Here is a 54851-nt window from a genome sequence, read left to right on the forward strand (position 1 = left end):
TGCAGCCCAATTCGGCGCCCTGCCGGGCGATCTCGAGGACCTCGTCCGGCTCCAGATACGCCCCGCGCCCCTCCGCCCGCAACTTGCCGGGCACCGTCACGAACGTGCAGTAATGGCACCTGTCCCGGCACAACCGGGTCAGCGGGATGAACACCTTCCGCGAATACGTCACCGCCCGAGGTCGACCCGCCGCCAGCAACCCGGCATCGCGGACCTTCGCCGCCGACGCACACAGATCCACCAGATCCCCGCCACGGGCCTGCAACAACACCGTCGCCTCGTCCACGTTCAACGTCGCACCGTCCCGCGCCCGCCGCAACACCCGCCGCATCGCGGACGCGGACGGTGCCACTTCCTGCGCCGATGCGCCGGACGGGGGTGCTGCCGGAACACCCGGCATGGGAAGCATCGTGGGCCGGCCGGACTCTTCACCTGAATGGGTCACCCAGCGATCATGCGCCATCGACGACGAGCCGTGCCACCCAGACTCCGTGAGCGGCGAGGATCGCTACCCGCGCGGGTAGTCCTCGTCGACCGGAACCGCCCGGCTCTGCTCGGCGGCGTCCGCCTCGTTCACCTCCAGCGACGACACTTCTTCGACCTCGTCGGAATTGTCGTCGTCGACGGCGATCTCCTGCTCGAGCCGGTCCGCCTCGGGAACCTCCGGAGAATCGGCCGCATCGAATGACGTCATGTCTGCGCTCCTTTCGCTTCGGGGGTCCTCCCACCATAGGTCCGTTCTCGACAGAATGGCGGGGCACGGCCAAAGTAGGGGCATGAGTGTGCCCACCACCGTCACCATGGCGGAACCGCTGTGGCGGCCCAGCCCCAAAGCCAAGCAGCTGTGGGCAATCAACGCCGCCCTCCTCTGGTTTCCCCTCTTCGTCGCGCAGGCCGTCGCTCTCGTGTTCCACTGGTGGCCCGTGTGGGTGCACGTCACGGTCCTCGCGATCTCCGTCGTGCTCGCGATCGCCCACGTCGCCGTCGTCCCGCTCTGGCGGTACCGGGTGCATCGGTGGGAGATCAGCGACACCGCGGTCTACACGCGCAGCGGCTGGTTCACCCAGGAACGGCGCATCGCGCCCATCTCCCGGATCCAGACCGTCGACACCGAACGCGGACCCATCGACCGCATGCTGGGGCTCGCGACCGTCACCGTCACTACGGCGTCGTCCGCCGGTGCCGTCAAGATCTCCGCCCTCGATCAGGACACCGCCGACCGCACCGTCGCGAGGCTCACCGAGATCGCCGGCACCAATGTCGGTGACGCCACATGAGTGCGGCACCGGAACCGGGCGTCGCTCCGCCCATCGCGCAGGGCGAGGCGGCGGTCGCCGAGGAGGAGGAGCAGCCCTGGTTGCGCCTGGACCGCCGGATGCTGCTGGTCCACCCCGTCAACGAGATCGTCAAACTTCTGCCGGTGTTGCTGATTTCGCTGGTGATCGGCACCCAGAGCGGCAACCACGTGTGGAGTCTCGTCGCCATCGTCGTGTTCGTGGTGTTCGGCGTCTCGCGCTGGTTCACGACGAGTTACCGCATCGGCCCGGTCCACGTGCAACTGCGGCAGGGCCTGTTCCGCAAACGCCTGCTGTCCGTACCGCGCAACCGGATCCGCTCCGTCGACGTGGAGGCGGGCGTCCTGCACCGGCTGCTCGGGCTGTCGATCGTGCGCATCGGCACCGGCCGGCAGGTGGGGTCCACACCGGACGCGGCGAAGTTCGAACTCAACGCCCTCTCCACCGGGCTGGTGCCCGACCTGCGCGCCGCGCTCCTCGCCCGTCAGCCGTCCCCCGAGGTCGAGCACACCGCGGTCACGCAGGAACCCGCGGTGACCGAGATCGGCCACTGGACCCCCGCCTGGGTGCGCTACGCCCCGTTCTCGGTGACCGGGGTGGCGACCATCGCGGCGATCGTCGGTCTCGCGTTCCAGTACGGAATCGGCGCGAAGATCGCCCGCTCGTCGACGGTGGCCGAAGGGATCGAATCCGCCGAGCGCGTCGGGATCGCCGTGGCCGTCGTCGTCGGCATCGTCGTCCTCCTGATCGCCGCCAGCGGCCTCGCGTGCGTCCGGTACCTGCTGACGTACGGCAACATGACGCTGACGGACAACGGCCGCACCCTGCACGTCAGCCACGGCCTGCTGAAGACCCGCCAGACCACCCTCGATCGCGCCCGGCTCCGCGGTACGACGCTCGAAGAGCCGCTCCTGCTGCGGCTCGCCGGCGGCGCCCGGCTGGATGCCGTGATGACCGGTGTCAGCGCCGAGAGGCGCGAGTCCTCCCTCCTGCTCCCCCAGGCGCCGCGCGCGGAGGCCGAGCGGGTGATGGCCACCGTCATCGGCGACCACCGCCAGGCCGCGGTCCCGCTCACCCCGCACGGGCCGGTCGCGCAGCGGCGGCGCTACACCCGGGCCCTGATCCCCGCGGAGATCGCGCTCGCCGCCGCCCTCGTGTTCCTGATCCTCGACCGGCCCGTGTTCTGGGCGGTGTGGGCCGGGATCGCGGTGCTCGCCGTCGGCGGCGTGGCGCTGGCGTGGGATCGGTACCGCGGTCTCGGTCACGCGGTGCTGCCCGGGTGGTTGATCACCCGCAGCGGCTCCCTCGACCGCGCCCGGGACAGCCTCGAGGCCGACGGCATCATCGGGTGGACCGTGCGCCAGACGTTCTTCCAGCGGCGGGCCGGGGTGGCGACCGTCATCGCCGCGACCCCCGCCGGCACCGGCAAGTACCTGGTGATCGACCTGCCCGCCGATCAGGCGTGGTCGCTCATCGAGTCGGTGACACCCGGCGGAGGTGACGTGTGGGCGCGGCGCTGACCGACATCGCCGGGCTCGACGCCCACCTCATCGACTGCCGGGCGTGCCCCCGCCTCGTCGAGTGGCGGGAGACGGTCGCACGCGAGAAGCGCGCGTCGTTTCGCGACGAAACCTATTGGGGCCGCCCGGTTCCCGGATTCGGTCCGGCCGACGCGTCCCTACTGATCGTGGGTCTCGCGCCCGCCGCGCACGGTGCGAACCGGACCGGGCGCATGTTCACCGGAGACCGCAGCGGCGACTTCCTCTACGCCGCCCTGCACGCCGTGGGTCTCGCGAGCCAGCCGACAGCCACCCACATCGGCGACGGCCTCGAACTGTTCGGCGTCCGGATCACGTCCCCGGTGCACTGCGCGCCGCCCGCGAACAAACCCACCCCGGAGGAACGCGACAACTGCCGCCACTGGCTCGACGCCGAACTGCGCATCCTGCAACCCGGTCTGCGGTCGGTGATCGTGCTCGGCGGGTTCGGCTGGCAGTCGCTGCTCCCCGTCCTCGACGACGCCGGCTGGGCCGTCCCCCGGCCGCGACCCAAGTTCGGGCACGGCGCGCACGTCGAACTGTCCGGCGCCGAACGTCCCCTGCACCTGTTCGGGTGCTATCACGTCAGCCAGCAGAACACGTTCACCGGACGCCTCACCCCCGCCATGCTCGAGTCGGTGCTCTCCGACGCCGCACACGCGGCCGGGCTGCCCAAGTCCCCGGACGAACGGGACGCCCGTTCGATCTGACGCAACGAACGTCCCGTTCGTCCGGTGGGGAGGACCGTCAGCGCCGCTTCGGGAGCTCCTCGATGATGTACTTGGCCATGCTGCCGAGCCGGGGGCGGGCGGGTTGCATGGTGTCCACCCCGAGGACGGTGAGCGGCGAGGCCGTGACGGAACCGACGCAGACAGGTGCGACCGGACCGTGGAACGCCTGCAGGAGGGCCTCGACCCGGTCGGTGTCCTTCGCGGTGCTGAGCAGCGAGGACACGGCGGGTGCACTGGTGAACGTGACGGCGTCGACCTCGGCGCGGACGATCCGGTCGAGCAGCGTCAGCAGTGGCTGCTGGTTCTCGGGCCGGATCCACCGGTACACCGACACGGCCGTCGTCTCGGCCCCGGCGCCGGCGAGGGAGACGCTGAGGTCGGTCATCGGTTCCCATTCGGTGATGGTGCCGTGCAACTGGACCGCGACGCGCAGTCCGCGCACGCCCTGGGCCACGAGGTGTTCGTGCACTTCCTCGGACGATTCGGTGTCGGGCGACCACTCCTCACGCAGGCCTGCGCCGCGCACGGCGCCCTTCGCCTTGGGACCGCGGGTGATGATCCGCGCCGACTGCAGGGCGGCGAGCAGCGCGTCCTCCTCGTCCCAGGCCCGTGCCGCGTCCAGCCACCCCCGGAATCCGACGGCGGTGCTGACCACGAGGAGGTCCGGCGGCGACGCGATGATCTCGGCGGTGCGGGCGCGCAGATCGGAGTCGTCGACGAGCGGAAGCACGTGGATGGCCGGGGTGTGGACGATGGCGGCGCCGTGCCGTTCGAGCAGCGTGATGAACTCGGCGGCCCGGCGTTCCGCGGTGACGGCGATGGTCAGTCCGGAAAGTTCGTCGTTCGACATTCTCTCAGTGTGACGGACGAATCGCACTAAGCTGCCCACATGATCACAGCTGTGCACACTCTGGTCTACGCCGACGACGCCGAGGCCGCCCGCGATTTCTTCCGCGACGTGCTTGGCTGGCCGCATGTCGACGCCGGCGGCGGTTGGCTGATCTTCCGCACCGGGCCGTCCGAGATGGGTGTGCATCCCACCTCGGACGATCGGGGCGGTGAGCCGTGGTCGACCCGGCCGCACCACGAGATCTCGCTGATGTGCGAAGACATCGAGTCGACCGTGGCGGAACTCGAGGCCAAGGGTGCCGAGTTCACCCGCGGAGTCCGCGACGACGGGTACGGCCTCACCACCTCCCTGAAGATCCCCGGAGCGGGAGAGATGATGCTGTACGAGCCACGGCACCCGGTGGCGTTCGAGCGTTAGGCCTTCGCCTGCGCGGTGCTGCGCGCCGGATTGGCCTGCTCCCCCGCCTTGGGATCGGTCTCGGACTGCTTCGTCGACACCCCGTCGGCGATCCGGTCGCCGAGCGTCTTGTCGACGTTGCGCCAGTAGTCGAACGCCTTCGCCAGGATCGGTTCGCTGACACCGTTCAGCAGATGGCCGACGATGTTGTCCACCAGGCGGTCCCGGGCGGCGTCGTCGAGCACGTCACGGACCATCGTCCCGGCCTGACCCCAGTCGTCGTCCTCCTTGTGGAGTGCGTAGGGCGAGCGGACCATGTCGCCGGCGCCGTACCAGGTGGCGGTCTCGCCGACCTGCGACGGGTCGGCGTGCGGGCCACCCTTGGAATTCGGCACGTACACCGGGTCCCCGGGGTTGTGGTGCCGCATGTTGCCGTCCTTCGAATACGAGTGGACGGGCACGTGCGGCCGGTTGACGGGCAGTTCCTTGTAATTGGCACCGATCCGGTAGCGGTGGGCGTCCGGGTAGGAGAACAGCCGACCGATGAGCATCTTGTCCGGGCTCGGTCCGATGCCGGGAACCAGATTGCTGGGTTCGAACGCGGCCTGTTCGATCTCGCAGTGGTAGTCCGTGGGGTTGCGGTCGAGTGTCATTCTGCCGACGGGGATCAGCGGGTAGTCGCCGTGCGGCCACACCTTGGTGAGGTCGAACGGGTTGAACCGGTAGTCGTCCGTATCCTCGAACGGCATGATCTGCATCTTCAGCGTCCAGCTCGGGTACTCGCCGCCGTCGATGTGCTCCCACAGGTCCCGTGTGTGGTAATCGGTGTCGACGGACGCCATCTGGTCGCCCTCGTGCTGCGTGAAGAATTCGATGCCCTGGTCGGTGTGGAAGTGGTACTTCACCCAGAACTTCTCGCCGGCGGCGTTCACCCACATGTACGTGTGGCTGGAGTACCCGTTCATGTGCCGCCACGTGCGCGGGATGCCGCGATCGCCCATCAGCCAGGTGACCTGGTGCGCCGACTCCGGGGACAGCGTCCAGAAGTCCCACTGCATGTCGTGGTCGCGAAGGTTGTTGTCGGCGCGCCGCTTCTGCGAGCGGATGAAGTCCTGGAACTTCATCGGGTCGCGGACGAAGAAGACGGGCGTGTTGTTTCCGACCATGTCGTAGTTGCCCTGCTCGGTGTAGAACTTCACGGCGAACCCGCGAGGATCGCGCCACGTGTCCGGGCTTCCGCGCTCGCCGGCGACGGACGAGAATCTGATCAGCAGATCCGTCTTCTTCCCGGGCTGGAACAGATCGGCTTTCGTATACGCGGAGACGTCCTCGGTGACTTCGAACCGTCCGAACGCCCCGCCCCCCTTCGCGTGCGGTTGGCGTTCCGCAACGCGTTCGCGGTTGAACTGGGCCATCTTCTCGATCAGATAGTGGTCCTGGAGGAGGATGGGCCCGTCCGTCCCGATGGTGAGCGAGTGTTCGTCACTCGTGACCGGGATGCCGGCGTCGTCGGTCGTGAAGTTCTGTTCTGTCATCGCGATGCTCCTTCAGCAGACTGCTGGTCGCTACCGCGTACCCTCGCGTTCCGGAGGCGAAACAGCCCCGAAAGCCGCTTTGGCACTGACCTTCCACAGGTAGACCGCCGCGGGGAGCAGCGAGCCGATCAGGAGCAGGAGCGTCCAGACAGACGCGAGCATGAGCACGTCGCCGCCCGGCCCGCCGAACATGCAGAGCAGGAAACCGGCCCCCCAGCCGGCGAGCGGCAGCACTCCCGACCTGATCCGGCCGGTCGTGGACCGGGCGGCGATCACCAACGCCAGATTGGCGACCGCGGCGGCGAGAATGCTGATCGGAAACGGCGTGGCACCGAGGTAGCTGGGCAGGAACAGCACCGACAGGACGGCGCACAGAAAACCGTCGAACACCAGCAGCGCGAGGGTGACCCTCCCCACGGCGTCGAGGTGCCCGGGTTTCGCTGCGGTGCCGACGGTCATGTGTCAATAGTGGATCAGGCGACGGGCGGGTAGCCCAGCAGGGTCAGCAAATGGCTCTGCATGTCGGCGAATCCGTACAGCACGCTGTAGTACAGGTCGTGCTGGGCCGGCCACGAGGGCCGGAGCGTATCGACGAACGCGACGATGGCGTTCTGAACATCCCAGTTGTACATCTATCGCCTCTCCTGACGGGTGCCACGCGGACTCGACCGCGGCCGCTGCGTGACGTGCGCCACAGTGTAATACGTAACGCCGGTCACAGACACCTGCGGTCAGAGACTCACGCCACCGAAGAGGTCCCGCTCCCGGCCGTCGGCGTCCCGATCCCCGAGGGCGCCGCGGACCAGCACGAAATGCTCCTCCACCAGGATCGGCTGCGCGATGTCGTTGGAGAGCGCGTACTCGGTGCCGCTCGGCGCCACGGTCACCTGGGTGGCGTGCGCCGACAGCGCGTTCCGCTTCGCCTCGAGCACACCCCGCACGTCGATCACCGTCGTGACGTCGGCGTCCGGCACGCTCGGCAATTCGCCGGGCTCCGGCAGCCGCCAGCCGTCGGGAAGGTCGCCGATCCGGCAGAGTCCCGCCTCGAGCGCGCTCGCCTCGGTCACCGTCCAGTACAGTTTCGCGACCTCCCAGGGGACGCCCGCGTCGGGGAACTGTTCCGTTCCCGCCGCCTCGACGGCCGCCGTGACGATCCCGTGCGCCTGGATATGGTCGGGGTGCCCGTATCCACCGTCCGGGTCGTACGTGACGACGACGTGCGGCCGCACCTCGCGGATGACCGCCACGATCGCCGCGGTCACCGCGTCGCGGTCGGCGTTGACGAAGGCGCGCGGGTTCGCCGCCGACGCCGTGCCCGCCATGCCGGAGTCACGGAAGCGTCCCGCCCCCAGGAGGAATCGTGGCCGTCCGGCACCGAGAGACGTCAGCGCGGACGTCAGCTCACCGATCCGGAACCCGCCGAGCTGATCGGCGGCGCCGGCGACCAGGTGCGCCCACTCGTCGCCGATCACCTCGCCTTCCTCGCCGAGCGTGCACGTCAGGACGTGGACGTCGGCACCCTCGGCGGCGTAGCGCGCGATGGTGCCGCCGGTGGTGAGGGTCTCGTCGTCGGGATGGGCATGGACCAGCAGAAGTCGCCGCTCACTCATTCCTTGATCCTGCTCCAGTCTGCTGCGTCACTGAATATTCCGACCGGCACGGCGCCCGACAGCGATACCCCGTCGACGCCCGGCCCGGCCGCGACCAGCGTGCGGTCCTGCATGATCGGCAGCACCGCGGCCAGGTCCCACAGCCTGCGATCGGCGTCGGCGAGGGCCTGCGGCACGTCACCGACGCCGCGCAGCGCGGCGTCGATGGACGGCTGCAGGGTGGGGTCGCAGACTCCCGAGAGGTTGGACGGGGCCTCGGCCTCCGACACCGAATCGCGTTCGGGTCCGGCGGTTTCGGTGTTCTGCTGGGTCGTCGCGACCACTGCGGGCGGACAGCTGTGCCGGGACGCCAGCGCCGTCGCCGGGTCGGACCCGGCGCGCGACCAGCCGACGACCGCTCCGATGTCGCCCTTGCTCAGCGACTCCCCGTACAACTCCTCGGCGGGCAGCGACGTCACGGTCGCGTCGATGCCGGCGCCGCGCAACTGGTCGGCGGCCGTGTTGGCGACGGCGCTCGCGGTGTCGTCGCCCTCGGGTGTCCCGATGACGAGCGTGAGCGGGACGCCCTCGCGGACGAGCCGGGTGGGCGGCACCGTACCTGCGGGAACGACGGTGCCCGGAGGTGTTTCGGCGACGTAGCCGTATTCGGCCAGCTGCGCCAGCACCTGTTCGCGGCTCGGCCGCGCGGGTGCGGTCGCGCTGTAACCGGGATCGGAGGGGGCGTAGACCTGCGAGCGCGCCGGGACCGCCGAGGCCTCGCTGCCTGCGCCGACGACGGCGAGCAGTTCGGTGTCCAGCAGGTTCAGCAGACTCTTCCGCACCCGGACGTCGGCGAGTTCGGGCACCCGGCCGTTCAGCGTGAGGTCGAGGCCGCGGGGCTGGAACGACGCACCGGTCCGCACCGTCGGGATCGCGGCGAGCTGAGCGGAAGTCGCTGTGCCCCCGTGAATCTGGACGACCTGGGTGTCGTTGTTGCGCATCGAGTCGGCGAGCTGCGACGGGGTGCCGTCGCGGCGCATCAGGATCTGGTCGGGGGTCGCCGGCTTGTCCCAGAACCGGTCGTTGCGTTCGAGCAGGATCTCGTCGCGGCCGCGGTCGATCGACTTGATGTGGAAGTGTGCGCCCGACACGGGGATGTTCTCGGCCAGTCCGGTCGCGAAGCCGCCCGGGGAGTCCTTGATGAGGTGTGACGGCAGGAGGTCGGTGAAGAGTTCGCGCCACGCCGGGTAGGCGGCCTTCATCACGACGGTGACCGTCTTGCCGCCACCCGAGGACCGGACGTCCTGGATCAGGTCGTAGCCGGCGGGGTCGACCACGCCGGGGGCGCTGATCATCTGCTGCCACAGGTAGCGGAAGTCCTCGGCGGCGATGGGCGCGCCGTCGGACCATTGCGCTTCGTTGCGCAGCTGGTACGTGACGGTGAACGGTTCCTGCGAGGTGACGTCCGCGGAGATGACGAGGGAGGAGTCGGGAATCCAGATGCTGCCGCCCGCGTGCGCCGGGTCGGGCACCGGCCGGAACGGGCTCGGCAGGACGAGGGCGCTGACCGCGGAGTTCGCCGGCGACTGGTCCGACAGCAGGTGCGGGTTGAATCCGCTGCCCACGTCGTCGATCGCGACGACGACGGGCTGCTTCTCGGTCGGCGACGCCGTCGGCTTCGGGCTGTCGGTGCTCTCGACCGGCGGCGGCGGATCGGCGGTGCACGACGTGAGTACCGCCGTCGACAGTGCCAGCAGGAGGGCGGTCACAGCCACACCGTTCCCGCGCCTTCGGCCCCGCACTCCCCGAAGTCCCCGAACTCTCGCGAGTCGACCCCCAGCACCCACCGCAGCCGCCTTTCCTCAGAGATACCGGAAGGCTCCGGAAACCCACGAGCGAATGTACCTTCGGTCGACGATCGATCGAAGGTACATCCGCCCGGTTGTGTTTGACGTGGTCGGACGTGCCGACTACAGGGCCGCCTTGTCGCGAGCCTTGGAACGCGAACGCTCACGGGCACGGTCGGTGGCCGACAGGTGCACCTTGCGCACCCGCACGACCTCCGGGGTGACCTCGACGCACTCGTCGCCGGCGCAGAACTCCATCGCGCCTTCGAGCTCCAGCTTGATCGGCTTGGCGAGGGTCTCCATCACGTCGGCGGAGGACTGACGCATGTTGGTGAGCTTCTTCTCGCGGGTGACGTTGATGTCGAGGTCTTCCTGGCGCGGGTTGATGCCCACGACCATGCCCTCGTAGGTGTCGGCGCCGGGCTCGACGAAGAACGTGCCGCGGTCGGCGAGCTGGATCATCGCGAACGGGGTGACCGAGCCGGTGCGGTCCGAGACGAGCGAGCCGGTGTGGCGCGCGCGGATCTCGCCGGCCCACGGCGCGTAGCCGTGGAAGACGGCGTTCGCGATACCGGTGCCGCGGGTCTCGGTGAGGAAATCGGTGCGGAACCCGATCAGGCCGCGCGAGGGGACGATGAACTCCATCCGGACCCAGCCCGCGCCGTGGTTGGCCATCTGCACCATCTTGCCCTTGCGGTTGGCGAGGAGCTGGGTGATGGCGCCGAGGTACTCCTCGGGGCAGTCGATGGTGAGCTCCTCGAAGGGCTCGTGCACCTTGCCGTCGACCTGACGGGTGACCACCTGCGGCTTGCCGACGGTCAGCTCGAAACCTTCGCGGCGCATCTGCTCGACGAGGATGGCGAGCGCGAGCTCACCACGACCCTGGACCTCCCAGGCGTCGGGGCGACCGATGTCGAGAACCTTGAGCGAGACGTTGCCGACCAGTTCCTGGTCGAGGCGCGACTTCACCATGCGGGCCGTCAGCTTGTGTCCGCTGACCCGGCCGACGAGCGGCGAGGTGTTGGTGCCGATGGTCACCGAGATGGCGGGCTGGTCGACCGTGATCCGCGGCAGCGGTACCGGGTTCTCCAGGTCGGCGAGGGTGTCGCCGATCATGATGTCGGCGAAACCGGCGACCGCGACGATGTCACCGGCGACGGCCTTCTCGGCGGGCTGGCGCTCGACGCCCACGGTGGCGAGCAGTTCGGTGATCTTGGCCTTGGTGACGACGGGCTCGCCGTCGACCTCGCGGCACCAGGAGACCGTCTGCCCCTTGGTCAGCTCGCCGTTGTGGATGCGGACGAGCGCGAGACGTCCGAGGAACGCGGACGCGTCGAGGTTGGTGACGTGAGCCTGCAGCGGCGCGTCGACGTTGCCCTTGGGCGCGGGCACGTAGTTGAGGAGGACCTCGAACAGGGCGTCGAGGTTCTCGGCGTCCGGCGCGTGACCGTTCTCGGGCTGAACCTTGGACGCCTTGCCCTCACGGCCGGAGGCGTACAGAACGGGAAGGTCGAGGGCGAGCTCGGCGGCTTCGGCGGCCTCGTCGTCGAGGTCGGAGGCCAGGTCGAGCAGAAGGTCGTGGCTCTCGGAGACGACCTCTTCGATGCGGGCGTCGGGACGGTCGGTCTTGTTGACCACCAGGATGACGGGCAGTGATGCGGCGAGCGCCTTGCGCAGGACGAAGCGGGTCTGCGGCAGCGGGCCCTCGGAGGCGTCGACGAGCAGGACGACACCATCGACCATGGACAGGCCGCGCTCGACCTCGCCGCCGAAGTCGGCGTGACCGGGGGTGTCGATGACGTTGATGACCGTGACACTGCCGTCGCCGTGGTGCTTGTGGACGGCGGTGTTCTTCGCGAGGATGGTGATGCCCTTCTCGCGTTCGAGGTCGCCGGAGTCCATCACGCGATCGACCAGTTCGGCGCGCTCCTCGAATGCCCCCGACTGACGCAGCATGGCGTCGACGAGAGTGGTCTTGCCGTGGTCGACGTGTGCGACGATGGCAACGTTACGGAAGCTGGTGATGGTCACGCGGTGGCTCTCCTGGCTGAGTTGATTCGGCCACGCGAAAGTTCCCTCGCACGGCTTTCTGGCGGCCGCCTTGTCATCTCGATTCAGAATCCTCGTCGAGGCGATGGTAAATCGCCCAGTACAGGCATCGCGGCCACGTGAATACTACCCGCCCGAACGGCTACTTCGCGCATCGCCGGCTTCGCGGGGCATGCCCGACCAGCGTAAAGTGATCTGCGCCACGTCGAATTCGGCCCGTCTCGCGTGTGCGGTGAGGCCGAAAGCTGAGGGGACGCTAACCTGAGCGGAGCCGGCGGATACCGGCGTTCACCGGAGTAGGAAGGCCGAGCCGAGTATGGGCAAGGTGAAGGCCAGCAAGGTCTCGGGTCTCAAGCCGAAGAAGAAGTGCTGCCGCAGCAAGACGCGGTGCATCAAGTGCCCGGTCGTCATCATGCGCATGAAGAAGCTCGAGAACGAGGGCGCGTCCAAGAAGGAACTGAAGAAGGGGCTCAAGAAGGCCCGCGCAGCCTGAGGTCAGGCCCACCCGTTCAGGTGCAGCCGCAAGTCCGGCACCCATCCGCGGTCGTTGCCGACGAGATCGATCTCGCCCAGTTCCCGCGCGTCCACCCATCGCAGTTCCGCGTGGTCGAACGCGGCGGGTGTTCCCGACACCAGTTCGACGCGGTACGCGCGCAGCACCCGGCCGTCGGGCAGCGGCACGTCGTCACCGATCCGGTCGCCGCCCGACACCTCGACCCCGAGTTCCTCCCGCAGTTCGCGGCGCAGCGCGTCCTCGGGGCTCTCCCCCGCCTCCGCCTTGCCGCCGGGCAGCTCCCACAGTCCGGCGAGTTCCGGGGGCCGCGTCCGCTGCGCCAGCAACAGCCGGCCGTCGACGATGATCGCGGCCGCCACCACTTCACCGGCGTTCTCGACAGGTCTTGCACGTTCCTCGGGCACGGCACCATCATGAGGTATGGCCGAGTTGCTGTCAGACGGAGAGATCGACACCGCGCTCGCAGGACTGCCCGGGTGGCAGCGGGCGGGTGATTCCCTCGTCCGCACCGTGGAGTCGCCGAGTTTCCCCGAAGCCGTGGAGCTGGTCCGGAAGGTCGCGGAGGCGGCGGAGGCCGCGAACCACCATCCGGACATCGACATCAGGTGGCGCAAGGTCACCTACACGCTGTCGACGCATTCCGCGGGCGGTCTCACGCAGCTGGATCTGGATCTTGCTGCGCAGATCGACTCACTGGCGGGCTGATCTCGCCGACGGCCGCGGTGGCACGCTTCGTGCGTCGCCCGGCGTAGGCCACCCAGAGGTAGACACCGAACGCGCCGACGACGTCGACGGTGCCCAGCCACGCGAGTACCGCGGGCCGGGAGATCAGCCAGATCGAGTCCTGGAAGAAGCTGAGCACCCAGGGCACGCCGATGAGGGTGGTGACGAGCCAGTACCCGGCGAGGATCCGAGTGCCGAGCATCGAACCGTAGGGGCCGTGCAGCAACCAGATCAGCATCGGGATCACCCACACCCAGTGGTGCGACCACGAGATCGGTGAGACGAGCAACCCCAGCAGCTCGACGAGGACGAGGGTGCCGAGCCGATCGTCCCGGGCGATCGCCCGCCAGGCCAGGCCGGCGAGGACGACGGTGACCGCCACCGCCAGCAGCCAGAGGACGCCCGTCTCGACGTCGTACCCGAGCAGCCGCGACAACGCGCCGCGCAGCGACTGATTCCAGACCGAGCCGACCGGACCGATGCGATCGGCGTCACCGAGCAGGTGGGTGAAGTACTCCCGTGCCTCCGAGCCGATCAGCAGGTAACTGACTCCGACGGTCGCGGCGAACGCGACCCCGGAGAAGACGGCGGCCTTCCAGCGGCGTTGCATCAGGAAGTAGAGGCCGGTGATCGCCGGCGTCAGTTTGATCCCGGCGGCGAATCCGACGAGCGCACCGGACAGCCACCACCGGGAACTGCGGACCGCGGTCATCACGAGCAGGGCCAGGAAGACGTTGATCTGGCCGTAGTCCAGCGTGGTGCGCACCGGCTCCACCCACACCCCGACCGTGGTCCACAGCACCGCGACCGCACGCCAGTGCGGGCTGCGCGCGGCGTCGCCGAGCACGAGCCCCAGACTCATTCGCGCCAGCGCATACAGGGCGAGGATGGTGAGCAGTTGCCAGCCGACCCCGACCAGCGGGAACGGCAGGTAGTGCAGGGGGAAGAAGACGAGCGCCGCGAACGGCGGGTAGGTGAACGGCAACGGAAAGTCCGGTGTCACTTCCGAATAGGTGAAGTCGTAGAGACTGCCACCGTGGAGCGCCTCGGAACCGTCGACGTAGACGTGCAGGTCGACGAGGTTCATCCCGTTGGGGCTCAACAGCGTCCACGCCATCCGCCCGAGCACCGACAGCACGAGAAGAACAGGCGCGCATCGCAACAGGGTGTGCAGGGCGGATGTTCCCCGGGTGGACGTGGGTGAACGCTCGGAAGTCGGGTCGTCGGAGGCTGCTCCGCCGTCGGACGCTGCATGGTCGGACACAGTGTGGCGCTCTCCCGTGAGGTGTGTAGATGTCTCAGCCGATCCCGAAACGGTCCCGCACAGCGTAGACGGCGCCGCTCGCGGCCTCCGAGGTGTCCGTAGCCGTGCGTAACAGTTGCATCACCAATCACACGAACCACACGTGCCACACGCTATCGTCACCGGAGGATCACCGTCGGGGTCTATATGCCATACACTCCCACCGGGGTGCCGCAGCTACCGGTGAACGAACTCGTGAGCTGTACAACCCGGGGGCGCTGTACATAGAGTGACCCCCCGAGCCGTCAGACGTGGATTGTTTTGTCGTCCACGCTGTTATGACTAAGGATGGGGAGACTGTGCTTCGAACCCGAGGTATGCGCAGAGCAGTAACTGCTCTCGCCGTTGCCGCAGCAGCCGCTATGGCAGTGCCGGCCCAGGCGATCGCGCAGCCGACGCCGCCGCCCGTGCCCGAAGGCATCCCCGTGGAGATGCTCGCGTCGTTCGCACCCGCCATCATCGGCGCAGCCGCTGGTACCGAAGACATCGCCGCAGGACCCCAGGACGCGATCCTGGACCAGGCCCGCAACCTTCTCGAGTCCCCCGGCATCCCGCCGGAACTCAAGTCCACCCTCGAACGCGTCATCACGTTCCTCGACGGCAGCGGCGGCGGCGGTCCCGAGATCCCGAAGGAAAACGCGCCCGTCATCGCGCAGTTCCTCTACCCGACCATCGGCAAGGGCTGCATCGGCGAGGGCGCCGACTCGGTCGGCACCGCGCTCGCGGTCCCCGGCCCGGCCCAGCTGCCCCCGCCCGGCCCCAAGGCAGGTCAGGCCGGTTTCGTGTTCACCGCACTCGGAACCAGTTCCGTTGCCGCCGAACAGCCCGAACCGCTGACCGTGACGTGGATCAACCTGGACAACCAGCGGCGCGCCACTCAGAACCTCACCAACGAGGCCAAGATCAACCCCGACGGACCGGCAACCCTGTCGGCGATCGCGGACACCGGCCCGGGCCGCGTCCTCGCGGTGGTGTCGGGCGGACTGACGACCCAGAAGGAGGGCGCGGCGCCGATCACGTGCAGCTTCCTCCCCACCGTCGGCATGTTCCAGGTCGCGTAGTACTTCACAGCTGACGAGCGAGGGGCCCTCCGGACTTTCCGGAGGGCCCCTCGCTCATGTCTGCGCCGCTTCACTGTTTGCCGACGGCGCCACCGTGGTAGACCGAGGAATGCCCTCGACGCACCACACACCGGACCACTCACTGCGATCGCGACACGCCCGGCGTTCCATCCTGTCGATCCGTTCGGAAGGATCGATCCTCTCGATCGGTTCCGCCTACTCGGTCCTGTCGATCGGGAGTGTCGGCTCGGTGCTCTCGATCGGGTCCGTCGGATCGGCAGGCTCTGCACTGAGCACCGCCTCGTTCGCCAGCCTCGGATCGGCGCTGTCGGGTCTGTCACGGTGGTCTCTGCTGTCGTGGAAGGGCTGGCACGACGCGCCGCCCGAGCACCCTCACCTCACGGTCATCGCCGACGAACCGGACCTCACAAGGGACGCGACCGCGCACGTCCAGTCCTGACGACGTCCGGTCAGGTCGTCCGGCCGGCGCGCGGCCAGGAGTTGCCGTCGTACTTCTCGATCTCGCCGTTGAACTTGGTCAGCAGGCGGCGCAGCTCACCCCGGTCGTGGTCGCTCCACTCGGCGATGATGCGTTCGACACCGTTCCTGCCGAGCGCCCGGTCTGCGTGAAGCTGCTCGAGTCCCCGCGCAGTGGCCTCGACCTTGCGGGCCATGCCCCCGTCCGGGTCGGGGACCCGCTCGACGAGTCCGCGCTTCAGCAGCGCGCCGATCTGCCGGTTGATCGTCGAGATGTCGAGCCGGAACGCCTCGGCGAGCTGTTTCAGACTGAGCGGATGTTCCAGTTCCAGGCGTCCGAGAAGCAGGTAGGCGGAACGGTCGAGTTGGAATCCCGCCCGCTGCGCGTGGGCGTGATAGCGCGACAGCAATGTCAATTCGTTCTCGACATCAGCCGCCACCTCGTCGCGATCGGACACCGACACCTCCCAGAGTTACCGTCATTCTGCCCGAGGCACGGTTTCCTCGACCGAGGCATCATTGTGCACCATACACATCATATGTAGCATGCACATTCCGGTGCCGCGGGCGCCAATCAGGATCCGTTGACGAACAGCGCGGTGTAGAGAACCGACGCGACGGTGTACACGACATTGATCAGCAGATCCATGGCAGAACCTCCGGGTTCCGAAGTGAAACGAGTGACAACAGGCAATCGGAGTTGACTCGGGTGGCGTTTCAACGATCCCATCCACGGAAAACACCCCACAACAGAACTGAAACGTGTTCTTATTCTTCGGGGCACACAGATGCGGTGCCGGACGAGAGAAGGGGATGCACCATGCCGTGGAGTCGCGCCGAACTCGACGAGGCGTTCGCGCACTACCAGCGAACCGTCAGCCGCTGCGTCGAACTCGGAGACTGGGCCGCATTCGCGGACCTCTTCACGGAGGACGCGACGTACGTCGAGCACGCGTTCGGGCACTTCGCCGGACGCGAGGCCATTCGCACCTGGGTCACGCGCACCATGTCGGCCTTCCCCGGAAGCCGGATGACCGAGTTCCCGGCGAACTGGTACGTGATCGACGAGGACCGGGGATGGGTGATCTGCGAGATCGACAACCCCATGGAGGATCCCGGCGACGGCTCGCGGCACGCCGCCGCCAACATCACGATCCTCCACTACGCCGGCGACAACCTGTGGTCACGCGAAGAGGACGCGTACAACCCGATGAACTTTCTCGCCACCGCCAAGAAGTGGTGCCGCGCAGCGGAATCCGCGGGCAACCTACCCGAAGACGCGCGGGAGTGGCTCTCGAAGACGGGTGATCGACCGGTCACCACTGCCCGTAATCGGGCTTGAGAATGTCGTTGAGATCGACGCCCACCCCGTCGACGTTGCTCGCGTCGATCTCGTACTGATGCAGGTGCGCCGACGGGTGCACGTACCCCTCGGGCGTGCCCCAGTCGTGCTGCCAGTACCACGACCCGAGCCCGGCGAGTACCGCCAGATCCAGGGTCTTGGAGTTGGCGTAGATGCCGGTGTTGCCCTTGCCGACCACCGACTCCCACCCGGCGAGGTACGGGGCGATCATGGTGAGGAAATCTGCGGGCGAAGGATTGTCGTCGATGGACGCGTAGATGGGGCGGTCTTCGGGACCGCCTGCGGCGAGGTGCAATTCGAGTCCACGCTCCGCGTGCCGTTTGCCCGCCTCGAGCCCGCCGCGCCAGTCGGCGGTCGGCCCCTTGCCGAATTGATAGCACGAGACGACGGACAGTCCGGCGTCGAGCAGCGCCTGCGCCTCGTCGGCGAGCATCGGCTTGCCTTCCATCCATTCGGCGCCGGGACGGCGATCCGACACGTAGCGGATGGCGCCGTCGTATCCGGCCTCGAGGATGGCGTCCGCCGAAGGCACGCCGCCCGCGTAGTCGATCAGGATGCCGAGACTGTCCGCCTTCGCGACGGCGACCGAGGACGTGGTGGACGTGAGCGCCGCGATCCCGGCCACGGCGGATCCGGCTGCCGCGTACCGGAACAGGTCTCTCCGAGAAATCTGCACTGTGGCCCCCATATCCGATCGGTCGCGCTCCGGCGTGTCTCCGACATTCACTCTCGCTCAGTCGGTATGTTGTCCGGTTTGCATTCCACCACACTCACACGGGTCCCGCCAGCCACTTGGACTACATCCGTCACATCGGACACTCGCGACCCGCCGGCACCGCCGGGTCAGCGAAAGAACACCGCGGCCTGGTCCGCCAGTTCCAGCGCCCCCTGCGGCAGGATTCCGAGCACCACCGTCACGACCACTCCCACCGCGATGGCGGCGGCGGTGAACATACTGGGCACGACGATCGTCGGGGCGTCGCTCTGCGGTTCCGAGAAGAACATCAGGACGATCACCCGGACGTAGAAGAACGCCGCGATCGCGCTGCTGACGACGCCGACGAGGACGAGCGGAACGGCACCGCCCTCGATGGCGGCCTGGAAGACCGCGAACTTGCTGACGAACCCACTCGTCAAGGGGATTCCGGCGAACGCGAGCAGGAACAGGGCGAAGACCCCGCCCACCAGAGGCGAACGCCGCCCCAGCCCCGCCCAGCGGGACAGGTCCGTCGCCTCGCCCCGGCTGTCCCGCACGAGTGTGACGACGGCGAACGCGCCGAGCGTGCTGAATCCGTAGGCCAGCAGATAGAACATGGTGGAGGACAGACCCGCCCGGTTGGCCGCGACCAGACCGGTGAGGATGAATCCGGCGTGCGCGACCGAGGAGTACGCGAGCATCCGCTTGACGTCGTTCTGCGTGACCGCCATGACGGCACCGACCACCATGGTGAGGATGGCGACGCCCCACATCACCGGTCGCCAGTCCGCGCGGAGGTCGGGCAACGCCACGTAGAAGATGCGCAGCATCGCCCCGACGGCCGCGACCTTGGTGGCCGCCGCCATGAACGCGGTGATCGGTGTCGGCGCACCCTGATAGACGTCGGGGATCCAGGAGTGGAACGGGACCGCCCCGATCTTGAACAGCAGTCCCACCGACAGGAGCGCGGTGCCGATCAGCGCCAGCGTCCGGTCCTCGGCACCCCGGGCGAGTGCGTCGCCGATCCCCGGCAACGCGACGGTGCCCGCGTAGCCGTATAGCAACGCAACCCCGAACAGGAAGAACGCCGACGAGAACGCCCCGAGCAGAAAGTATTTCATCGCGGCCTCCTGCGACAGGAGCCGGCGACGCCGCGCCAGTCCGCACAGCAGATACAGCGGCAGCGAGAGCACCTCGAGCGCCACGAACATGGTGAGGAGGTCGTTGGACGCCGGGAACAGGAGCATCCCGCCGACCGCGAACAGGGTGAGGGGGAAGACCTCGGTGTGCCCCGGCGCGCTTCTGGTGGCCTCCCGTTCGGCGACACTGCCGGGGACGGCGAACGCCTGCGGGGTGAAGGCGTCGGTTCCGCCTTCGGGCTCCGCACCGCGGACGGCCGTGACCTCCGCGGTCGCAGCGCCGACCCCGCTGTCGACGCTCCGCTCGGCGATGATCAGGATCGCCGGGATCGAAATCAGCAGGATCGTGCCCTGGAGGAACAGCGTCGGACCGTCGACGGCCACCGCTCCCCCGACCACCGAGTCGCGGGTTCCGGCCAGCAGGACGACGGCCACGAATGCCGCGGTGAGTCCGCCGAGCGCGAGAACGAGATGGCTCGAGTAGCGGCCGCGCCGGGGCAGGAACGCCTCCACGAGCACACCCGCCACAGCCACGCCGAACACGATCAACATCGGCGCCAGCTGGCCGTATTCGATGTCCGGCGCAGGCAACGGCGCGGACTGGGCGAGGACGAATTCGGAGGTACTCATCAGGGTGTGCCTCCCTCTGGGTCCTGCCCGGCGACGGTGGGGGCAGGATCGTGCTGACCGACGGTGACGAGGACGTGGCTCACCGCGGGGGTGATGACGTCCAGCACCGGCTTGGGGTAGACGCCGAGGACGAGCAGCAGGGCGATCAGCGGTGCCACGACCGCGATCTCACGGCGCACGAGATCGCGGACCGTCTCGTTGCCCTCCTTCAGCGGTCCCGTCATCATCCGCTGGTAGAGCCACAGCACGTAGATCGCCGCGAGGACGAGCGCGAGAGTCGCGACCACGGCAGCGATCTGGTACCGCGAGAACGTCCCGACCAGGACGAGGAACTCACTGATGAAGGGCGCCAGACCCGGCAGCGACAGCGTGGCCAGCCCCGCCACGAGGAACGTGCCCGCCATCACCGGGGCGACCTTCTGCACGCCGCCGTAGTCGGCGATGAGGCGGGTGCCGCGCCGGGACACCAGGAACCCGGCGATCAGGAACAGCGCCGCGGTCGAGATGCCGTGGTTGACCATGTACAGCGTCGATCCGGCCTGCCCCTGGCTCGTCATCGCGAAGATACCGAGGATGATGAACCCGAAGTGCGAGATCGACGTGTACGCGATCAGTCGCATCACGTCGGTCTGTCCGATGGCCAGCACCGCGCCGTAGATGATGCCGATCACCGCCAGCACCGTGACGAACGGCGCGAAGTACGCGGACGCGTCCGGGAACATCTGCAGGCAGAACCGCAGCATCCCGAACGTGCCGACCTTGTCGACGACGGCCATCATGAGCACCGCGCTGGCCGGGGTCGCTTCCACCGCCGCGCCCGGCAGCCACGTGTGGAACGGCCACAGCGGGGCCTTGACCGCGAACGCGAACATGAACCCGAGGAACAGCGCCTTCAGCACACCGGGGTCGGCGTCCAGCCCCTCCGCGACGATCACCCGGAAGTCGAAGGTGCCGCCGCCGAACGCGTCCTGGCGCGCCGTCACCACGTACAGCCCGATGACGGCCGCCAGCATGATCAGGCCGCCGAACAGGTTGTACAGCAGGAACTTCACCGCGGCATACGACCTCCCCGCCCCGCCGAATCCTCCGATCAGGAAGTACATGGGGATGAGCATGGCCTCGAAGAAGATGTAGAAGAGCAGGACGTCGAGGGCGGTGAACGAGACGATCACCATCGCCTCGACCATCAGCGTCAGCGCCACGTACGTGTGCGCCATCCGTCGCCGGTCGTAGTCGGGAGCGGAGTCGCCGTCGTTCCACCCCGCCAGCAGCAGCAGGGGCACGAGCACCGCAGTGAGGAGCACCAGGACGAGCGCGATGCCGTCGAGGCCCAGGATGTACCGGGTGCCGAACGCCGGGATCCAGGCGTGCGATTCGACGAACTGGTACTGCTCGCCGGTCGGGTCGAACCGGATCGCCAGTACGACCGCCAGGCACAGGACCACCACGGACACACCGACCGCGATCGATTTCGCGAGCGCGCGCCTGTCGACGGGCAAGGCCAGGACCACGCCGGCGCCGACGAGTGGCAGCACCCACAGGACCGTCAGCCACGGGAAGCCGCTCACCACAGCCTCACCAGCATCGTGGCGACCAGAAGCGCCGCACCCGCGAACATGAACAGGGCGTACGACCGGACGAACCCGGTCTGCAGACGCCGCACCCGCACCGACGTTCCGCCGACGAGCGCGGCGAACCCGTTGACGGCGCCGTCGACGCCCCGGTCGTCGACGGTCACGAGCGTTCGCGTCAACTCCTGCCCCGGACGCATCAGCGCCGCCTCGTTGAACGCGTCGCCGTAGAGGTCCCGCCGGGCCGCGACGGTGAGCGCGGTGACGTCCGTCGGCGCGACGTCGGGGACCGGCTGCCGGGCGTACTGCCGGTAGGCCACCGCGACCCCGGCGAGCACCACCACCAGAGTGAGTCCGGTGATCGCCCACACGGGCAAGGCGGGCTCGCCGTGGTGGGCGCCGACGACCGGTTCCAGCCAGTGCTGCAGCGAGGACCCGACGGCGAGCAGGGCTCCCGCGGCGACCGAACCCACCGCGAGCAGGATCATCGGCACCGTCATCACCCCCGGCGATTCGTGCGGGTCGGAATTTGGTGCCCATCGGCGGCGTCCGAAGAAGGTCATCAGCATCACCCTGGTCATGTAGAAGGCGGTGAGTCCCGCACCGAGCAGCGTCACCGTCCCGAGGACGACACCCTGCACGCCCTCGGCGGCGAACGCCGCTTCGATGATCTTGTCCTTGGAGAAGAAGCCGGAGAACGGCGGAATCCCGATGATGGCCAGGTATCCCAGCCCGAACGTGACGAACGTGATGGGCATGACGGTGCGCAGACCGCCGTAGCGGCGCATGTTCACCTCGTCGTTCATGCCGTGCATCACCGAGCCCGCGCCGAGGAACAGGCCGGCCTTGAAGAAGCCGTGGGTGAGCAGCAGCATGATCGCGAACGCGTACCCGGCCGGTCCCAGACCGGCGGCCAGCACCATGTACCCGATCTGGCTCATCGTCGACGCCGCCAGCGCCTTCTTGATGTCGTCCTTCGCGCAACCGATGATCGCGCCGAACAGCAGGGTCACCGCGCCGACGATCACGACGCCGAGCTGGGCGTTCGGCGCCAGGTCGAAGATCGCGTTCGAGCGGACGATGAGGTACACACCCGCCGTGACCATGGTCGCGGCGTGGATGAGCGCGGACACCGGTGTCGGGCCCTCCATCGCGTCGCCGAGCCAGGACTGCAGCGGGACCTGCGCCGACTTGCCGCAGGCGGCGAGCAGCAGCGCGAGGCCGATCGCGGTGAGCACGCCCTCGCTCGCGGCGTCGGCGCGCGTGAACACGTCGGCGAATTCGATCGACCCGAACGTCGAGAACATGATCATGATCGCGAGGATCAGCCCCATGTCACCGACGCGGTTGACGACGAACGCCTTCTTCGCCGCGGCCGCCGCGGACGGCTTGTACTGCCAGAACCCGATCAGCAGGTACGACGCGAGACCGACGCCCTCCCACCCGACGTACAGTCCCAGGAAATTGTCGGCCAGCACCAGCAGCAGCATCGCCGCGAGGAACAGGTTGAGGTAGGCGAAGAACCGCCTGCGCTCCGGGTCGTGCGCCATGTAGCCGACCGAATAGATGTGGATCAGCGAGCCGACACCGGTGATCAGCAGCACGAAGCACACGGACAGCTGGTCGAGTTGCAGACCGAAGTCCACCTGGAGTTCGCCGACCGGCACCCAGCTGAACAGGATCTGGTGCACGACCCGGTCGGCGGCGTCCCGGCCGAGCATGTCGACGAAGAAGACGAGGCCGAGTGCGAACGAGGCGAGCGCCGTCACGCAGCCGAGGAGATGACCCCACGCATCGCTGCGCCTGCCCGCCAGCAGGAGCACGGTGGCGCCGAGGAGCGGCAGAACCGGCAGCAGCCACACGGCCGACGAGAGCGTTCCGCTCATGCCGCACCGCCGATCGGGGTGTCGTCGGGCAAAGTCACCTTCTCGAGGATGTGCGTCATCGGGGACCCGTCAGTTCTTGAGGAGGTTGGCGTCGTCGACGGAAGCCGAACGGCGGGAACGGAAGATGGTCATGATGATCGCCAGACCGACGACCACCTCGGCGGCCGCGACGACCATGGTGAAGAACGCGAAGACCTGCCCGTCGAGGTTGCCGTGCATCCGGGCGAACGTCACGAACGCCAGATTCGAGGCGTTGAGCATCAGTTCGATGCACATGAACACGATGATCGCGTTGCGGCGGATCAGGACCCCGGCGGCACCGATCGTGAACAGCAGCGCCGACAGGTAGAGGTAGTTCTCGGGGTTCATCGCCCACCCCCGTCTTCGGTCGCGGCGGGTTCGGGGGCCGCGACGTCGGCGGTGCCCAGTGCCCGGGCGGGCATGCTCGGCCGCCGGTCGAGCGACCGGCTGACGGAGAGGTCGGAGAACGTGCCGTCGGGCAGCAACGCCGGGATGTCGACGGCGTTGTGCCGCGCGTAGACCCCGGGACTGGGTAGCGGCGTGACCCGGGCACCCTCGCGGACACGGTCCTGGGACAGCTCGCGCTGGTCCTTCCGCCGCTCGAACCGTTCCCGGTGGGCGAGCACCATGGCACCGATCGTCGCGGTGATCAGCAGGGCGCCGGTCAGTTCGAAGGCCCACACGTACCGGACGAAGACGAGTTCGGCCAGCCCCTGGACGTTGCCCGCCGCGTTGGCCTGGTCGAGACCGGTGAACGCGGAGACGGACGCACTTCCGAGGCCGCCGATCAGCAGGAGACCGAATCCCAGCCCCGCCGCGATCGCGGCCACCCGCTGACCGCGCAGGTTTTCGACGAGGGATTCGGAGGAATCGACGCCGATGAGCATGAGCACGAACAGGAACAGCATCATGACCGCTCCGGTGTAGACCACGATCTGCACGACGCCGAGGAACAGCGCGCCCTGGGCGATGTAGAACACGGCCAGGATGATCATGGTCGTGGCGAGGAAGATCGCCGAGTATACGGCTTTCGTCGCGCTGACCACGCCGAGCGCGCCGATCACGGCCACGGTCGCGAGGACCCAGAACTGCACGCCCTCGCCGGTCGAGGTCTGGGTGAAGGGTTCCGCGACCAGTTGGACCGCGGACGGCATCGTGTTCACCACGTCGGCTCTCCTCCCTCGATCACGGCCTGTCCTCCGCCGTGTCGTGCGCCACGGACTCGTCCTGCGACGCGGGCGCCGCTCCCCCGGTCACCGTGCCCCGGTAGTAGTCCTCGGCGGTGGTGCCTGGGGCCATCGGGTGCGGCGAATCGACCATGCCGGACTCGAGCGGGGCCAGCAGCCGATCCTTCTCGTAGATCAGGCCCGCCCGGTTGTCGTCGGCCATCTCGTATTCGTTGGTCATGGTCAGCGCCCGTGTCGGGCACGCCTCGATGCACAGCCCGCACCCGATGCAGCGCAGGTAGTTGATCTGGTACACCCGGCCGTACCGCTCGCCGGGCGAGAAGCGTTCCTCGTCGGTGTTGTCGGCGCCCTCGACGAAGATGGCGTCGGCGGGGCACGCCCAGGCGCACAGTTCGCACCCGATGCACTTCTCCAGGCCGTCCGCGTACCGGTTGAGCTGATGCCTGCCGTGATAGCGGGGCGCCGTCGGCGTCTTCTCCTCCGGGTAGAACTCGGTGTTCGATTTCTTGAACATCGTGGAGAAGGTCACGCCGAATCCCGCTATGGGGCCGAGGAATTTAGTCATCGCTGTTCTCCTGAGTCGATCCGGTGGAGTGCGCGCTGGTGACGGAGACGGGCGTGCGCCGGAACGCGGGCAGCGTCTGACCCGGCATCGGCGGAACCGGGTATCCACCGGCCATGGGGTCGAACGGTTCGAGTGTCTCCGAGGCCGGTTCGGCGCGGTCGCGCGGCTCGACCGGTTTCTCGGGTGCGCGAACGCGGCCCGGACGCAGGCGCTTCCACAGCAGCGCCACCACGACGAGGGCCACCACGAGTCCCGCGACGACGAGGGTGATCGTCCTTGTGTCGTAGCCCTCGTTGCGGAAGGCCCGGACGGTCGCGACGATCATGACCCACACCAGCGAGATCGGGATCAGGATCTTCCAGCCGAGACCCATGAACTGGTCGTACCGCAGCCGGGGCAGCGTGGCCCGCAACCACACGAACACGAACAGGAAACCCCAGACCTTCAGCGTGAACCACAGCACCGGCCACCATCCGGAGTTCGCGCCGTCCCACAGGCTGAGTGGGAACGGTGCGTGCCAGCCGCCGAGGAACAGGGTGGTGGCGAGCGCCGAGACGGTCACCATGTTCACGTACTCGGCGAGCATGAACATCGCGAAGCTCAGCGAGGAGTACTCGGTGTGGAACCCGCCCACCAGTTCACCTTCGGCCTCGGGCAGGTCGAAGGGCGCCCGGTTGGTCTCACCCACCATCGAGGTGACGTAGATGAGGAACGACGGCAGCAGCAGGAAGACGTACCAGGTGTGCTCCTGGGAGGCGACGATCCCCGACGTGGACATCGTTCCGGCATCCAGGAAGACGGCCGCGAACGACAACGCCATCGCGATCTCGTACGAGATCACCTGCGCCGTCGAGCGCAGACCTCCCAGCAGCGGGTACGTGGAGCCGGACGCCCAGCCGGCGAGCACGATGCCGTAGACGCCGATCGACGTGGCTGCGAGGACGTAGAGCACGGCCACCGGCAGGTCCGTCAGCTGTAATGGCGTGTAGTGCCCGAAGATCGACACCGCCGGTCCGAACGGGATCACCGCGAACGCCATGAACGCGGGCACCGCGGCGATGATCGGCGCGAGGATGTAGATCGGCTTGTCCACACCCTTCGGGACGATCCCCTCCTTCAAGGCGAGCTTGATGCCGTCTGCGAGGCTCTGCAGCATGCCTCGCGGGCCCACCCGGTTCGGGCCGACGCGCATCTGCATCCACGCCATGACCTTGCGTTCGGCCAGAATCGTCAGGAGCGGGGTGAGGACGAGGAACACGAAGACTGCCAGCGCCTTGCCGAGAACCAGCCACCACGGGTCGTGCCCGAACAGTGCCGGGTCTGGGTAGACGGCCGCGATCGTCACAGCGCACCTCCCGGGGCGATCCCGTTGGTGGCTGCGGCGCGGCGTACGTTCACGACGGTTCCCGCGCCGGCCGCCAGTTGGCGGTAGACCGCGGAGCCGGGCGAGTTGAGCGGCAGCCACACCACCCGATCCGGCATGTCGGTGATCACCAACGGCAACGTCACCTCGCCTCGTTCCGTCGCTACGGTGACCGGATCTCCGTCACCGGCACCCGTCTCGGCCGCCGACGCCGCGGACATCCGCACGACCGGGGTGCGCGCCGTGCCCGCCAAGTGCGGTTCCCCGTCCTGCAACCGCCCCGAGTCGAGCAGCATCCGCCACGTGGCGAGCACCGCCTCCCCCGCCCCGGGGTCCCGCCGTGGGTACTGCGGGACGTCGGGCGGATCCGGGAAGTCACCGTCCCAGGCGCCGAGCCGTTCGAGTTCCCGCCGTGCGGTCGCCGCGTCGGGAAGACCCAGCGGGACACCCATTTCGCCGGCGATCGCGTGGAGCACACGCTGATCGGGCATCGCCCCGGTGCCGCGGAGTGCGGCGTCGAAATCGCGGGTGCGCCCCTCCCAGTCGAGGAAGGTACCCGGCTTCTCCATCACCGGTGCGATGGGGAACACCACGTCCGCGCGATCGGTGATCGTGCTGTGGCGCAGCTCCAGACTCACGACGAACCCGGCCGCGTCGACTGCCGCCGTCGCGGCCTGCGGGTCGGGGAGGTCGTCGATCTCCACACCGCCGATCACCAGCGCCCCCAGCGTCCCCGATTCGGCGGCGACGAGGATGCTCGCGGTGTCGCGGCCCGCGGTGTCCGGTAGATCCGCGACATTCCACGCCGACGCGACCTGCCGACGGGCCTCGGGATCGCCCACCGGCCTGCCACCCGGGAGCAGTCCGGGCAGCGCGCCCGCCTCGAGTGCGCCGCGTTCACCGGCCCGTCGCGGCACCCAGGCCAGCCGGGCACCGGTGGCGTCGGCCAGCCGGACCGCGGCGGACAGTGCCCCCGGCACCGCGGCGAGCCGCTCCCCCACCACGACGACCGCACCCGGTCGGCGAAGCAACTCGGTGACCCCCGGGTCCGCATCACCCGTGCGGAGTCCGTCGAGGACCTCCGGTTCCGCATTCGGCGCGGCCCGCAGCAGTCTGCCGGACACCTTCTCGAGGCCGCGGGACGTGTACGGGGCGATCGAGTACACCGGAACGGCCTTCGTGCGCGCCGCCTTGCGCAGGCGGAGGAACACGATCGGCGACTCCTCCTCCGGCTCGAACCCGGCGAGGAGAACGACCGGCGCGGCGTCGAGATCGTCGTAGGTGACCGCGAGTCGCTGCCCCGCCACCCGGGCCGCCAGGAAGTCGGCCTCCTCACCGGAGTGTGCGCGACTGCGGAAGTCGATGTCGTTGGTGCCGAGCGCCGTTCGCGCGAATTTCGCGTAGGCGTAGGCGTCCTCCCACGTGGACCGACCACCGACGAGAACACCCGCACTGCCCCGCGCCGCGGTCAGTCCCCGCGCCGCGACGGCCAGGGCCTCCGACCAGGAGGCGGGCGCCAGCGTGCCGTCGCCGCCACGGACCAGCGGGGTGGTGATCCGGTCGCGCTGGGTGGCGTAGGCGAACGCCCACCGCCCCTTATCGCAATTCCATTCCTCGTTGACCTCGGGGTCGTCGCCCGCCAGCCGCCGCAACACCGTGCCCCGCCGATGATCGGTGCGCTGGGCGCAACCGCTCGCACAGTGCTCGCACACGCTGGGGCTGGAGATCAGATCGAACGGGCGGGCCCGGAACCGGTACGCGGTACCCGTCAGCGCGCCCACCGGGCAGATCTGGACGGTGTTGCCGGAGAAGTACGACTCGAACGGTTCCTTCGCGTAGATCCCGACCTGCTGCAGCGCACCCCGCTCCATCAGCTCGACGAACGGATCCCCCGCAACCTGCTGGGAGAACCGGGTACACCGTGCGCACAGCACACACCGCTCGCGGTCCAGCAGGACCTCCGTGGACAGCGGAATCGGCTTGGGGAACGTGCGCTTGATCTCCCCGAAACGCGACTCCGCGCGCCCGTTGGACATCGCCTGATTCTGCAACGGGCACTCGCCGCCCTTGTCGCACACCGGACAATCCAGGGGATGGTTGATCAGCAACAACTCCATCACCCCCTTCTGCGCCTTGTCGGCCACCGGCGACGTCAGCTGGGTGTGCACCACCATGCCGTCGGTGACAGTCGTGGTACACGACGCGAGCGGCTTCCGCTGCCCCTCCACATCCACGAGGCACTGACGGCACGCACCCACCGGGTCGAGCAGCGGATGATCACAGAACCGCGGAATCTGGATGCCGATCATCTCCGCCGCACGAATCACCAACGTGCCCTTGGGAACACTGACCTCGACACCGTCGATGACAACGCTCACTGCGTCAGGGCTCGCTCCGCTCGCGGGCACCGGGGCTTTCACACCCGCCCTTCCCACGTCACTCATTCGCTCCGCTCCCTCGCTCCTCGGTCCAGACCGCGCGGCCCCGGTACCGAGTCACGGCTCGCTCCGCTCGCGGGCATCATGCGCGTACTCCAGCCATGAGCGTGGACTGATGCGGGTCGAACGGGCAGCCGCCCTGCTCGAAGTGCGCGAGGTACTCGTCGCGGAAGTACTTGATGGAGGACATGATCGGGCTCGCCGCACCGTCACCGAGAGCGCAGAACGACTTGCCGAGGATGTTGTCCGCGATGTCGAGCAACTTCTGCAGGTCCGCATCGGTGCCCTCCCCCCGCTCGAGCCGCTCCAGGATCTGCACCAGCCAATAGGTGCCCTCCCGGCAGGGCGTGCACTTGCCGCACGACTCGTGCGCGTAGAACTCGGTCCAGCGGAGCACGGCGCGCACCACACACGTGGTCTCGTCGAAGATCTGCAGGGCCTTGGTGCCCAGCATCGACCCGGCGGCGCCGACCCCCTCGTAGTCGAGGGCGACGTCGAGATGCTCGTCCGTGAAGATCGGCGTCGACGAACCGCCCGGCGTCCAGAACTTCAACCGGTGCCCGGCGCGGACGCCGCCCGCGTACTCGAGCAACTCCCGCAACGTGATTCCCAGTGGAGCCTCGTACTGTCCGGGTGTGGTCACGTGCCCCGACAGGGAATAGAGGGTGAACCCGGGCGACTTCTCGCTGCCCATCGAGCGGAACCACTCGATGCCGTTCACGATGATCGGCGGGACGCTCGCGATCGACTCGACGTTGTTGACGACGGTCGGGGACGCGTAGAGACCGGCCACCGCGGGGAACGGCGGACGCAGCCGGGGCTGACCGCGGCGACCCTCCAGCGAGTCGAGCAGCGCCGTCTCCTCGCCGCAGATGTACGCCCCGGCACCCGCGTGCACGACCAGCTCGAGGTCGAACCCGGTACCCAGGATGTTCTTGCCGAGGTAGCCCGCCGCATACGCCTCCGCGACCGCGGCCTGCAGCCGGCGCAGCACCGGCACCACCTCGCCGCGCACGTAGATGAAGGCGTGCCCGGCGCGGATCGCGTACGCCGCGATGATGACGCCCTCCACGAGCGCGTGCGGCGTGGCCAGCATCAGCGGCATGTCCTTGCAGGTGCCCGGTTCGGACTCGTCCGCGTTGACCACGAGATAGTGGGGCTTGTCGTCGCCCTGCGGGATGAACGACCACTTCATGCCGGTCGGGAACCCGGCACCGCCGCGACCGCGCAGACCGGCCTCCTTGACCGTCGAGATCACCTCGTCCGGGTCCATGCGCAGCGCCTTTTGCAGGCCCTCGTACCCGTCGTGGCGACGGTACGTGTCGAGGGTCCAGGACTCGGGCTCGTCCCAGTAGCGGCTCAGGACCGGGGTCAGCGGCATGTCAGTCTCCCTTCCGTCCGGGGTCGGTGGCAGCCGGGTTCGTTTCGGAGGAGGACGGTTCCGGAGGCACCGTCGCCGACGGGGCAGGCGCCGGCTCGTCCTTCGTCGACTCGGCCGCGACCGCCTCGGTGTCCCGTGCCTGCGGCTCCGGGACGAGGGACGTCTCCGCCGGATCCGGCGCCGTCATCCCCCGCTCCCGCGCAACGCGCAGGCCGGCCAGTGTCGCGTCGCCTGCGGCGCCGCCCTCCTCGAGCGCACCGGGACGCTCGTCGGGGAACCCGGCGAGAATGCGGGCGGTCTCCCGGAACGTGCACAGCGTCGCGCCGCGGCTCGGCGACACCCGGTCCCCCGACCGCAGGGAATCGACGAGCGAGCGAGCCGACTCCGGGGTCTGATTGTCGAAGAACTCCCAGTTCACCATCACCACCGGGGCGTAATCGCACGCCGCGTTGCACTCGATGTGCTCCAGCGTCACCTTGCCGTCCGCGGACGTGCCACCGTGCGGCAGATCGAGATGCTCCTCCAGCGCGGCGAGGATCGCGTCGCCGCCCATCACCGCGCACAACGTGTTGGTGCACACCCCCACGTAATAGTCGCCCGTCGGCTCGCGCCGGTACATCGAATAGAACGTCGCCACCGCGGCCACCTCGGCGCCGGTCAACCCGAGCCGGCCGGCACAGAATTCGACCCCCGCCGGCGTGATGCACCCGTCCTCCGCCTGAACCAGATGCAACAGCGGCAGCAGCGCGGAACGCGAATTCGGATAACGCGCGACGACGACATCGGCGTCGGCGTCGAGCCGCGCCCGGATCTCCGGCGGATACTCCTCCCGCGCACCCGGCCGCACCAGGCGACCGTTCTCCTCCGGCCGAGGCCCGAACTCGATGAAAACAGGTGGTTGCGCCGGTGCGGTTCGCTCGGTCATCGATCCACTCCCCCCATGACGGGATCGATGCTCGCGACCGCGGCAATCACATCCGCCACCATGCCGCCCTCACACGTGGCCGCCACCGACTGCAGATTCGTGAACGACGGATCCCGGAAATGCACCCGGAACGGGCGCGTGCCGCCGTCGCTCACCATGTGCACCCCGAGCTCACCCCGCGGCGACTCCACCGCCACATACACCTGGCCCGGCGGCACCCGGAAACCCTCCGTCACCAACTTGAAATGATGGATCAGCGACTCCATCGACGAATCCATGATCTCGCGGACATGCTCCGGCGAATTACCCAGACCATCCGGGCCCAACGTCAGATCCGCAGGCCACGCGATCTTCTTGTCTTCCGCCATGATCGGCCCCGGCCGCAACTTGTCGAGACACTGCTCGACGATCTTCAGCGACTCCTTCATCTCGTCGACCCGGATCAGGTAGCGGCCGTACGCGTCGCACCCGGTGTCGGTACTGACGTCGAACTCGTAATTCTCGTACCCGCAATACGGCTGCGACTTCCGCAGATCGTGCGGCAGACCCGTCGCACGCAGCATCGGACCCGTCACCCCCAGCGCCATGCACCCCGTGAGGTCGAGATACCCGATGCCCTTGGTCCGGCCCTTCCAGATGCGGTTGTCGTTCAGCAGATTCTCCATGTCCCGCAACCGCTCCGGCAGCAACCTCAGCAACTCGCGGACCTTCTCCACCGCACCCTCCGGCAGATCCTGCGACAACCCGCCCGGCCGGATATACGCATGGTTCATGCGCAACCCCGTGATGAACTCGAACACATCCAGGACCAACTCACGTTCCCGGAAGCCGAACAGCATCGCCGTCACCGCGCCCAACTCCATCCCGCCCGTGGCCAGCGCCACCAGATGCGAGGAAATGCGGTTCAACTCCATCAACATCACCCGGACGACACTCGCCCGCTCCGGCACCTGCTCCGTGATGTCGAGCAACTTCTCCACACCCAGGCAATACGCCGTCTCGTTGAAAAACGGCGACAGATAATCCATCCGCGTCACAAACGTCACGCCCTGCGTCCAGCTACGAAACTCCAGGTTCTTCTCGATCCCCGTATGCAGATAACCGATACCGCACCGGGCCTCCGTGACCGTCTCACCCTCGATCTCCAGGATGAGCCGCAACACCCCGTGCGTCGACGGATGCTGCGGACCCATGTTCACGACGATGCGCTCCTCGCCGCTCCCCGAACCCGCGTCCTCCGACGCCGCCTTCACCGCATCGACAACCTCGTCCCAGTCCTGACCCGCAACCGTGAACACCGTGTCCTCGCTCATCAGCTGTACCCCCGCCGCTCGTCCGGCGGCGCGATCTCCGCGCCCTTGTACTCGACGGGAATACCGCCGAGCGGATAGTCCTTCCGCTGCGGATGACCCGGCCAGTCATCCGGCATCTCGATCCGCGTCAACGACGGATGACCGTCGAACACGATCCCGAAGAAGTCGTACGTCTCCCGCTCGTGCCAATCATTCGTCGGATACACGTCATACAACGACGGAATATGCGGATCCCCATCCGGCACCGCCACCTCCAGACGGATCCGCCGATTGTGCGTAATCGACAACAACGGATACACCGCATGCAACTCCCGGCCCGCATCCTGCGGGAAATGCACACCATTCACACCCAGACACATCTCGAACCGCAGATCCGGCTCATCCCGCAACGCACGCGCCACCGGCACCAAGAACTCGCGCCGCACACCGAACGTCACCTCACCCCGAAACACCACCACCGACTCCACCGCCACCTCGAAGCCCACCCCCGACTCCGCCAGCGCCGCCCCCAACCCATCCGCCACCTCGTCGAAATACCCGCCGAACGGCCGCGGCGTACTCCCCGGCAACAACACCGGACGCACCAACCGCCCATACCCCGACGTATCCCCACTACCCCGCACCCCGAACAAACCCTTACGCACACCGATCTGCTCTGTAACATGGCTCGCTTCGCTCGCGGGTGCCGGAGCTTGGTCGCGCGGTTTTCCGGTGTTGGTCTGGCTCGCTTCGCTCGCGGGCGTCTGGGCTTTGTCGCGCGCTCTTCCCTCGTCACTCACTCGCTACGCTCCCTCGTTCCTCAGTCCAGACCGCGCGGCCCAGACGCCGGATCTCGGGTCGCTCCGCTCCCTCGCGGCGCGCGCCGTCACCGGAGCAGGCCCTTCATCTGGATGGTGGGGGTGGCGGCCAGCGCGGCCTGCTCCGCCGCACGCGCCACCTCCTCCCGGTGAACGCCGAGCGGCATCTGCTGGATCTTCTCGTGCAGCGTGAGGATCGCGTTCAGCAGCATCTCGGGTCTCGGCGGGCACCCCGGCAGGTAGATGTCGACAGGGACGATGTGGTCGACACCCTGCACGATCGCGTAATTGTTGAACATCCCACCCGACGACGCGCACACGCCCATCGCCAGCACCCACTTCGGCTCCACCATCTGGTCGTAGATCTGCCGCAGCACCGGCGCCATCTTCTGGCTCACCCGGCCGGCGACGATCATCAGATCGGCCTGCCGGGGTGAGGCACGGAACGCCTCCATGCCGAAGCGGGCGATGTCGAAGCGTCCGCCCGCGGTGGCCATCATCTCGATCGCACAGCAGGCGAGCCCGAAACTGGCGGGCCACAGCGAGCCCTTGCGGACGTAACCCGCGAGCCCCTCGACCGTGGTCAGCAGGAAGCCGCTCGGCAGCTTCTCCTCGATGCCCATATCCGACTCTTCCCTTCCGACTTGGCTTTTCGATCGCTGGCGGGACCGATCAGTCCCAACTGAGACCGCCACGCCGCCACTCGTACGCGTAGGCGACGGAGACGTTGAAGATGAACAGGGCCATGGCCCCGAGACCGAAGAAGCCGAGGGCGTCGAAATGAACAGCCCACGGATAGAGGAACACGATCTCGATGTCGAAGATGATGAACAGCATGGCCGTCAGGTAGTACTTCACCGGGATGCGGCCCGCGCCCAGCGGCGAGGACGTCGGCTCGATCCCGCACTCGTAGGCGTCGAGCTTGGCACGGTTGTAGCGTCTCGGACCGACGATCCTCGCCACGATCACGGAGAACACCGCGAACGCGACCGCAATCGCCCCGAGCACGAGTATCGGCACGTAGACATTCACGCCGTCTCAGCTCCCCTCTTCCCGAGCCTGTCCGCCCGATTCCCGGGCGGTCGTTTCCGAAGCTACGCTCTTGTGAGTTATGCCACAGCGTACAAGGGAAGTCGTCGGGCCCGGCCGATTTGACCGAGCGAGTTCCAGGCGATCTGGAAATGCGGAAAACCGCTGCGGGACAGGCGCTCGATGCGCCTTCCGACGGCGGAATCGGAAGTCAGGAGACCCTAAGCAGAGAGTCGGGTGCGGAGCAGCGCTATGACCGCTTCCGACAACCGGATCGGGTCGAGCGGGTGCGGCACCGCGGCCTCCGCGCGCGACCAGCTGGCCAGCCAGGCGTCGTCGGGACGTCCGGTCAGGACCAGGATCGGCGGGCACTCGTCGATCTCGTCCTTCAACTGCTTGGCGATCCCCATCCCGCCCGCGGGCACCGCCTCGCCGTCCAGGACGGCCAGGTCGATACCGCCGGCATCCATCTCCCGGATCACCACGGGCGCCGTCGCCACCTCGACGTACTCCAGCTCCGGAAGGTCGGGGTGCGGACGCTTCCCCAACGCCAGCACGACCTTCTGGCGGGTGCTCGCGTCGTCGCTGTAGACGAGGACTCGCAACCGATCGGAACGGCTGGTGTGGGCGGTCGCGTCGGTCACGGACACGATGCTACCGGTCCCCCGCCTTCCAGACCGGCGGCTCGCGGCGATCGAAAAACGGCGCGTCGAAATCGAATTGGTTTGGCCGGCGGCCGCAGCTGCCCGGCTACAGTCTCTCCGCAATGGCGAGCGCCGTGGAACCGAGCTTCGGCAGGCGGAGATCCGCGATGGGGGTCAGCATGTTGCCGAGCCGGTTGGTGACGAAGGCGATCGACAGGCCTGTGTCGGCGTCGGCGAACGCGCCAGACCCACCCAACCCGTAGTGCCCGAACGTATTCGACGGCTGCTTGCGGCGCGCGACCATTCCCGCGTGGTAGCCGAGCCGCCAGTTCATCGGTATGCCCAGAACGTAGTCGCGGGCCGTGGTCTGCACCTGACTCAGCTGCGCCACGACCTCCGGCGGGAGGAATTCGACACCGCCGACGGTTCCGGTGTTGGCCAGCGCCCCGTACATGCGCGCCAGGGCGCGGGCACTGAACACGCCGTTCCATCCCGGCATCACGCTGTCGTGGATCGCAGGGTTGCGGACGAGGGCGTCGAAACCGGCGGGCATGCCGGCGTCGGCGACGTTGCGGAGACCGGGCAGCCGCGCCATCGCGAACGACGTCGCACCCCACGGAACACCGAACGGGTTGATGTGCGGGAAGGTCCTCGCGATGCGGGACCGCTCGGCGGGCGGCACCTCATACCAGAATTCCTTCACCCCGAGCGGTTCGGCGACCTCGGTGCGCACCAGTTCGGTGAACGGTGTTCCGGCCGCACGGGACGTCAGTTCGGCGACCAGCGAGCCGAATGTCACGGCGTGATAGCCGGGGGTCTTCAGCCGCCGCCGGTCCGGGGTCGCCGCGGCCAGGGCGGCACTGACCAGGCTATGGTCCATCAGACTGAGGGGGCCCGGAACGAGCCCGCGAACGCGGTGCAGTCCGGCGCGGTGCGACAGCAGTTCGCGCACGGTGATCTCGCCCTTGCCCGCGGTGGCGAACTCGGGCCAGTACTGCGCCACCGGTGCGTCGTAATCGATGATCCCGCGTCCCGCGAGACGGTGCAGCACGGTCGACGCGACGCCCTTGCCCGTGGAGAACGTGAGGGTGACTGTGTCCTCCTGCCAGAACGTGTCGCGGCTCGCCCACCCGGCCCACACGTCGACGACCGGCTCACCGTGGAGGTAGACGGCCAGCGCACCGCCGCCCTGGCCGACGTCGTGGAAGAGCCGGAAAGAACTGGTCGACGAGCACCCCGAATCGCCGGTCCGCCAGCATCCCCGCCGGTGGCCGTACGGTGCGGCGCCTCAACGGCCACGGCGATGTGGTCGTCATGTCGACTTCCCTCGGTCGCTCTTCACGTCAGTGACATGTGCATTTAACTTCCTCTTTACACACGGGAGAACGCCGTCGGCACCGCTTCAGAGCCTGCGTGATCGCTTCGTGGCCATACCGCAACGGGAAAGAGTGTCCGGGCCCTGAAGAGGTGACTCGACCATGATCATTTCGGCTCGAGCGAGTGGAAGTAATCGGATCTGACCTCGACGTCCTCGACGAGACGCGTAGTGGTCTGCACTCCCAGCGAATGCTCCTTCAACAGGTCGCACAGCCGGTCGCCGTCGATCAGGTCGATGGGCGGGGCACCGTCCCTCTTGGACTCCGTGCGGGCGTCACCGGTGAAGGTTCCGGTCGTGATGAGCAGACCCTTCTCGCCGCGACCCGCCATCGCGCCACGGAAATCGCGCACCGCCCCGGCGCCGACACTGCCGCTGTAGCGCTTGCACTGGAAGAACACGGGGAAACTCAGCAGCGACAACTGGTACACGCCGAGGCCCTCGATGTCCCCGTCGCCGCCGCGACCGGTGACGGACGCGCTCGAGAATCCGGCCTCCCGCAGCAACCGCTGGGTCAGCCGCTCGAACGCAGGCGGCGACATCTTCAGAACCGTGTCGAGCAGCAGGTCCTTCCAGTCCGCGTCGTTCTCGGCCTCGGCGATGTTGGCGTCCGGTTCGTCGTTCCTCCGGGATGCGGCCTTCGCCGATTTGCGGGCGGCATTCTTCTTGCGGTTCTCGGCGGAGAACTCGGCGTGCAACGGGCGGATCTCGCTCTCGGCGACCTCGCGGCCCTTCTCCGTCACACTCCACACCCCTCGACGGCTGTTGGTGAGCAGACCCATCCCCTTGAGGTAGGTGCGGGCCCACGCCAGCCGGTACTCGATCTCGGTGCTCGGACCGTCACCGTGCAGCACGCCCTGCACGTCGGACGAAAGACCTTCTCGCTCAACGACTGCGCTGTCGAGCTCCTCGTTGGACGCCGAACCACCGAGAGCAATGGCAGCCTGAAGCGCTGGCCAGAGGAGGTCGACGTACTGAGGAACGTGAACAGTCATGGCCACAAGCATGCCCGAATCCTCCGGGCACTTCGCACACGGACCCGGATCCTCCGGGCACTTCGAACACCGACCCCGGCCCGGTCACCCCGGCGAACCCTGGGCGAGCCGAGCCTCCGCCCGGTTCTCGAGCTGCGCCCGGTAGATCGTCTTCCCCGATCGGCGCACGATGAGGTAGGAGAGTCCGACCGCGATCATCCCCGGCACGAGCACGCCGATGCTTCCCGTCATCTCCGCGACCATCAGCATCACCGCGAGCGGCGCGCGGGCGATGCTCCCGAAACACGCCATCATGCCGACGATGACGAAGGGCGCCGGATTGTCGGGGACGCCCGGGGCGATCGGCTCCAGCAGTCGCCACACCGCGGCGCCGGTGAATGCCCCGATCACCATGCCCGGACCGAAGATGCCGCCCGATCCGCCAGATCCGATGGACAGCGACGTCGCGAGGATCTTCGCGAACGGCAACAACAGCACCACCCACAGCGGGATGGCCGTGAGGTCGGCGCGGGCCATCGATTGCTGGATCCAGCCGTATCCGCTGCCCAGCACCTCCGGCAGCACCAGTGCCATCAGTCCGACGAGCAGCCCGCCGACCGCCGGCTTGACGATCCGGCTGCCCGGCAGGCGGTGGGTGAGGTCGACGGCGGTGTAGAACGTCCCGCTGTACAGCAATCCGATGAGGCCGCCGAGCACACCGATGAGCGCGAACCACACCAACTGCGCCGGGGTGTCGAAGACGTAGTCCTGGGCGGCGTACCCGAACAGCGGCCCGAAGCCGAGGAAGCTGCCGAACACGGTGTAGCTGACAATCGACGTGACCAGCGCAGGCACGAGCACCTCGAAATCGAAGTCCTCCTTGTACGGGATCGTGCAGCACAGCACCGCACCGCCGAGCGGGGCGCCGAAGATGGCGCCGATGCCGGAGCCGATGCCGATCGCCACGGCGATGCGGCCGTCCCGCGGGGACAGGTCCAGTCTGCGGGCGAGGAGCGATCCGAAACCCGCCGAGATCTGCGCGGTGGGCCCCTCCCGACCGCCGGACCCGCCGGACCCGATCGTGATCGCCGACGCGACCAGCTTCACCAGCACGACGCGGACGCGGATCATGCGGGGGTCCCGGTGCACGGCCTCGATCGCCGCGTCGGTGCCGTGCCCCTCGGCCTCGGGTGCCAGGGTGAACACGAGGATGCCCGACACGAGGCCGCCCAGGCACACCACGAGCGGAATCGCCCACGGTCTCGTGAACTCCCTGCTGCCGCCCGCGCCACCGTCACCGGCCGCGCTCGGTGGGTGGTAGCCGCCGATGTCGACGATCAGCAGTTGCGTCGCCTCCGACAGCGCGACGTAGAACACGACCGCGCCGAGCCCGGCGACGATGCCGATGACGACACCGAGGACCAGCCATTTGCGGGTGTAGCCCGCGGTGCGAATCCAGGCTCCGGCCGACGCCCCGATCGACCGCAGGGCCCGCGACCAGGACGCCACCCGGATCACTCCAGCTTTCCGAAGACCGTTCGACCCTCCAGGATCGTGGCGAGCACTTCGAGGTCCTCGATGTCGTCGGGATCCACCAGAAGCGGGTTGGCCGACAGCACGACGAGATCGGCGTGCAGCCCGGGGACGATCGCCCCGATCGCGTCCTCGCTCCGGAGGTGCCAGGCCGAGTTGATCGTCTCCGCACGCAAGGCGTCCGGGACCGAGATCCGCTCCTCGGGGGCGAGCACCCGTCCCGACCGAGTGCGGCGGGTGACGGCGTCGGCGATGTTGCGCAACGGGTTGGTCGGGGTCACGGGACCGTCGTTGTGAAACGAGATCCGCTGACCCGCTGCGATCGCGGAAGCTGCAGCGGCCCAACGTGCTCCGCGTTCGGGACCGAACAGGTCGTCGACGAGCACGTCGCCCCAGTAGTAGAGGTGGTCGACGAAAAGGCTGCACGTGACGCCGAGTTCGGTCGCCCGGCGGAACTGCTCCGGGGTCATCGCCCCCACGTGCTCGAGTCGCAGTCGGTGATCGTCGCGCGGCGACTCGGCGAGCATCCGCTCCCACGCGTCGAGGGCCAGGGTGACCGCGGCGTCACCGTTGGCGTGGCAGGAGATCTGCCAGCCGTTCTCGAAGTACGGCTTGCTGATCTCGAGTATCTCGTCCGCGGTGTAATTGGCCTTGCCGCGCGATCCGGCGAGGCCGAGCGACCGGGTGACGTCCGTGTCGAGATACGGGAAACTCGTGGCCGCGTTGCCCACCCACGGCGAGCCGTCCGACCAGATCTTGATACCCACCTGGCGCAGCAGGTCGTCACCCACTCCGGGTGACACGTCCGTGGAGCGCTCCGGGTTCGACATCTCGTACAGCCGCAGCCGGGTGGTGAGAGCACCGGACCGGGCGATCGCGGTCAGGGCGCTCCGGAAGCGTGGGTCGAATGCCATCTCGCTGGCGGTGGTGATGCCTGCCGCGTTCATCCGCGCACATTCCGCGGCGAGGAGTTCCGGCAGCCGGGTGGACGCACCGTCGAGGATCGAGGCTGCCACCGCCATCACCGCAGGAGCCTCGAACGCCGAACCGTTCAGGTCGCCCGACTTGTCGCGACCGAAGCTACCGCCCTCCGGGTCCGGTGTCTCCTTGGACAATCCGGCTTCCCGGGCGGCGACGTCGTTGAAATACGCCACGTGTCCGGTGTTGTGCAGGATCACCAGGGAGGTGTCGGGCGCGACGGAATTGAGCCATTCCCGGGACGGTTCCGGCAGCCCCTTCTGGAGCAGAGGGTCCCAGCCGTTGAGCACGGCGCCGTCGGGGTGCTCGTCGACGGCGCGGCGGACGGCGTCGACCACCTCACCGGCGTCGGCGATGGTCACCGGCCTGATGTCCACCACCGGTTCGCCGAGCAGCACCGCCGAGTTCAGCGGGTGACCGTGTGCCTCGATGAACCCGGGGAGGATGCAGGCCCGGTGCACGTCGACCGCGATCGTTGTCGGTCCGATCAGCGGAAACACCGCGGCGTCGTTGCCGACGGCGGCGATCCGCCCGTCCCGCACCGCGATCGCCCGAGCGCGTGGCGCGGCGTCGTTCATGGTGACCACGTCACCGAACAGCACCAGATCGGCAGGTTTTACGTCGTTCGTGCCCATCAGTGCACCCTCCCGTCAGACCGGGCGCGGGCGAGTGCCCCTGCGCCGGCAGCGAGTGTCGACTGTGACTTCAGATTACAACTACGCAGCAGGTCATATGCAGGAATAGTGCGTAACCGCGATCGGTTACGGACAGGCATGACCGAAACACCTCTGCCCGTGGACGGCCTCTTCGAACCGTTCGCCGTCAAATCCCTCCAGCTCCGGAATCGCTTCGCGATGGCACCCATGACCAGGGCTTTCTCCCCCGACGGCATTCCAGGGGAAGACGTGGCGGCGTACTACCGCCGGCGTGCGGCGGGCGGGGTCGGTCTCGTCATCACCGAGGGGACGTATATTCCGGACCCCACAGCCGGATCCCACACCCGGGTGCCGCTCCTCTACGGACAGGACAGTTTGGCGGGCTGGAAGTCGGTGGTGGACGCGGTCCACGAGGAGGGCGGGCAGATCATCCCGCAGCTGTGGCATCTGGGCGTCGAACGCGGCCCGCAGCCGCGCATGAACCCCGAGGTGACGACCGCCAGCCCGTCCGGAATCGCGCTGGACGGAACCCGGCTGGGACGCGAGTTCACCGGGTCCGATCTCGACGCGCTGCGCGAGGCCTGGGTGGCGGCCGCCGTCAACGCACGTGACGTGGGCTTCGACGGCATCGAACTGCACGGCGCCCACGGCTATCTGCTCGACCAGTTCCTGTGGGACCGCACGAACGTCCGCTCCGACGGTTACGGCGGATCTCTCGAGGCCCGCACCCGGTTCCCGGTCGAGGTGGTCGCAGCGATCCGCGAGGCCGTCGGGGACCACTTCGCGATCGTCTACCGGTTCTCCCAGTGGAAGTCGAACCACTACGATTCGCGCATCGCACAGACCCCCGACGAACTCTCGGCCGTGCTCACGCCCCTCGTCGCCGCCGGTGTCGACGTGCTGCACCCCTCCACCCGCAGGCACTGGGAACCGGCCTTCGCCGAGCTGTCCGGTGAGGACGGGGAACTCGGCCTGGCCGGATGGACCAAGCGGCTGACGGGACTGCCCACGATCACGGTCGGTTCGGTGGGTCTCGACGACGTGTTCACGACGGCCTTCACGTCGGATGGCGCCTCGAACATCGCCGGTGTCGACCGCCTGCTCCGGCAGTACGAGAACGGCGAGTTCGATCTCGTGGCCGTCGGCCGCGCACTGCTGTCGGATCCGGAGTGGGTGCTCAAGCTCCGCGACGGCAGGACCGCCGAGCACATCCCGTACAGCAACGAGCACCGGGCGGTCCTGCACTGACCGCGCCGGTCAGCTGTCCTGAACGGTGATCTCCACCTGATCGACGTTCACGCCTTCGGGTGGGTTCGCCGTGCCCTCGGTCGAGATGCGGCTCTTGTCGACCCCCTGCGCCTCGAGAGCGTTCGCGACGGCCTGGGCGCGCTGGTCGGCGAGAAGTTCGGCGGCCGCCTCGTCCGTGTTGCTCGCGTACGCCTCGATCTCGATCTTGGCGTCGCCGGCATTCATCGCGGCGGCCACCGCCTTGACGGTCACGTCCGAGAGGGCGTTGAGTTCGGCGGTTCCCGACTCGAATCCGATCGGGACCGCCGCGATGGCCGAGTTGATCGCGTTCTGGGTGGCCTCGCGCGCGGTGTTCACGGCGGACGACGCCGTGGCCTGCACACTGCTGATCGCGCCTTCCACCCGATCGGACGCGGAGGACGTCGTCGTGGTCGCGATCGGAGCCTCGTTCGAGTCGTTGGAACAGCCGGCCGCGCCGAGCAGCGCGAGGGCCGCGACCGCGATGCCGGTGACGATGGTCTTGCGCATGATGGTTTCCCCTATACGTCCGTATGTCCGGAAAGCACTACACGTCGTGGGACGAGGATAGCCCCGCCCGCACCCTCGAAGGTGGGATTCGAACACGGCCCAGGCTCCCACATCGTGAGATTTCTCGGACGGATGTGAATCCGGACACAGGCTTCTCACCTGCCCAAAAACCGTTGATTCGCCTTCCGTTTCAATTCGGTTAATTCCACGGATTGCGATCTCATTTCAATAACGGTAGGAATGAATCCGGCGCCCGCTCAGCGCCAACATAAATGCCCACAACCGAGCAAGGAGTTAAACGCATGGATCTCGCCTTCCTGTCCGAATTCTTCTCCGCCTTCTCCGACCTCGCCGGTGCCCTGGACTTCTTCTCGGGTTCCGCCGACGCATTGGGCGGTGGCGCAGACGCCGCGACGGCGGCCGCAGCCACGCTTGGCTAGCATTTCCGCTGGCACAAGACTTGAACACCCACGACGGGGTTCGTGCGCTCAGGCGCGCGGGCCCCGTCGCGGCGTTTTCGTCAGCGTCTCGATCGCGTCGATCACGTATCTATCACGATGAATAATTCGTGGCGTGAACATGTTCATTATCCGCGTCACCAGCATTTTCCCCGGAATTGGTCGGTCGACCAATCGATTCGCCATTCGCAAGATCAAGATTCCCGTTTCACCGTTGGTTAATTCGCGAAATAATTGCCTGCCCTGCACATTTCGGCGGGTTCGCGGCACGCGCACATCTCAGTGCACATGCGTACACTCAAAACTCGTGACCGACCCGCAGATCAGACGCCGCTCCGAGGTGCGGGCACTCGCCCGGCTGGCCCTCGACGAAATCGGGGCCGCCGCCGGCGGTCTCGGCAGCATCCACCGCGCGGTCTCGGACCGCGTCTTCGCCGGGGTACGGCTCGGCGTCGGCACCCGTGCCCTCCCCGCGAAGGCGCTCCACGACGAGATCGCCGCCGCCGTGTATTCGCTCGTCACCGACACCGCCCGACTCGGGGGTTCCCTCGCGGGACAGTTCCTCGACTTCCCGTCGGCGGAGAACGTCCCGCCATCCCAGACGCGCCGCGGAGCCCGGGCCATCGCCGCGATCCAGGGGCTGATCGGCGACGTACTGGAATCGGAGGGGTCCGTGCTCGCCGAACCCCTGGCGATACGGGTGGGCGGCGTCGCACTCACGGCCGCCGAGTCCACGCTCGCCGATGCCTTCCCCCACGCCCGCGGCCGCATCGTCGTCTTCCTGCACGGACTCGTCGAGACCGAGGACGCGTGGTCGCTGGGCGGCCGCCCGACCTACGGTGAACGACTCGAGACCGACCTGGGATACACGGCGCTGCAGATCCGCTACAACTCCGGCCGGCACATCTCCGACAACGGCAGGAGCCTGTCCGACCTTCTGGACGCGGTCACCGAGCACTGGCCGGTGGACGTCGAGTCGATCGCACTCGTGGGGCATTCCATGGGCGGCCTCGTCGCCCGCAGCGCCTGCCGAATCGCCTTCCTCGACGACCGCCCGTGGGTACGGCGGGTGCGGCAGCTCGTGAGCCTCGGCTCACCTCACCTCGGCGCCCCGCTGGAGCAGGCCGTCCACTATGCGACCGCCGGCCTGGCCGCACTGCCCGAGACGCGGGCGATCTCCGGACTCCTGCGCCGGAGGAGCGCCGGCATCCGGGATCTGAATCAGGGTTCGCTCGTCGACGAGGACTGGCGCGGTCGCGACCCGGACGCCCTCCGTGCCGCGGCCATCAGCGAGGTCCCCCTCCTCGACGGCGTGACATACTGCTTCGTCTCCGCGACCATCACGCGAAGCCCGCGGCATCCGCTGGGCCGCCTGCTCGGCGACGGCATGGTGCTCGTGCCGAGCGCGTCCGGACGGAACCGGACGCGGATGATCGGCTTCCGCGACGAGGACGGCATGCACCTCGCACCCGCGAATCATTTCACGATGCTCAACCACGAGTCGGTGTACGAGAAGCTGCTCGAGTGGCTTGGCGCCCCGGAGGCCTGACCCTGCTCAGGCCATGGTCGTGTGCCACACGACGGCGGCCGCGAGCGCACCCGCGCCGTTCAACGACCAGTGCAGCGCGATGGGCGCGATCAGACTGCCGCTGCGGCGGCGGAGCCAGGTGAACACGATGCCCGCGGCCGCGGTGGCGACCACCGCCGCCAAGATGCCGAGCACCTGCCCGAGGACGCCGCCGCCGAGAAAGCTCGACAATCCCTTGTTGCCCGACGTCAGTCCCAGCGAGGACGCGATGTGCCAGAGACCGAACATCAGCGATCCCGCCGCGAAGACGCCGCGGGCGCCGTACACGCGGTCGAGGGTGCCGTGCAGCACGCCGCGGAACGCGAGTTCCTCGGGGATGACGGTCTGCAGCGGGATGACGATCATCGACGCGATCAGGGCGCCGGAGATCGTGGCGTACCGGTCGGCCATGAAGAACGGCCGGGTGATCGGGAGGGCGGCACCGATCGCGACGACGCCGATCACGAGGCCCATCGCTGCGAGGGCGTACAGCGACCCCTTGCGCCAGTGCCGGGGCGAGAGTCCCAGTTCTGCCCAGCCGAGTCCGCGGCGCCGGGTGAGCACGAGCAGCACGACGGCGGCGATGGGAACGGTCGCGATGCTGGCCCACGCGGTGGTGAAGTGCGCGATCAGATTCGTGGCCGCGAGGACGACCACCACGATCGCGATGTCGAGGTAGGCGTGCAGTACGGGCCGCTTGGCACGTGCACCGGACGTCTCGTCGTCGGCGGCTACGGGATCCTGGACTGCAAGGGTCATTCGGCCGGCCGAGCTGGTTCCGTGTTCAAGCATCCAGTCAAGTGTACGGATTTACTTGTGAGAACTCTGTGAGCCACACCACTGTGCAGGGGAAAGCATGCCCCCGCGTCACAGGGCCGCCGGAGCCCGCGTCTAGCCTGAAGACGAACTTCACACAACCAGCTGTCCAGGAGATAGAATGGCCGACTTCCTCTACGAGGACTTGCTGCCGATCGGTGAGGACCCCACCGAATATCGGCTGCTGACCACCGAGGGGGTGTCGACTGTCGAAGGACCCGGCGGCCGCACCTTCCTGTCCGTCGAGCCCGAGGCGCTGCGCCTGCTCACCGAGACCGCCCTCCACGACATCTCGCACTACCTGCGCAGCGATCATCTGAAGCAGCTCGCGAGCATCCTCGACGATCCCGAGGCGTCGGGCAACGACAAGTTCGTGGCGCTCGACCTGCTGAAGAACGCCAACATCTCCGCCGCAGGTGTCCTGCCGATGTGCCAGGACACCGGCACCGCGATCGTCATGGGCAAGCGCGGCCAGCACGTCCTCACCCCCGGCGACGACGAGAAGGCCGTCGCGCGCGGCGTCTACGACGCCTACACCCGGCTCAACCTGCGGTACTCGCAGAACGCGCCGATCACGATGTGGGACGAGAAGAACACCGGCAGCAACCTCCCCGCCCAGATCGAGCTCTACGCCGACACGGCGACCGGCCACGAGAACACGTACAAGTTCCTGTACATGGCCAAGGGCGGCGGCAGCGCCAACAAGTCCTACCTGTTCCAGGAGACCAAGGCGATCCTCAACCCGGACGGCATGATGCGGTTCCTCGAGGAGAAGATCCGCGCTCTCGGCACCGCGGCCTGCCCGCCGTACCACCTCGCGATCGTCGTCGGCGGCACGTCCGCGGAGTTCGCGCTGAAGACGGCCAAGTACGCGTCCGCGCACTACCTCGACGAACTCCCCAACGAGGGCGCGATCACCGGTCGCGGCTTCCGTGACCTCGAACTCGAGGAGAAGGTGCTCGAGCTGACCCGTCAGATCGGGATCGGCGCACAGTTCGGCGGCAAGTACTTCTGCCACGACGTCCGCGTCATCCGCCTCCCCCGCCACGGCGCTTCGCTGCCCGTCGCTCTCGCTGTGTCCTGCTCGGCGGACCGCCAGGCCAAAGCGAAGATCACCCCCGAGGGCGTCTTCCTCGAGCAGCTGGAGTTCAATCCGGGCCGGTTCCTCCCCGAGGTCACCGACGCCCAGCTCGACGCCGAGACGGACGGCGTCTCCGGCACCGGCAAGGGCGCCGCCGTCAAGATCGACCTCACCAAGCCGATGCCCGAGATCCTCGCCGAGCTGTCCAAGCACCCGGTGAAGACACGGCTGTCGCTCACCGGCCCGCTCGTCGTCGCCCGCGACATCGCCCACGCCAAGATCAAGGAGCGGCTCGACGCCGGCGAGGAGATGCCGCAGTACCTCAAGGACCACCCGGTGTACTACGCCGGTCCGGCCAAGACCCCCGACGGCATGGCGTCCGGTTCCTTCGGCCCCACCACCGCCGGTCGGATGGACTCCTATGTGGATCAGTTCCAGGCCGCGGGCGGCTCCATGGTGATGCTCGCGAAGGGCAACCGGTCCAAGCAGGTCACCGACGCCTGCAAGTCCTACGGCGGCTTCTACCTGGGGTCGATCGGCGGTCCCGCGGCGCGTCTCGCCCTCGACTGCATCAAGAAGGTCGAGATCGTCGAGTACGAAGAGCTCGGCATGGAAGCGGTCTGGAAGATCGAGGTCGAGGACTTCCCGGCCTTCATCGTCGTCGACGACAAGGGCGAGGACTTCTTCGCCGGCGTCTCCACCCCCACCCTCACCATCGGCAAGCGCCCCGGCCTGTAGGCGGCTCCGCCGCCCGTGAGTGGTTAAAGAGTCCAGAGACTCGTTAACCACTCACGGGCGCGAAGCGCCCACGGCGATCTCGATCACCGGATTCTTCGCCGGATCGAGTCGGCCGAGGAGTGTCGTCAGCGTGTCGCGGTCGGTGGCAACGCATCCTTCGGTGGTGGTGCCGTCCGTGACGTGCAGGAACATCGCCGAACCGAGGCCGGGGATGCGGGCGGCGTTGTAGCCGATCGCGAGCGCGTAGTCGTAAAGCGGTCCGGCCGAGTAGAGGTTCTCGCTGTTTCCGCCGGGGCTCGCGTCCTGCCGGACGTGCGTGTTGTACGTAGGCGAGAGCGGATTCGAATCCCACCAGTCACGCCGATCCGTCTGGAAGTACGGCATCGCCGTCGCCGGTGCGGGCTGCCGGCCGAACGCCTGCGACAGCGGGAAGACACCGGCAGGCGTGCGGGTGGAGAATTCGTTCGCCGCACCGATTCCCTCTGCGCCGAGGTCGGCGGGGACAGGACCTGCGAACACCTGCCACGTGCCGTCCGAGCCCCGCTCCCAGGCGGTCAGTTCGGCGCTCACCGACCCCGCCGACGGGGCGTAAACGGTGATCACCTGGTCCGAGTCTCCGGAGAAGACCGCTCGATCCGGGGCCGCGGAGGCGCCGGGCGCGAACACCAGCCCGATCAGAATCACCATCAGCCCCGGCAACCACAGTCGACCCACGCGCAACGTCGTCATGGGGCGAGTGTTCCATTCCCTGGCGCGAGTCGTGAGATTTTCGCTTCGCGGTGCACTACACCCGGCACAGGATCTCGCTGTGCAGGAGCGCGAACCAGCCGTCGTTCTCGCGCACCCACGCACGCCAGCCGGCCGCGATGCGGTCGAGGTCTGCCTCGGTGGCGAGCCCGAGCGCGAGCGCCCGGTCCGCGTAGGCCGACCGCAGCGAGCGGTCGGCCCAGGACCCACCCCACCACTCGCGATCCTCGTCGGAGGAGAAACACCAGGTGCTCGCCGTGTTCGCGACGTCGCCGAGACCGGCCTCGTGCGCCCACGCCCGCAGGCGACGGCCGGCGTCGGGTTCACCGCCGTTCGCCCGGGCGACGGCCTTGTAGAGCGTCAGCCATTCGTCGAGTTCGGGTGTCGGCGGATACCACGTGAAGGTGCCGTAGTCCGCGTCGCGGGCGGCAACGATTCCGCCGGGTCGGCACACCCGCTTCATCTCGCGCAGTGCCTGCACCGGATCGCCGACGTGCTGCAGGACCTGATGTGCGTGCACGACGTCGAAGCTGTCGTCGGGGAAGTCGAGTGCGTGGACGTTCGATACGACGGTCTGGATGTTCGCGATTCCGCGCTCGGTGAACTCGTTCCGTGCGAGCGAGAGGGCCTCGTCGTTCATCTCGACGGCGGTGACGGCTCCGGGGGCGACGAGTTCCGCGAGGTCGGCGGTGATGGTGCCCGGCCCGCACCCGACGTCGAGCAGCGTCAGACCTGCGCGCAGGTGCGGAAGCAGGTAGCTGGCGGAGTTCTCGGCGGTGCGCCATCGATGGTTCCGCAGCACCGACTCGTCGTGGCCGTGGGTGTAGACCGTCTCGTCGCCGTCCATGCCTCGACGCTAGCAACTCCGATCAGATAATGGGATTGCAATCCCATTGCTCAGGATTCTGTGATCCGCGGTTCTCGAAGACCGTGGGTGTTACGTTGTTGCACACCAACACGGCAACCGAGGGACTGCCATGACCTTCAGCCTCGCGCTCACCCCGGCACAGAAGGATCTCGTCGAACGGACGCACGCTTTCGCGGAGAACGTGATCCGGCCGGTGGCCGCCGAGCACGACCGCGCGCAGGAGTTCCCGTGGGACGTCCTCGAGAAGGCCGCGGAAGAGGGCTTCTACAGTCCGCTGTTCTATCGCGACCTGATCGGCGACCCGACCGGCCTGTCCCTCCCCCTGTTCATGGAGGAGCTGTTCTGGGGTTGCGCCGGAATCGGCCTCGCCGTCGTGATGCCCGCGCTGGCGCTGTCGTCGATCGGCCAGGCCGCGACGCCGGAGCAGATGCTGCGCTGGGCACCCGAATGCTTCGGCGAGCCCGGCAAGCTGAAACTCGCCGCACTGTGCATCTCCGAACCCGAGGGCGGCAGCGACGTCCGCAATCTGCGGACCACCGCGACGCGCGACGGCGACGACTGGGTGATCGAGGGCCACAAGATGTGGATCGGCAACGGCGGCATCGCCGACGTGCACGTCGTGAACGCCACCGTCGACCCGGAGCTGGGGCATCGGGGGCAGGCCCTCTTCGTGGTTCCCGGCGGAAGCCCGGGGATCGAACTCGTCCGCAAGCTCGACAAGCTGGGCTGCCGTGCGTCGCACACGGCGGAGCTGAAGTTCCACCGGGTGCGGGTGCCCGCCGACCATCTGCTCGGCGGCGACGACAAACTGCAGCATCGCATGCGGAAGGCCCGTGAGGTGCAGGAGGAGGTGGCCACCGGCGCGCCGCGGCGGAAATCGGCCACCCTCGGCACGTTCGAGCAGACCCGTCCGATGGTCGCGGCTCAGGCGCTGGGCATCGCCCGCGCCGCGCTCGAGTACGCCACCGAGTACGCGAACCGGAGGGAGGCGTTCGGCGGTCCGATCATCGACAACCAGGGCATCTCGTTTCCGCTGGCCGACCTCGCGACCCAGATCGACGCCGCACGACTACTGACGTGGCGGGCGTCGTGGATGGCGGCGGCAGGCGTGGAGTTCCGTCACGGCGAGGGCTCGATGGCGAAGCTCGCGGCGTCGGAGGTCGCCGTGAAAACCACCGAACGTGCGCTGCAGACGATGGGCGGGTGGGGGTACATCAGCGACCATCCCGTCGAGAAGTGGTACCGGGACGCCAAGCTGTACACCATCTTCGAGGGCACCAGCGAGATTCAGCGAATGGTGATCGGGCGTGCACTCGGCGCCGCGGACGGCGCCCCGCCGCTGCACTTCGATCAGCCGACCGAGGGATCCGCGTTCAACCGGCGGTTCGGCAGGGGCACGTCGGTGCGCACGAAGGCCGGCGAGTTCGCGATGTCGATGAAGGACCGGATGCCCGAGTCCGCGCAGCGGTGGGCGATGAAGATCCTTGCCCCGCCCAAGAAGTGAACGGGCGCGGGATCAGGTCCAGAGGGCGGCTACCAGCACGGTGACGATGCCGAGCCCACCGACCACGTGGACGAGGTTCGGGCGCTCCTGCCCTCGTTTCTGCTTGCCCCGGACGATCTCGGCGAGCGCGACGACCACGAGGGAGAGCAGAAGCTTCACGCCGATCTTGATGTGGTTGTAGTCCTTGTCCAGTGCGGCCTCCCCCAGCCCGACGAGGATCAGTCCCGTCACGAACTGGAGTCGCGCACCCCACACGATCACCTCGGAGATCCGCGGCGCCGCGAGCACCGCGAAATAGCCGCCGACGAGGGCGGCCATGCCGAGCAGGTGGCAGACGAAGACGAGGTTGTAGACGACGGTCATTTCCGCAGCCTAGCGACCGGCCCGGTCAGCTCGAGACGATTCCGGCCTCGATCGCCGCCTCCCGGTACGACGCGGCGAGGGTGGCGACGGTTTCGTGGGCGTTGAGACCGCTCGGATTGGGCACCAGCCACAACTCCGCGCCCTCGAGGGTGCGCGGCTGTTTGCCCTTCTTCGCTGCACGCTCACCGAATGCCGTGCGATAGGCGGTGATTCCGGCTACGGCGACCACCCTGGGAGCGGTGTCGCGGACGACGGAGCGCAGGCGCTCGGCGCCGACGGCCAGTTCCTCGCCGGTCAGTTCGTCGGCTTTCGCCGTGGCGCGCTGGGCCAGGTTGGTGATGCCGACGCCCCGCTCGATCAGGTGCTCGCGATCCGCGTCCGACATGCCTGCCGTCGGATCGATAGGTCGCTCGATGATCCCGGCGCCCAGCAGAGCCGGATAGAAGCGGTTGCCCGGACGCGCGAAATGCGCCCCGGTCGCGGCCGTCCACAGTCCCGGGTTGATGCCGACGAACAGCAGGCGGCAGCCCGGTCCGATGAGGTCGGGAACCTCCGCGTCCCGGAACGACTCCAACTCCGCGCGGCTGAAGCTCACAGCCGGCCCGCCTCCGTCAGCCCGGCGATTGTGTCGGCCAGGGTCTCCGCCGAATCGCGGTACTTCACCCCGAGTTCGGTTTCGCTCGGCCGGTCGTCCGTGTCGGGCATCCGCGTGTAGTACTCCATCGCGGCCTCCGAGATCGGAGTGTCGAAGGGGACGAACCGGTCGATCGCGTCGGCCAGCCTGCCCACCAGGCGCAACGCGGCGTCCGGTACCGGGTACACGCCCATCCGTCTGCCGGTGATCGTGGCCAGCATGTCGGCGATCCCGGCGATCGGGATCCGGGGACCTCCGAGCATGAACCGGCGGGCGCCGCTCCCCGACTGGAGGAGGGCGGCGTGCGCCGTGGCCACCTCACGCACGTCGACCATCGTCCATGCGGCGCCCCGCCCGGGCAGACCCCGCAGGTGGACGGCGGCCTCGACTGCCTGGGCGGCCTCGCCGAACTGGTTTCCCGCGGGCGGGCCGATGATCATGCCCGGGTAGGTGATCGCGATGGGTGCGCCGTCGGCCTGCAGGTCACGCGCGTACTGCTCCACGCGTGCCTTGCTGAGGCCGTAGGCGTCGGGAGGCCCGCACACCGGGAGGTCGGGGGTGAGCAGCCGGGCCCCCGGCTGGAACAGGGCGGCGATGCTCGAGACGTAGACGATCGGATCGAGGCCGAGTTCGACCGCCGTTCCCAGCACGTTCTGCGCGCCGGCAAGGTTGGTCTGCAGCATCTCCTCCGCGCGACGCGGGTCGACCGCGACCACGGCCGCGGCGTGGATGACGGCGTCGCAGCCGTCCAGGGCACGCCGCACGGACGCGGCGTCCGTGATGTCACCGACCACATGATCGGACGTGTCGAGCCCGAGCGCCGCCGCGCTGGTCACGAGGCGAGCAGGATCCCGCACGAGGAAGCGCACCCGGTGACCGGCGTCCACCGCCGCCTTCGCGCTCCACGCACCGACGAAACCTGTTCCCCCCGTGACCAATACCAGCAAGGGGAACTACACCGTCCTGGCGAGACGGTTGGCGAGCATCGTGGTGAACCGGGCGGGATCCTCGAGTTCGCCGCCCTCTGCCAGCAACGCCATCCCGTAGAGAAGCTCCGCGGTCTCCCCCAGCGCGGGATCCTCGTTGCGTTCGCCGTGCGCTTCCCTCAGCCCGGTGACGAGAGGGTGGGCAGGGTTCAGCTCGAGGATGCGCTTCGTGGTGGGAACGGGCTGCCCGGACGCCCGGTACATCCGCTCGAGTGCCGGGGACATGCTGAACGCGTCGCCGACGATGCAGGCCGGTGACGTGGTCAGCCGCGTCGACAGCCGCACCTCCTTGACCTGCTCGGTGAGCGCGTCGGCCATCCAGGAGAGCAGGCCGGCGAAGTCCTTCTCCTGCTCCTCCCGCTCCGACTCGTGTGCCTTCTTGTCTTCCTCGGTATCGAGGTCGACCTCACCCTTGGCGATCGACTGGAACGACTTGCCCTCGAATTCCGGAACGGCACCGACCCACATCTCGTCCACGGGGTCGGTGAGCAGCAGCACCTCGAAGCCTTTCGCACGGAAGGCCTCCATGTGCGGGGAACTCTCGAGCAGCTGCCGGGATTCGCCGGTCGCGTAGAAGATCTGCTCCTGACCGTCCTTCATCCGCGACACGTAGTCTTCCAGCGAGGTCAGCTCCTCCTCGCTGTGGGTGGACGCGAACGACGAGATACCCAGCAGCACATCCCGATTGTCGCTGTCCGACATCAGGCCTTCCTTGACCGCGCGGCCGAACTCCGCCCAGAACGTGCGGTAGTCGTCGGGCCGCTCGGCCTTCAGGTCCTTGATCGTGGTGAGGACCTTCTTGGTGAGCCTGCGGCGGATGGCGCGGATCTGCCGGTCCTGCTGCAGGATTTCACGGGAGACGTTGAGGGAGAGGTCCTGAGCGTCGACCACACCCTTGACGAAGCGAAGGTATTCCGGCATCAACTGGTCGCAGTCGTCCATGATGAAGACGCGCTTGACGTACAGCTGCACACCCGTCTTCCCGTCCCGCATGAACAGGTCGAACGGCGCGTGGGACGGAATGAACAGCAGGGCCTGGAACTCGAACGTGCCCTCGGCCTTCATCGGGATGACCTCGAGCGGTTCGTCCCAGGCGTGGGCGATGTGCTTGTAGAACTCCTTGTACTCGTCCTCGGAGACGTCGTCCTTCGAGCGCGCCCACAGCGCCTTCATCGAGTTGATCGTCTCGGACGTCGTGGTGACCTCGTCCTCGCCGTCGCCCTCGGCGGGGACCGTGCGCTCGACGTCCATCCGGATCGGCCACGCGATGAAGTCGGAGTAACGCTTGACGAGTTCCTTGATCTTCCGTTCCGACGTGTAGTCGTGCAGGTGATCCTCGGTGTCCTCGGGCTTGAGGTGCAGGGTGACGGAGCTGCCCTGCGGGGCGTCGTCGACAGCCTCGATGGTGTACGTGGCCTCGCCGCTCGACTCCCAGCGCGTGGCCTCGCTCTCGCCGGCCTTGCGCGTCAGCAGGGTCACCTTGTCTGCGACCATGAACGTCGAGTAGAAACCGATGCCGAACTGTCCGATCAGTTCCTCGGAGGCGGCGGCGTCCTTCGCTTCCCGCAACTTGCGGCGCAGGTCCGCGGTGCCGGATTTGGCCAGCGTGCCGATGAGGTCGACGACCTCCTCGTGGGACATGCCGATGCCGTTGTCGCGGACCGTGAGCGTGCGCTTCTCCGCGTCCACCTCGATCTCGATGTGCAGATCCGACGTGTCGACGTCGAGGTCCTTGTTGCGGAACGCTTCGAGACGCAACTTGTCCAGCGCGTCCGAGGCGTTGGAGATGAGCTCCCGCAGGAACGAGTCCTTGTTGGAGTACACCGAGTGGATCATGAGGTCCAGGAGCTGGCGGGTCTCCGCCTGGAACTCCAGTTGTTCGATTTTCGTGCTCACTTCGATTCCCTTCGACAGCAGAACCCTCGACACCAGATTCGTCGGAATGATATCCCGCGGCAAAATTCCGCATTCATCGCGGCGAGCTACCGCCGGTGGCCCGTCAGCCGGCGGCGTCCTCCTTCAGGGTGTGCGCGACCAGCGCGTTGGCATGACCGTGGCCGAGTCCGTGCTCCGACTTCAGCCAATTCACCAACTCCATGTGCTTGGTCAGCTCGGACGAGCGGATGAGCGTCTGCCACTCACTGATCGGCCGGCCGTACTTCTCCTCGATCGACGGGAAATACGATGCGGGACCCTTCACTGGTTCAGCCATGCGCGACAGGTTAGCGGAACCCGCCGACACATCCTGTCCGACAAGCATCTTCAAGAAGAGACACTCAGACGGAATGTGCCCATTCGGCGAGCTGGGGCGACACCTCCCGGTACCCCCGCTCCCCGCTCGAAACGGCGATGACCAAGTCGTACGCAGGATCTTCCGGAGCATCCAGGTCATAGCCGTTCAATCCGTAGAACACGTGAACCGCCAACCAGGACAGCCGCTTGTTCCCGTCGACGAGGGCATGATTCCTCGTCAAGGACTCGAGCAGGACGGCCGCCTTGTCGTGAATCGACGGATACACCTCTTGGCCGAGCAACGACGTCTGCGGACGGTGGGCCGCCGAGTCGAGCAGCCCGAGATCCCGGACCGACGCAACGCCGAGATCCTCAGCCAGCGAGAGCAAGTCCTCGAGAGTCAGATAGTCGATCGTCACCGCGAGAGGCGGTCCAGCAAGGTGGCGTACCGGTCGCGGCCGCGGCGGGACAGAGCGCGAACCCGCTCGTCATGGGTGTGCCGAGCGGCAGCCTCCAGGATCGCGCGAACCGTCGCTTCCTGCTTACTGACGCCTTGAGCGTCGGCGAGAAGCGTCAGCGCACGCTCCTGCTCCTCCGTCAGTCGCAATGTCATGGCCATAGGCCGATGATACCGAAGTGGTAGCAGCTAGCCCCAATACCGTTCAGTTAGTGGGGTTTGCGTTACGATGAGGTGTGCCTCGGAGTGGA

55 protein-coding genes and 2 pseudogenes are annotated in these 54851 nt (G+C 67.9%); 14 read left to right on the forward strand and 43 right to left on the reverse strand.

Translation table 11 applies throughout. The features are described from left to right. Window positions 1-463, reverse strand: a pseudogene (fbiC, locus tag P3H15_RS38125) (7,8-didemethyl-8-hydroxy-5-deazariboflavin synthase); the annotation flags it as partial. 45 nt (window positions 464-508) lie between these two features. After that, window positions 509-694, reverse strand: a complete 186-nt coding sequence (locus tag P3H15_RS38130) for a hypothetical protein (protein ID WP_015889740.1) — start codon at window positions 692-694, stop codon at window positions 509-511. Between the two features lie 82 nt (window positions 695-776). On the opposite strand from P3H15_RS38130, the gene P3H15_RS38135 reads away from it, so the two are divergent. Genes P3H15_RS38135 through P3H15_RS38145 form a run of 3 tightly spaced genes read left to right on the forward strand, consistent with a single transcriptional unit; the run spans window position 777 to window position 3543 of the window. Further along, on the forward strand, window positions 777-1277 hold the full coding sequence (locus P3H15_RS38135) for a PH domain-containing protein (RefSeq protein ID WP_276141999.1): 501 nt from the start codon (window positions 777-779) through the stop codon (window positions 1275-1277). Next, window positions 1274-2815 (forward strand): PH domain-containing protein, encoded by a 1542-nt coding sequence (locus P3H15_RS38140; protein ID WP_276142000.1) that lies wholly within the window; start codon window positions 1274-1276, stop codon window positions 2813-2815. The genes P3H15_RS38135 and P3H15_RS38140 overlap by 4 nt, the downstream gene beginning before the upstream one ends. Next, window positions 2800-3543 (forward strand): uracil-DNA glycosylase, encoded by a 744-nt coding sequence (locus P3H15_RS38145; RefSeq protein WP_276142001.1) that lies wholly within the window; start codon window positions 2800-2802, stop codon window positions 3541-3543. Before P3H15_RS38140 ends, P3H15_RS38145 begins: the two co-directional genes overlap by 16 nt. A gap of 37 nt (window positions 3544-3580) precedes the next feature. Here the strand turns inward: P3H15_RS38145 and P3H15_RS38150 are convergent, their stop codons facing one another. Next, window positions 3581-4414, reverse strand: a complete 834-nt coding sequence (locus tag P3H15_RS38150; RefSeq protein ID WP_276142002.1) for a uroporphyrinogen-III synthase — start codon at window positions 4412-4414, stop codon at window positions 3581-3583. Between the two features lie 39 nt (window positions 4415-4453). On the opposite strand from P3H15_RS38150, the gene P3H15_RS38155 reads away from it, so the two are divergent. Continuing rightward, window positions 4454-4831: a VOC family protein gene (locus P3H15_RS38155; RefSeq protein ID WP_276142003.1), complete on the forward strand. Its 378-nt coding sequence runs from the start codon at window positions 4454-4456 to the stop codon at window positions 4829-4831. Here the strand turns inward: P3H15_RS38155 and P3H15_RS38160 are convergent. From P3H15_RS38160 to typA, 6 genes are all read right to left on the reverse strand, one after another. Next, window positions 4828-6345, reverse strand: a complete 1518-nt coding sequence (locus P3H15_RS38160; RefSeq protein WP_276142004.1) for a catalase — start codon at window positions 6343-6345, stop codon at window positions 4828-4830. The two genes, P3H15_RS38155 and P3H15_RS38160, sit on opposite strands and share 4 nt — an antisense overlap. 30 nt (window positions 6346-6375) lie before the next feature. After that, a complete protein-coding gene (locus P3H15_RS38165; RefSeq protein WP_276142005.1) occupies window positions 6376-6804 on the reverse strand; it encodes a hypothetical protein in 429 nt (142 codons plus the stop codon). A gap of 14 nt (window positions 6805-6818) precedes the next feature. Continuing rightward, a complete protein-coding gene (locus P3H15_RS38170; protein ID WP_005239161.1) occupies window positions 6819-6977 on the reverse strand; it encodes a hypothetical protein in 159 nt (52 codons plus the stop codon). Window positions 6978-7076: 99 nt separating this feature from the next. Next, entirely contained in the window at window positions 7077-7955 is an 879-nt protein-coding gene (mshB, locus tag P3H15_RS38175; protein WP_276142007.1) for an N-acetyl-1-D-myo-inositol-2-amino-2-deoxy-alpha-D-glucopyranoside deacetylase, read from the reverse strand. Beyond that, on the reverse strand, window positions 7952-9781 hold the full coding sequence (locus P3H15_RS38180; protein ID WP_276142008.1) for an ABC transporter family substrate-binding protein: 1830 nt from the start codon (window positions 9779-9781) through the stop codon (window positions 7952-7954). The genes mshB and P3H15_RS38180 overlap by 4 nt, the downstream gene beginning before the upstream one ends. Window positions 9782-9904: 123 nt before the next feature. Next, window positions 9905-11812, reverse strand: coding sequence for a translational GTPase TypA (gene typA, locus P3H15_RS38185; protein ID WP_276142009.1), 1908 nt, complete (start codon window positions 11810-11812; stop codon window positions 9905-9907). A 343-nt stretch (window positions 11813-12155) separates the two neighbouring features. Between typA and P3H15_RS38190 the strand changes: the two genes are divergently transcribed. Continuing rightward, window positions 12156-12323, forward strand: coding sequence for a hypothetical protein (locus tag P3H15_RS38190; RefSeq protein WP_162130660.1), 168 nt, complete (start codon window positions 12156-12158; stop codon window positions 12321-12323). Between the two features lie 2 nt (window positions 12324-12325). On the opposite strand, the gene P3H15_RS38195 is transcribed toward P3H15_RS38190, so the two are convergent. Further along, window positions 12326-12706 carry a (deoxy)nucleoside triphosphate pyrophosphohydrolase gene (locus P3H15_RS38195; RefSeq protein WP_276142043.1) on the reverse strand — a complete coding sequence of 127 codons (381 nt, stop codon included), beginning with the start codon at window positions 12704-12706 and terminating at the stop codon, window positions 12326-12328. 58 nt (window positions 12707-12764) lie between these two features. Here P3H15_RS38195 and P3H15_RS38200 point away from each other — a divergent pair, with 58 nt between their 5' ends. After that, entirely contained in the window at window positions 12765-13049 is a 285-nt protein-coding gene (locus P3H15_RS38200) for a 4a-hydroxytetrahydrobiopterin dehydratase (protein ID WP_015889728.1), read from the forward strand. Here P3H15_RS38200 and P3H15_RS38205 read toward each other — a convergent pair. After that, window positions 12997-14331, reverse strand: a complete 1335-nt coding sequence (locus P3H15_RS38205) for a mannosyltransferase (RefSeq protein WP_276142010.1) — start codon at window positions 14329-14331, stop codon at window positions 12997-12999. The genes P3H15_RS38200 and P3H15_RS38205 overlap by 53 nt on opposite strands. Window positions 14332-14648: 317 nt before the next feature. On the opposite strand from P3H15_RS38205, the gene P3H15_RS38210 reads away from it, so the two are divergent. Then, window positions 14649-15431: a hypothetical protein gene (locus P3H15_RS38210; RefSeq protein ID WP_174705479.1), complete on the forward strand. Its 783-nt coding sequence runs from the start codon at window positions 14649-14651 to the stop codon at window positions 15429-15431. Between the two features lie 109 nt (window positions 15432-15540). Further along, the gene (locus P3H15_RS38215) at window positions 15541-15891 is read left to right on the forward strand and encodes a hypothetical protein (protein ID WP_276142011.1); all 351 of its coding nucleotides are present in this window, start codon (window positions 15541-15543) and stop codon (window positions 15889-15891) included. Between the two features lie 10 nt (window positions 15892-15901). Here the strand turns inward: P3H15_RS38215 and P3H15_RS38220 are convergent, their stop codons facing one another. Continuing rightward, a complete protein-coding gene (locus P3H15_RS38220) occupies window positions 15902-16372 on the reverse strand; it encodes a MarR family winged helix-turn-helix transcriptional regulator (RefSeq protein ID WP_087556459.1) in 471 nt (156 codons plus the stop codon). A gap of 356 nt (window positions 16373-16728) precedes the next feature. Here P3H15_RS38220 and P3H15_RS38225 point away from each other — a divergent pair, with 356 nt between their 5' ends. Further along, window positions 16729-17250, forward strand: coding sequence for a nuclear transport factor 2 family protein (locus P3H15_RS38225; RefSeq protein WP_276142012.1), 522 nt, complete (start codon window positions 16729-16731; stop codon window positions 17248-17250). Here P3H15_RS38225 and P3H15_RS38230 read toward each other — a convergent pair. The 20 genes and pseudogenes from P3H15_RS38230 to P3H15_RS38325 all read right to left on the reverse strand — a co-directional run bounded on the left by P3H15_RS38230 (window position 17225) and on the right by P3H15_RS38325 (window position 40352). Continuing rightward, window positions 17225-17959: a DUF1906 domain-containing protein gene (locus P3H15_RS38230; RefSeq protein ID WP_276142013.1), complete on the reverse strand. Its 735-nt coding sequence runs from the start codon at window positions 17957-17959 to the stop codon at window positions 17225-17227. The two genes, P3H15_RS38225 and P3H15_RS38230, sit on opposite strands and share 26 nt — an antisense overlap. 155 nt (window positions 17960-18114) lie before the next feature. Then, window positions 18115-19737: an NADH-quinone oxidoreductase subunit NuoN gene (gene nuoN / locus P3H15_RS38235; RefSeq protein ID WP_276142014.1), complete on the reverse strand. Its 1623-nt coding sequence runs from the start codon at window positions 19735-19737 to the stop codon at window positions 18115-18117. After that, on the reverse strand, window positions 19737-21305 hold the full coding sequence (locus P3H15_RS38240) for an NADH-quinone oxidoreductase subunit M (protein ID WP_276142015.1): 1569 nt from the start codon (window positions 21303-21305) through the stop codon (window positions 19737-19739). The genes nuoN and P3H15_RS38240 overlap by 1 nt, the downstream gene beginning before the upstream one ends. Continuing rightward, window positions 21302-23194 carry an NADH-quinone oxidoreductase subunit L gene (gene nuoL / locus P3H15_RS38245; RefSeq protein WP_276142016.1) on the reverse strand — a complete coding sequence of 631 codons (1893 nt, stop codon included), beginning with the start codon at window positions 23192-23194 and terminating at the stop codon, window positions 21302-21304. The genes P3H15_RS38240 and nuoL overlap by 4 nt, the downstream gene beginning before the upstream one ends. A 69-nt stretch (window positions 23195-23263) precedes the next feature. Then, window positions 23264-23563 (reverse strand): NADH-quinone oxidoreductase subunit NuoK, encoded by a 300-nt coding sequence (gene nuoK / locus P3H15_RS38250; RefSeq protein WP_005239116.1) that lies wholly within the window; start codon window positions 23561-23563, stop codon window positions 23264-23266. Then, on the reverse strand, window positions 23560-24369 hold the full coding sequence (locus P3H15_RS38255; RefSeq protein WP_276142044.1) for an NADH-quinone oxidoreductase subunit J: 810 nt from the start codon (window positions 24367-24369) through the stop codon (window positions 23560-23562). Before P3H15_RS38255 ends, nuoK begins: the two co-directional genes overlap by 4 nt. A 31-nt stretch (window positions 24370-24400) precedes the next feature. After that, entirely contained in the window at window positions 24401-24967 is a 567-nt protein-coding gene (gene nuoI / locus P3H15_RS38260) for an NADH-quinone oxidoreductase subunit NuoI (RefSeq protein WP_276142017.1), read from the reverse strand. Beyond that, complete coding sequence (gene nuoH / locus P3H15_RS38265; RefSeq protein WP_276142018.1) at window positions 24960-26312, reverse strand: NADH-quinone oxidoreductase subunit NuoH; 1353 nt, start codon at window positions 26310-26312, stop codon at window positions 24960-24962. Before nuoH ends, nuoI begins: the two co-directional genes overlap by 8 nt. Beyond that, the gene (locus P3H15_RS38270) at window positions 26309-28774 is read right to left on the reverse strand and encodes an NADH-quinone oxidoreductase subunit G (protein ID WP_276142019.1); all 2466 of its coding nucleotides are present in this window, start codon (window positions 28772-28774) and stop codon (window positions 26309-26311) included. Before P3H15_RS38270 ends, nuoH begins: the two co-directional genes overlap by 4 nt. 76 nt (window positions 28775-28850) lie before the next feature. Continuing rightward, a complete protein-coding gene (gene nuoF / locus P3H15_RS38275; protein ID WP_276142020.1) occupies window positions 28851-30149 on the reverse strand; it encodes an NADH-quinone oxidoreductase subunit NuoF in 1299 nt (432 codons plus the stop codon). A gap of 1 nt (window position 30150) precedes the next feature. Next, window positions 30151-31074 carry an NADH-quinone oxidoreductase subunit NuoE gene (gene nuoE, locus P3H15_RS38280; RefSeq protein WP_276142021.1) on the reverse strand — a complete coding sequence of 308 codons (924 nt, stop codon included), beginning with the start codon at window positions 31072-31074 and terminating at the stop codon, window positions 30151-30153. After that, a complete protein-coding gene (nuoD, locus tag P3H15_RS38285; RefSeq protein ID WP_276142022.1) occupies window positions 31071-32387 on the reverse strand; it encodes an NADH dehydrogenase (quinone) subunit D in 1317 nt (438 codons plus the stop codon). Before nuoD ends, nuoE begins: the two co-directional genes overlap by 4 nt. Further along, window positions 32387-33166, reverse strand: coding sequence for an NADH-quinone oxidoreductase subunit C (locus tag P3H15_RS38290; RefSeq protein WP_276142023.1), 780 nt, complete (start codon window positions 33164-33166; stop codon window positions 32387-32389). Before P3H15_RS38290 ends, nuoD begins: the two co-directional genes overlap by 1 nt. 86 nt (window positions 33167-33252) lie before the next feature. Beyond that, window positions 33253-33807 (reverse strand): NADH-quinone oxidoreductase subunit B family protein, encoded by a 555-nt coding sequence (locus P3H15_RS38295; protein WP_005239105.1) that lies wholly within the window; start codon window positions 33805-33807, stop codon window positions 33253-33255. Window positions 33808-33856: 49 nt separating this feature from the next. Then, window positions 33857-34216 carry an NADH-quinone oxidoreductase subunit A gene (locus tag P3H15_RS38300; protein ID WP_015889709.1) on the reverse strand — a complete coding sequence of 120 codons (360 nt, stop codon included), beginning with the start codon at window positions 34214-34216 and terminating at the stop codon, window positions 33857-33859. A gap of 218 nt (window positions 34217-34434) precedes the next feature. Further along, window positions 34435-34857, reverse strand: a complete 423-nt coding sequence (locus P3H15_RS38305) for a response regulator transcription factor (RefSeq protein WP_072940574.1) — start codon at window positions 34855-34857, stop codon at window positions 34435-34437. 106 nt (window positions 34858-34963) lie between these two features. Next, window positions 34964-36173: pseudogene (locus P3H15_RS38310) on the reverse strand (serine hydrolase domain-containing protein). A 166-nt stretch (window positions 36174-36339) separates the two neighbouring features. Continuing rightward, the gene (locus P3H15_RS38315; protein ID WP_005253670.1) at window positions 36340-37239 is read right to left on the reverse strand and encodes a restriction endonuclease; all 900 of its coding nucleotides are present in this window, start codon (window positions 37237-37239) and stop codon (window positions 36340-36342) included. Window positions 37240-37311: 72 nt separating this feature from the next. Then, window positions 37312-38724: a chloride channel protein gene (locus tag P3H15_RS38320; protein ID WP_276142024.1), complete on the reverse strand. Its 1413-nt coding sequence runs from the start codon at window positions 38722-38724 to the stop codon at window positions 37312-37314. After that, entirely contained in the window at window positions 38721-40352 is a 1632-nt protein-coding gene (locus P3H15_RS38325) for an amidohydrolase (protein ID WP_276142025.1), read from the reverse strand. Before P3H15_RS38325 ends, P3H15_RS38320 begins: the two co-directional genes overlap by 4 nt. 138 nt (window positions 40353-40490) lie before the next feature. Here P3H15_RS38325 and P3H15_RS38330 point away from each other — a divergent pair, with 138 nt between their 5' ends. After that, complete coding sequence (locus P3H15_RS38330; RefSeq protein ID WP_276142026.1) at window positions 40491-41621, forward strand: NADH:flavin oxidoreductase; 1131 nt, start codon at window positions 40491-40493, stop codon at window positions 41619-41621. 9 nt (window positions 41622-41630) lie between these two features. Here P3H15_RS38330 and P3H15_RS38335 read toward each other — a convergent pair whose 3' ends face one another. After that, window positions 41631-42149, reverse strand: coding sequence for an OmpA family protein (locus tag P3H15_RS38335; protein WP_276142027.1), 519 nt, complete (start codon window positions 42147-42149; stop codon window positions 41631-41633). A gap of 302 nt (window positions 42150-42451) precedes the next feature. Here P3H15_RS38335 and P3H15_RS38340 point away from each other — a divergent pair, with 302 nt between their 5' ends. Both P3H15_RS38340 and P3H15_RS38345 read left to right on the forward strand, forming a co-directional pair. After that, window positions 42452-42589 carry a hypothetical protein gene (locus tag P3H15_RS38340; RefSeq protein ID WP_167372164.1) on the forward strand — a complete coding sequence of 46 codons (138 nt, stop codon included), beginning with the start codon at window positions 42452-42454 and terminating at the stop codon, window positions 42587-42589. Between the two features lie 325 nt (window positions 42590-42914). Beyond that, the gene (locus P3H15_RS38345) at window positions 42915-44156 is read left to right on the forward strand and encodes a triacylglycerol lipase (protein WP_276142028.1); all 1242 of its coding nucleotides are present in this window, start codon (window positions 42915-42917) and stop codon (window positions 44154-44156) included. Window positions 44157-44162: 6 nt separating this feature from the next. Here the strand turns inward: P3H15_RS38345 and P3H15_RS38350 are convergent, their stop codons facing one another. Beyond that, on the reverse strand, window positions 44163-44933 hold the full coding sequence (locus P3H15_RS38350; protein ID WP_276142045.1) for a CPBP family intramembrane glutamic endopeptidase: 771 nt from the start codon (window positions 44931-44933) through the stop codon (window positions 44163-44165). Between the two features lie 178 nt (window positions 44934-45111). Here P3H15_RS38350 and P3H15_RS38355 point away from each other — a divergent pair, with 178 nt between their 5' ends. After that, complete coding sequence (locus P3H15_RS38355) at window positions 45112-46809, forward strand: fumarate hydratase (RefSeq protein WP_276142029.1); 1698 nt, start codon at window positions 45112-45114, stop codon at window positions 46807-46809. A gap of 51 nt (window positions 46810-46860) precedes the next feature. On the opposite strand, the gene P3H15_RS38360 is transcribed toward P3H15_RS38355, so the two are convergent. Together P3H15_RS38360 and P3H15_RS38365 are read right to left on the reverse strand one after the other, a co-directional pair. Continuing rightward, on the reverse strand, window positions 46861-47538 hold the full coding sequence (locus P3H15_RS38360; RefSeq protein ID WP_276142030.1) for a L,D-transpeptidase: 678 nt from the start codon (window positions 47536-47538) through the stop codon (window positions 46861-46863). Window positions 47539-47593: 55 nt separating this feature from the next. Further along, a complete protein-coding gene (locus P3H15_RS38365; RefSeq protein ID WP_276142031.1) occupies window positions 47594-48403 on the reverse strand; it encodes a class I SAM-dependent methyltransferase in 810 nt (269 codons plus the stop codon). Window positions 48404-48533: 130 nt separating this feature from the next. Here P3H15_RS38365 and P3H15_RS38370 point away from each other — a divergent pair, with 130 nt between their 5' ends. Next, window positions 48534-49928, forward strand: coding sequence for an acyl-CoA dehydrogenase family protein (locus P3H15_RS38370; RefSeq protein ID WP_276142033.1), 1395 nt, complete (start codon window positions 48534-48536; stop codon window positions 49926-49928). A 12-nt stretch (window positions 49929-49940) separates the two neighbouring features. Here the strand turns inward: P3H15_RS38370 and P3H15_RS38375 are convergent, their stop codons facing one another. From P3H15_RS38375 to P3H15_RS38405, 7 genes are all read right to left on the reverse strand, one after another. Further along, a complete protein-coding gene (locus P3H15_RS38375) occupies window positions 49941-50291 on the reverse strand; it encodes a hypothetical protein (RefSeq protein ID WP_276142035.1) in 351 nt (116 codons plus the stop codon). Between the two features lie 25 nt (window positions 50292-50316). After that, window positions 50317-50886 carry a mismatch-specific DNA-glycosylase gene (locus P3H15_RS38380; protein ID WP_276142037.1) on the reverse strand — a complete coding sequence of 190 codons (570 nt, stop codon included), beginning with the start codon at window positions 50884-50886 and terminating at the stop codon, window positions 50317-50319. Then, window positions 50883-51872, reverse strand: coding sequence for an NAD-dependent epimerase/dehydratase family protein (locus tag P3H15_RS38385; RefSeq protein ID WP_276142038.1), 990 nt, complete (start codon window positions 51870-51872; stop codon window positions 50883-50885). Before P3H15_RS38385 ends, P3H15_RS38380 begins: the two co-directional genes overlap by 4 nt. Window positions 51873-51878: 6 nt before the next feature. After that, complete coding sequence (gene htpG / locus P3H15_RS38390; protein ID WP_276142039.1) at window positions 51879-53807, reverse strand: molecular chaperone HtpG; 1929 nt, start codon at window positions 53805-53807, stop codon at window positions 51879-51881. A 103-nt stretch (window positions 53808-53910) separates the two neighbouring features. Beyond that, complete coding sequence (locus tag P3H15_RS38395; RefSeq protein ID WP_276142040.1) at window positions 53911-54123, reverse strand: DUF4287 domain-containing protein; 213 nt, start codon at window positions 54121-54123, stop codon at window positions 53911-53913. 64 nt (window positions 54124-54187) lie between these two features. Continuing rightward, window positions 54188-54562, reverse strand: coding sequence for a type II toxin-antitoxin system death-on-curing family toxin (locus P3H15_RS38400; RefSeq protein ID WP_276142041.1), 375 nt, complete (start codon window positions 54560-54562; stop codon window positions 54188-54190). Further along, the gene (locus P3H15_RS38405) at window positions 54559-54762 is read right to left on the reverse strand and encodes a CopG family transcriptional regulator (protein WP_072940618.1); all 204 of its coding nucleotides are present in this window, start codon (window positions 54760-54762) and stop codon (window positions 54559-54561) included. The genes P3H15_RS38400 and P3H15_RS38405 overlap by 4 nt, the downstream gene beginning before the upstream one ends. Window positions 54763-54851: the final 89 nt, after the last annotated feature.

This window comes from Rhodococcus sp. T2V (assembly GCF_029269925.1).
Classification (GTDB): Bacteria; Actinomycetota; Actinomycetes; order Mycobacteriales; family Mycobacteriaceae; genus Rhodococcus_F; species Rhodococcus_F koreensis.

Bases quoted from the DNA above. Each gene is read 5' to 3' on its own strand.
- P3H15_RS38130 (WP_015889740.1), bottom strand. From the start codon at position 694: ATGACGTCATTCGATGCGGCCGATTCTCCGGAGGTTCCCGAGGCGGAC.
- P3H15_RS38135 (WP_276141999.1), top strand. From the start codon at position 777: ATGAGTGTGCCCACCACCGTCACCATGGCGGAACCGCTGTGGCGGCCC.
- P3H15_RS38140 (WP_276142000.1), top strand. From the start codon at position 1,274: ATGAGTGCGGCACCGGAACCGGGCGTCGCTCCGCCCATCGCGCAGGGC.
- P3H15_RS38150 (WP_276142002.1), bottom strand. From the start codon at position 4,414: ATGTCGAACGACGAACTTTCCGGACTGACCATCGCCGTCACCGCGGAA.
- P3H15_RS38155 (WP_276142003.1), top strand. From the start codon at position 4,454: ATGATCACAGCTGTGCACACTCTGGTCTACGCCGACGACGCCGAGGCC.
- P3H15_RS38160 (WP_276142004.1), bottom strand. From the start codon at position 6,345: ATGACAGAACAGAACTTCACGACCGACGACGCCGGCATCCCGGTCACG.
- P3H15_RS38165 (WP_276142005.1), bottom strand. From the start codon at position 6,804: ATGACCGTCGGCACCGCAGCGAAACCCGGGCACCTCGACGCCGTGGGG.
- P3H15_RS38170 (WP_005239161.1), bottom strand. From the start codon at position 6,977: ATGTACAACTGGGATGTTCAGAACGCCATCGTCGCGTTCGTCGATACG.
- mshB (WP_276142007.1), bottom strand. From the start codon at position 7,955: ATGAGTGAGCGGCGACTTCTGCTGGTCCATGCCCATCCCGACGACGAG.
- P3H15_RS38200 (WP_015889728.1), top strand. From the start codon at position 12,765: ATGGCCGAGTTGCTGTCAGACGGAGAGATCGACACCGCGCTCGCAGGA.
- P3H15_RS38210 (WP_174705479.1), top strand. From the start codon at position 14,649: ATGACTAAGGATGGGGAGACTGTGCTTCGAACCCGAGGTATGCGCAGA.
- P3H15_RS38215 (WP_276142011.1), top strand. From the start codon at position 15,541: ATGCCCTCGACGCACCACACACCGGACCACTCACTGCGATCGCGACAC.
- P3H15_RS38225 (WP_276142012.1), top strand. From the start codon at position 16,729: ATGCCGTGGAGTCGCGCCGAACTCGACGAGGCGTTCGCGCACTACCAG.
- P3H15_RS38230 (WP_276142013.1), bottom strand. From the start codon at position 17,959: ATGGGGGCCACAGTGCAGATTTCTCGGAGAGACCTGTTCCGGTACGCG.
- nuoN (WP_276142014.1), bottom strand. From the start codon at position 19,737: ATGAGTACCTCCGAATTCGTCCTCGCCCAGTCCGCGCCGTTGCCTGCG.
- nuoL (WP_276142016.1), bottom strand. From the start codon at position 23,194: ATGAGCGGAACGCTCTCGTCGGCCGTGTGGCTGCTGCCGGTTCTGCCG.
- nuoK (WP_005239116.1), bottom strand. From the start codon at position 23,563: ATGAACCCCGAGAACTACCTCTACCTGTCGGCGCTGCTGTTCACGATC.
- P3H15_RS38255 (WP_276142044.1), bottom strand. From the start codon at position 24,369: ATGCCGTCCGCGGTCCAACTGGTCGCGGAACCCTTCACCCAGACCTCG.
- nuoI (WP_276142017.1), bottom strand. From the start codon at position 24,967: ATGACTAAATTCCTCGGCCCCATAGCGGGATTCGGCGTGACCTTCTCC.
- P3H15_RS38270 (WP_276142019.1), bottom strand. From the start codon at position 28,774: ATGAGTGACGTGGGAAGGGCGGGTGTGAAAGCCCCGGTGCCCGCGAGC.
- nuoF (WP_276142020.1), bottom strand. From the start codon at position 30,149: ATGCCGCTGACCCCGGTCCTGAGCCGCTACTGGGACGAGCCCGAGTCC.
- nuoE (WP_276142021.1), bottom strand. From the start codon at position 31,074: ATGACCGAGCGAACCGCACCGGCGCAACCACCTGTTTTCATCGAGTTC.
- nuoD (WP_276142022.1), bottom strand. From the start codon at position 32,387: ATGAGCGAGGACACGGTGTTCACGGTTGCGGGTCAGGACTGGGACGAG.
- P3H15_RS38295 (WP_005239105.1), bottom strand. From the start codon at position 33,807: ATGGGCATCGAGGAGAAGCTGCCGAGCGGCTTCCTGCTGACCACGGTC.
- P3H15_RS38315 (WP_005253670.1), bottom strand. From the start codon at position 37,239: ATGCTTGTGGCCATGACTGTTCACGTTCCTCAGTACGTCGACCTCCTC.
- P3H15_RS38325 (WP_276142025.1), bottom strand. From the start codon at position 40,352: ATGGGCACGAACGACGTAAAACCTGCCGATCTGGTGCTGTTCGGTGAC.
- P3H15_RS38330 (WP_276142026.1), top strand. From the start codon at position 40,491: ATGACCGAAACACCTCTGCCCGTGGACGGCCTCTTCGAACCGTTCGCC.
- P3H15_RS38335 (WP_276142027.1), bottom strand. From the start codon at position 42,149: ATGCGCAAGACCATCGTCACCGGCATCGCGGTCGCGGCCCTCGCGCTG.
- P3H15_RS38340 (WP_167372164.1), top strand. From the start codon at position 42,452: ATGGATCTCGCCTTCCTGTCCGAATTCTTCTCCGCCTTCTCCGACCTC.
- P3H15_RS38350 (WP_276142045.1), bottom strand. From the start codon at position 44,933: ATGACCCTTGCAGTCCAGGATCCCGTAGCCGCCGACGACGAGACGTCC.
- P3H15_RS38355 (WP_276142029.1), top strand. From the start codon at position 45,112: ATGGCCGACTTCCTCTACGAGGACTTGCTGCCGATCGGTGAGGACCCC.
- P3H15_RS38360 (WP_276142030.1), bottom strand. From the start codon at position 47,538: ATGACGACGTTGCGCGTGGGTCGACTGTGGTTGCCGGGGCTGATGGTG.
- P3H15_RS38365 (WP_276142031.1), bottom strand. From the start codon at position 48,403: ATGGACGGCGACGAGACGGTCTACACCCACGGCCACGACGAGTCGGTG.
- P3H15_RS38370 (WP_276142033.1), top strand. From the start codon at position 48,534: ATGACCTTCAGCCTCGCGCTCACCCCGGCACAGAAGGATCTCGTCGAA.
- P3H15_RS38375 (WP_276142035.1), bottom strand. From the start codon at position 50,291: ATGACCGTCGTCTACAACCTCGTCTTCGTCTGCCACCTGCTCGGCATG.
- P3H15_RS38395 (WP_276142040.1), bottom strand. From the start codon at position 54,123: ATGGCTGAACCAGTGAAGGGTCCCGCATCGTATTTCCCGTCGATCGAG.
- P3H15_RS38405 (WP_072940618.1), bottom strand. From the start codon at position 54,762: ATGGCCATGACATTGCGACTGACGGAGGAGCAGGAGCGTGCGCTGACG.